This is a genomic window from Bradyrhizobium sp. URHD0069, from assembly GCF_000701345.1.
Classification (GTDB): Bacteria; Pseudomonadota; Alphaproteobacteria; order Rhizobiales; family Xanthobacteraceae; genus Bradyrhizobium.
The window spans coordinates 57672-115342 of record NZ_JNIJ01000020.1 but is presented as its reverse complement, the minus strand read 5'-3'; the positions used below and the strand labels follow the sequence as shown (position 1 = coordinate 115342).

The 57671-nt window shown below is 62.5% G+C and carries 54 protein-coding genes and 1 pseudogene (1 of these 55 only partly in view); 12 read left to right on the top strand and 43 right to left on the bottom strand.

The window, feature by feature from the left end:
- The first annotated feature begins 20 nt into the window (after positions 1-20).
- Positions 21-716 (top strand): aquaporin, encoded by a 696-nt coding sequence (locus tag N554_RS0113885; RefSeq protein ID WP_029584019.1) that lies wholly within the window; start codon positions 21-23, stop codon positions 714-716.
- 215 nt (positions 717-931) lie between these two features.
- Here the strand turns inward: N554_RS0113885 and N554_RS0113880 are convergent, their stop codons facing one another.
- The 25 genes from N554_RS0113880 to murJ form a co-directional block, all read right to left on the bottom strand.
- Positions 932-1672, bottom strand: a complete 741-nt coding sequence (locus N554_RS0113880; RefSeq protein ID WP_029584018.1) for a superoxide dismutase — start codon at positions 1670-1672, stop codon at positions 932-934.
- A 363-nt stretch (positions 1673-2035) separates the two neighbouring features.
- Complete coding sequence (gene pnp / locus N554_RS0113875; RefSeq protein WP_029584017.1) at positions 2036-4189, bottom strand: polyribonucleotide nucleotidyltransferase; 2154 nt, start codon at positions 4187-4189, stop codon at positions 2036-2038.
- Between the two features lie 381 nt (positions 4190-4570).
- Positions 4571-4840, bottom strand: coding sequence for a 30S ribosomal protein S15 (gene rpsO, locus N554_RS0113870; protein WP_029584016.1), 270 nt, complete (start codon positions 4838-4840; stop codon positions 4571-4573).
- Between the two features lie 2 nt (positions 4841-4842).
- A complete protein-coding gene (gene truB / locus N554_RS0113865; protein WP_029584015.1) occupies positions 4843-5940 on the bottom strand; it encodes a tRNA pseudouridine(55) synthase TruB in 1098 nt (365 codons plus the stop codon).
- Between the two features lie 4 nt (positions 5941-5944).
- Positions 5945-6373, bottom strand: coding sequence for a 30S ribosome-binding factor RbfA (rbfA, locus tag N554_RS0113860; protein WP_029584014.1), 429 nt, complete (start codon positions 6371-6373; stop codon positions 5945-5947).
- A 148-nt stretch (positions 6374-6521) separates the two neighbouring features.
- Positions 6522-9122, bottom strand: a complete 2601-nt coding sequence (gene infB / locus N554_RS0113855) for a translation initiation factor IF-2 (RefSeq protein WP_029584013.1) — start codon at positions 9120-9122, stop codon at positions 6522-6524.
- Positions 9123-9131: 9 nt separating this feature from the next.
- Positions 9132-9866, bottom strand: a complete 735-nt coding sequence (locus tag N554_RS0113850; protein ID WP_029584012.1) for an RNA-binding protein — start codon at positions 9864-9866, stop codon at positions 9132-9134.
- Between the two features lie 75 nt (positions 9867-9941).
- Positions 9942-11555: a transcription termination factor NusA gene (gene nusA, locus N554_RS0113845; protein WP_029584011.1), complete on the bottom strand. Its 1614-nt coding sequence runs from the start codon at positions 11553-11555 to the stop codon at positions 9942-9944.
- A 4-nt stretch (positions 11556-11559) separates the two neighbouring features.
- On the bottom strand, positions 11560-12339 hold the full coding sequence (gene rimP / locus N554_RS0113840) for a ribosome maturation factor RimP (RefSeq protein ID WP_029584010.1): 780 nt from the start codon (positions 12337-12339) through the stop codon (positions 11560-11562).
- A gap of 495 nt (positions 12340-12834) precedes the next feature.
- A complete protein-coding gene (locus N554_RS0113835) occupies positions 12835-13575 on the bottom strand; it encodes a tRNA (guanine(46)-N(7))-methyltransferase TrmB (RefSeq protein WP_029584009.1) in 741 nt (246 codons plus the stop codon).
- Positions 13572-13778 carry a hypothetical protein gene (locus tag N554_RS39910; protein ID WP_156041921.1) on the bottom strand — a complete coding sequence of 69 codons (207 nt, stop codon included), beginning with the start codon at positions 13776-13778 and terminating at the stop codon, positions 13572-13574. Before N554_RS39910 ends, N554_RS0113835 begins: the two co-directional genes overlap by 4 nt.
- Before the next feature lie 103 nt (positions 13779-13881).
- Positions 13882-14298: a helix-turn-helix domain-containing protein gene (locus tag N554_RS0113820; protein WP_029584008.1), complete on the bottom strand. Its 417-nt coding sequence runs from the start codon at positions 14296-14298 to the stop codon at positions 13882-13884.
- A 97-nt stretch (positions 14299-14395) separates the two neighbouring features.
- Entirely contained in the window at positions 14396-16027 is a 1632-nt protein-coding gene (gene lnt / locus N554_RS0113815) for an apolipoprotein N-acyltransferase (RefSeq protein ID WP_029584007.1), read from the bottom strand.
- The gene (locus N554_RS0113810; RefSeq protein WP_029584006.1) at positions 16024-17142 is read right to left on the bottom strand and encodes a hemolysin family protein; all 1119 of its coding nucleotides are present in this window, start codon (positions 17140-17142) and stop codon (positions 16024-16026) included. Before N554_RS0113810 ends, lnt begins: the two co-directional genes overlap by 4 nt.
- Before the next feature lies 1 nt (position 17143).
- The gene (gene ybeY, locus N554_RS0113805; protein ID WP_029584005.1) at positions 17144-17653 is read right to left on the bottom strand and encodes an rRNA maturation RNase YbeY; all 510 of its coding nucleotides are present in this window, start codon (positions 17651-17653) and stop codon (positions 17144-17146) included.
- Positions 17654-17718: 65 nt separating this feature from the next.
- Complete coding sequence (locus N554_RS0113800; protein WP_029584004.1) at positions 17719-18774, bottom strand: PhoH family protein; 1056 nt, start codon at positions 18772-18774, stop codon at positions 17719-17721.
- A 4-nt stretch (positions 18775-18778) separates the two neighbouring features.
- A complete protein-coding gene (miaB, locus tag N554_RS0113795) occupies positions 18779-20197 on the bottom strand; it encodes a tRNA (N6-isopentenyl adenosine(37)-C2)-methylthiotransferase MiaB (protein WP_029584003.1) in 1419 nt (472 codons plus the stop codon).
- Between the two features lie 249 nt (positions 20198-20446).
- The gene (locus N554_RS0113790) at positions 20447-21133 is read right to left on the bottom strand and encodes an HAD family hydrolase (RefSeq protein ID WP_029584002.1); all 687 of its coding nucleotides are present in this window, start codon (positions 21131-21133) and stop codon (positions 20447-20449) included.
- 13 nt (positions 21134-21146) lie between these two features.
- Positions 21147-21596 (bottom strand): Fur family transcriptional regulator, encoded by a 450-nt coding sequence (locus tag N554_RS0113785; protein WP_029584001.1) that lies wholly within the window; start codon positions 21594-21596, stop codon positions 21147-21149.
- A gap of 149 nt (positions 21597-21745) precedes the next feature.
- Entirely contained in the window at positions 21746-22231 is a 486-nt protein-coding gene (gene rimI / locus N554_RS0113780; RefSeq protein WP_029584000.1) for a ribosomal protein S18-alanine N-acetyltransferase, read from the bottom strand.
- Complete coding sequence (tsaB, locus tag N554_RS0113775; RefSeq protein WP_029583999.1) at positions 22228-22926, bottom strand: tRNA (adenosine(37)-N6)-threonylcarbamoyltransferase complex dimerization subunit type 1 TsaB; 699 nt, start codon at positions 22924-22926, stop codon at positions 22228-22230. The genes rimI and tsaB overlap by 4 nt, the downstream gene beginning before the upstream one ends.
- Before the next feature lie 82 nt (positions 22927-23008).
- Complete coding sequence (locus tag N554_RS0113770; protein WP_029583998.1) at positions 23009-23578, bottom strand: NifU family protein; 570 nt, start codon at positions 23576-23578, stop codon at positions 23009-23011.
- A gap of 127 nt (positions 23579-23705) precedes the next feature.
- Positions 23706-24200: a universal stress protein gene (locus tag N554_RS0113765; RefSeq protein ID WP_029583997.1), complete on the bottom strand. Its 495-nt coding sequence runs from the start codon at positions 24198-24200 to the stop codon at positions 23706-23708.
- A 316-nt stretch (positions 24201-24516) separates the two neighbouring features.
- Positions 24517-25569, bottom strand: a complete 1053-nt coding sequence (trpS, locus tag N554_RS0113760; protein ID WP_029583996.1) for a tryptophan--tRNA ligase — start codon at positions 25567-25569, stop codon at positions 24517-24519.
- Between the two features lie 44 nt (positions 25570-25613).
- Positions 25614-27176, bottom strand: coding sequence for a murein biosynthesis integral membrane protein MurJ (gene murJ / locus N554_RS0113755; RefSeq protein ID WP_029583995.1), 1563 nt, complete (start codon positions 27174-27176; stop codon positions 25614-25616).
- Between the two features lie 126 nt (positions 27177-27302).
- Between murJ and N554_RS0113750 the strand changes: the two genes are divergently transcribed.
- The 3 genes from N554_RS0113750 (at position 27303) to N554_RS0113740 (ending at position 30665) form a co-directional block, all read left to right on the top strand.
- Positions 27303-28304: an adenosine kinase gene (locus N554_RS0113750; protein WP_029583994.1), complete on the top strand. Its 1002-nt coding sequence runs from the start codon at positions 27303-27305 to the stop codon at positions 28302-28304.
- Positions 28305-28659: 355 nt separating this feature from the next.
- Complete coding sequence (locus tag N554_RS0113745) at positions 28660-28980, top strand: hypothetical protein (protein WP_029583993.1); 321 nt, start codon at positions 28660-28662, stop codon at positions 28978-28980.
- A gap of 191 nt (positions 28981-29171) precedes the next feature.
- Complete coding sequence (locus N554_RS0113740; RefSeq protein WP_029583992.1) at positions 29172-30665, top strand: NAD-dependent succinate-semialdehyde dehydrogenase; 1494 nt, start codon at positions 29172-29174, stop codon at positions 30663-30665.
- A 107-nt stretch (positions 30666-30772) separates the two neighbouring features.
- On the opposite strand, the gene N554_RS0113735 is transcribed toward N554_RS0113740, so the two are convergent.
- From N554_RS0113735 to N554_RS0113715, 6 genes are all read right to left on the bottom strand, one after another.
- A complete protein-coding gene (locus N554_RS0113735) occupies positions 30773-32956 on the bottom strand; it encodes an SLC26A/SulP transporter family protein (protein ID WP_029583991.1) in 2184 nt (727 codons plus the stop codon).
- A gap of 220 nt (positions 32957-33176) precedes the next feature.
- Complete coding sequence (locus tag N554_RS0113730; protein ID WP_029583990.1) at positions 33177-33983, bottom strand: crotonase/enoyl-CoA hydratase family protein; 807 nt, start codon at positions 33981-33983, stop codon at positions 33177-33179.
- A gap of 44 nt (positions 33984-34027) precedes the next feature.
- Positions 34028-34360: a GNAT family N-acetyltransferase gene (locus tag N554_RS42000; protein ID WP_245283597.1), complete on the bottom strand. Its 333-nt coding sequence runs from the start codon at positions 34358-34360 to the stop codon at positions 34028-34030.
- Positions 34305-34541, bottom strand: coding sequence for a hypothetical protein (locus tag N554_RS41995; RefSeq protein WP_245283596.1), 237 nt, complete (start codon positions 34539-34541; stop codon positions 34305-34307). The genes N554_RS42000 and N554_RS41995 overlap by 56 nt, the downstream gene beginning before the upstream one ends.
- A gap of 10 nt (positions 34542-34551) precedes the next feature.
- On the bottom strand, positions 34552-35466 hold the full coding sequence (locus N554_RS0113720; RefSeq protein ID WP_029583989.1) for a phosphoribosylaminoimidazolesuccinocarboxamide synthase: 915 nt from the start codon (positions 35464-35466) through the stop codon (positions 34552-34554).
- A 67-nt stretch (positions 35467-35533) separates the two neighbouring features.
- The gene (locus N554_RS0113715; RefSeq protein ID WP_029583988.1) at positions 35534-36451 is read right to left on the bottom strand and encodes a pirin family protein; all 918 of its coding nucleotides are present in this window, start codon (positions 36449-36451) and stop codon (positions 35534-35536) included.
- 310 nt (positions 36452-36761) lie between these two features.
- On the opposite strand from N554_RS0113715, the gene N554_RS0113710 reads away from it, so the two are divergent.
- Positions 36762-37346, top strand: a complete 585-nt coding sequence (locus tag N554_RS0113710) for a GNAT family N-acetyltransferase (RefSeq protein ID WP_029583987.1) — start codon at positions 36762-36764, stop codon at positions 37344-37346.
- A gap of 117 nt (positions 37347-37463) precedes the next feature.
- Here N554_RS0113710 and N554_RS0113705 read toward each other — a convergent pair whose 3' ends face one another.
- A complete protein-coding gene (locus tag N554_RS0113705; RefSeq protein WP_029583986.1) occupies positions 37464-38834 on the bottom strand; it encodes an MmgE/PrpD family protein in 1371 nt (456 codons plus the stop codon).
- Between the two features lie 129 nt (positions 38835-38963).
- Between N554_RS0113705 and N554_RS0113700 the strand changes: the two genes are divergently transcribed.
- Positions 38964-40088, top strand: a complete 1125-nt coding sequence (locus tag N554_RS0113700) for an FUSC family protein (protein ID WP_051677488.1) — start codon at positions 38964-38966, stop codon at positions 40086-40088.
- 164 nt (positions 40089-40252) lie between these two features.
- On the opposite strand, the gene N554_RS0113695 is transcribed toward N554_RS0113700, so the two are convergent.
- From N554_RS0113695 to gyrB, 3 genes are read right to left on the bottom strand one after another with little or no spacing between them, the layout of a single operon-like run.
- The gene (locus N554_RS0113695; protein WP_029583984.1) at positions 40253-41671 is read right to left on the bottom strand and encodes an MATE family efflux transporter; all 1419 of its coding nucleotides are present in this window, start codon (positions 41669-41671) and stop codon (positions 40253-40255) included.
- 9 nt (positions 41672-41680) lie between these two features.
- Positions 41681-42514, bottom strand: coding sequence for a hypothetical protein (locus N554_RS0113690; RefSeq protein WP_051677487.1), 834 nt, complete (start codon positions 42512-42514; stop codon positions 41681-41683).
- A 5-nt stretch (positions 42515-42519) separates the two neighbouring features.
- Entirely contained in the window at positions 42520-44961 is a 2442-nt protein-coding gene (gene gyrB, locus N554_RS0113685) for a DNA topoisomerase (ATP-hydrolyzing) subunit B (protein ID WP_029583982.1), read from the bottom strand.
- A 320-nt stretch (positions 44962-45281) separates the two neighbouring features.
- Between gyrB and N554_RS37345 the strand changes: the two genes are divergently transcribed.
- Together N554_RS37345 and N554_RS37340 are read left to right on the top strand one after the other, a co-directional pair.
- Complete coding sequence (locus tag N554_RS37345) at positions 45282-46358, top strand: acyltransferase family protein (protein WP_197033570.1); 1077 nt, start codon at positions 45282-45284, stop codon at positions 46356-46358.
- Positions 46349-47182, top strand: a complete 834-nt coding sequence (locus N554_RS37340) for an SGNH hydrolase domain-containing protein (protein ID WP_051677485.1) — start codon at positions 46349-46351, stop codon at positions 47180-47182. Before N554_RS37345 ends, N554_RS37340 begins: the two co-directional genes overlap by 10 nt.
- Before the next feature lie 45 nt (positions 47183-47227).
- On the opposite strand, the gene recF is transcribed toward N554_RS37340, so the two are convergent.
- From recF to rpsT, 5 genes and pseudogenes are all read right to left on the bottom strand, one after another.
- Entirely contained in the window at positions 47228-48367 is a 1140-nt protein-coding gene (gene recF, locus N554_RS0113675; protein WP_029583981.1) for a DNA replication/repair protein RecF, read from the bottom strand.
- A gap of 49 nt (positions 48368-48416) precedes the next feature.
- Positions 48417-48693 (bottom strand): annotated as a pseudogene (locus tag N554_RS35815) (GIY-YIG nuclease family protein).
- A 52-nt stretch (positions 48694-48745) separates the two neighbouring features.
- The gene (gene dnaN, locus N554_RS0113665; RefSeq protein WP_029583980.1) at positions 48746-49864 is read right to left on the bottom strand and encodes a DNA polymerase III subunit beta; all 1119 of its coding nucleotides are present in this window, start codon (positions 49862-49864) and stop codon (positions 48746-48748) included.
- A 316-nt stretch (positions 49865-50180) separates the two neighbouring features.
- A complete protein-coding gene (gene dnaA, locus N554_RS0113660; protein ID WP_029583979.1) occupies positions 50181-51611 on the bottom strand; it encodes a chromosomal replication initiator protein DnaA in 1431 nt (476 codons plus the stop codon).
- Between the two features lie 1208 nt (positions 51612-52819).
- On the bottom strand, positions 52820-53101 hold the full coding sequence (gene rpsT, locus N554_RS0113655) for a 30S ribosomal protein S20 (RefSeq protein ID WP_029583978.1): 282 nt from the start codon (positions 53099-53101) through the stop codon (positions 52820-52822).
- A 329-nt stretch (positions 53102-53430) separates the two neighbouring features.
- Between rpsT and N554_RS0113650 the strand changes: the two genes are divergently transcribed.
- The 3 genes from N554_RS0113650 (at position 53431) to N554_RS0113640 (ending at position 55370) form a co-directional block, all read left to right on the top strand.
- A complete protein-coding gene (locus N554_RS0113650) occupies positions 53431-53745 on the top strand; it encodes a hypothetical protein (RefSeq protein WP_029583977.1) in 315 nt (104 codons plus the stop codon).
- 112 nt (positions 53746-53857) lie between these two features.
- The gene (gene msrA, locus N554_RS0113645; RefSeq protein WP_029583976.1) at positions 53858-54514 is read left to right on the top strand and encodes a peptide-methionine (S)-S-oxide reductase MsrA; all 657 of its coding nucleotides are present in this window, start codon (positions 53858-53860) and stop codon (positions 54512-54514) included.
- Between the two features lie 109 nt (positions 54515-54623).
- The gene (locus N554_RS0113640; RefSeq protein ID WP_197033568.1) at positions 54624-55370 is read left to right on the top strand and encodes a polysaccharide biosynthesis/export family protein; all 747 of its coding nucleotides are present in this window, start codon (positions 54624-54626) and stop codon (positions 55368-55370) included.
- 48 nt (positions 55371-55418) lie between these two features.
- Here the strand turns inward: N554_RS0113640 and N554_RS0113635 are convergent, their stop codons facing one another.
- The 3 genes from N554_RS0113635 to N554_RS0113625 form a co-directional block, all read right to left on the bottom strand.
- The gene (locus tag N554_RS0113635; RefSeq protein WP_029583974.1) at positions 55419-56093 is read right to left on the bottom strand and encodes a dienelactone hydrolase family protein; all 675 of its coding nucleotides are present in this window, start codon (positions 56091-56093) and stop codon (positions 55419-55421) included.
- 72 nt (positions 56094-56165) lie between these two features.
- On the bottom strand, positions 56166-56534 hold the full coding sequence (locus N554_RS0113630) for a hypothetical protein (protein WP_029583973.1): 369 nt from the start codon (positions 56532-56534) through the stop codon (positions 56166-56168).
- Positions 56531-57325: an alpha/beta fold hydrolase gene (locus N554_RS0113625; protein ID WP_029583972.1), complete on the bottom strand. Its 795-nt coding sequence runs from the start codon at positions 57323-57325 to the stop codon at positions 56531-56533. The genes N554_RS0113630 and N554_RS0113625 overlap by 4 nt, the downstream gene beginning before the upstream one ends.
- A gap of 306 nt (positions 57326-57631) precedes the next feature.
- Here N554_RS0113625 and N554_RS0113620 point away from each other — a divergent pair, with 306 nt between their 5' ends.
- Positions 57632-57671 carry the 5' end (the start) of an HD-GYP domain-containing protein gene (locus N554_RS0113620; RefSeq protein ID WP_029583971.1) on the top strand. It continues 1058 nt past the right edge of the window, so 40 of the gene's 1098 nt are visible here — the first part of the coding sequence; its start codon is at positions 57632-57634; its stop codon lies off the right edge, out of view.

The following is a 57671-nucleotide window of genomic DNA, read 5'->3' as shown; positions in this document are numbered from 1 at the left end:
GAGTCTCATGGGGGATAAATATGACACGAGAGTTGAGCGCAGAATTCATAGGCACGTTCACCCTGGTGAGCGCGGTTTGCGGGGCCGCGTTGTTCTCCGCACCGAGCGCGGGATTGATCGCCGTCGCATTTGCCGTCGGCCTGTCGGTGTTGGCGATGGCTTATGCGGTCGGTCCCATTTCCGGTGCTCATTTCAATCCGGCGGTGACGTGTGGGCTGGTGGCGGCGGGCCGGTTTGATGCCGGCAAGGCGATCCCCTACATCATTGCGCAGCTGGTCGGCGGCGCGGCCGCTGCGGCGGTGTTCTACATCATCCTGCAAGGCGCCCCAGCAGCGGGAAAATGGAATACGTTTCTTGCAGTTTCCAACACCTATGGCGGCTCCGGCTTTTCGATGCTCAGCGCGGGGTTGATCGAGGTCGTGATCACCGCGCTGTTCGTGCTGGTGATCGTCAGCGTGACATCGCCGCGCGCGCCGGCCGGGTTCGCGCCGATCGCCGTCGGCCTGGCGCTCGTGCTCTTTCACCTGGTCGCGATTCCCGTGTCCAACGCATCGCTCAATCCGGCGCGCTCGACCGCCACCGCGGTGTTTGGTGGCGCCACCGCGTTGCAGTCGCTGTGGCTGTTCTGGGTCGCGCCCATCGTCGGCGGCATCATCGGCGGTACGATCGGCAAATGGCTGCACGCCGAATACATCAGCGGCCCCGTCAATCCATAAGCCGCCTCGCTTGCTCTGATACATAGCTCCGACGGTGACCGTCATTCTCCGCGAAAGCGGGGTATCCAGTACGCCGCGGTTTTGCGGTTCCATCGCTGATGATCTGGAATACTGGATCATCCGCTTTCGTGGATGATGGCAGCCGTTGCTGGAAAGTTATCTCACTTCCCAAAAGGGCGGCCGAAGGGCCGCCCTTTTCGAATGGGCCTTCGACCTTAGACGCCCAGCGTGCCGGCCTTCGCGGCGGCATAGCGCTCGGCGATCTTGCTCCAGTTGACGGTGTTCCACCACGCCTTGAGGTAATCGGCGCGGCGGTTTTGGTAGTGGAGATAATATGCATGCTCCCAGACGTCGTTGCCCATCAGTGCGCGCTTGCCATCCATGATCGGAGTGTCCTGATTCGGACGGGTCTCGATCGCGAGCTTGCCGTCCTTTGTGACGGTCACGAACACCCAGCCCGAGCCGAACTGGCGTCCGCCCGCGGCGTCGAAGTCTTTCTGGAATTTTTCCAGGCCGCCGAGATCCCGATCGATCGCAGCCAGCACCTCGCCTTCGGGCTTGCCGCCATTCGGCCCCATGATCTCCCAGAACATGGTGTGATTGGCGTGGCCGCCGAGATTGTTTCGCACCGCGAATTTGATGTCGTCATTCAGCGCGTTCAGATTGCCAAGCACGTCCGGCACGGCCGTCGTTGCGATCTGCGGATTGGTTTTGGCGAGCGTGTTGAGGGTGGCGACATAGGCTCCATGATGCCGGTCATGGTGGATTTCCATGGTCCTGGCGTCGATGTGAGGCTCGAGCGCATTGACCGGATAGCCAAGTGGCGGAACCACGAAGGGACCGGTCGCCGCTGGCGGCGCCGCTGCGGGAGCCTGCGCGAAGACGACGCGCGGCATAGCGACGGCGGCGATGCCTGCGGCCGCACTGAAAAAATGACGGCGCGATAGTGATGGCATGAAATTCCTCCTTCGTGTGATGAGCCTGCGTCTGCTCGATTCGGGATGATCGTAGCGGTGCAGGCCCGGGGATTGAACTCAAATTCAAGTGCAAATCCGCCTCACATGGATATCACCGGCTTGCGCCATCCCGTCGTCCGGCCAGGTCAACGGGTCGCGCGAAGGCGCGGCCGATAACAGGCTCAGCGCGAGCCGTGACCCATAATCACAATTGTGTCTGTAAACGGTGCTGGGACAGCGATCTGATCTGACAACAAACGGTGGTGACTATCGATCTCGGCCTGCGCAGGGACGACCGCAAACAGACAAACAAAAAAGGACGGCTGAAAAGCCGCCCTTCGTTGTTCTGTATCGTCGCAGGAATTACTCGCCGGCTGCTTCGCGCGGCTCAGGCTCGGCCTTCTGCTTGGCTTCCAGGTCCTCGCCGGTCACCTGATCGACCGCCTTCATCGACAGCCGCGTCTTGCCGCGATCGTCGAAGCCGAGCAGCTTGACCTTGACCTTGTCGCCTTCCTTGACGACGTCGGAGGTCTTCTGCACGCGGTTGGCCGCGAGCTGGCTGATGTGGACGAGGCCGTCCTTGGCGCCGAAGAAGTTCACGAATGCGCCGAACTCCATCACCTTGACCACGGTGCCGTCATAGATCTGGCCGATCTCCGGATCGGAAGCGATCGACTTGATCCACTTGATTGCCGCCTTGATCGATTCGCCGTCGGCGGAAGCGACCTTCACGGTGCCGTCGTCGTCGATATTGACCTTGGCGCCGGTCTTCTCGACGATTTCGCGGATCACTTTGCCGCCGGTGCCGATCACTTCGCGGATCTTGTCGGTCGGGATCTTGAAGGTCTCGATGCGCGGCGCGTATTCGCCGAGCTCGGCGCGCGCAGCGGTCAGGGCCTTCGACATTTCGCCGAGGATGTGGATACGCCCGTCCTTGGCCTGGCCGAGCGCGACCCGCATGATCTCTTCGGTGATCCCGGCGATCTTGATGTCCATCTGCAGCGAGGTGATGCCGTGATCGGTGCCGGCGACCTTGAAGTCCATGTCGCCGAGATGATCCTCGTCGCCGAGAATGTCCGACAGCACCGCAAAGCGGCTGCCTTCCAGAATGAGGCCCATGGCGATGCCCGCCGTCGGCCGCTTCAAGGGAACGCCCGCGTCCATCAGCGCCAATGAGGCGCCGCAGACGGAAGCCATCGAGGAGGATCCGTTGGACTCGGTGATCTCAGAAACGACGCGCACCGTGTAGGGGAATTCGTGATGCGGCGGCAGCACGGGATGGATCGCGCGCCAGGCTAGTTTGCCGTGGCCGATCTCACGCCGCTTGGTGCCGCCCATGCGTCCGGTTTCGCCGACCGAGTAGGGAGGGAAGTTGTAGTGCAGCAGGAACGTCTCTTTGTAGGTTCCCGACAGCGCGTCGATGTATTGTTCGTCCTCGCCGGTGCCGAGCGTGGTCACCACCATGGCCTGGGTTTCGCCGCGGGTGAACAGCGCCGAGCCATGGGCGCGGGGCAACACGCCGACTTCGGCGATGATGTTGCGGACCGTCTTGACGTCGCGGCCGTCGATGCGTTTGCCGGTATCGAGGATGTTCCAGCGAACGATCTTGGCTTCGAGTTCCTTGAACACGCCGGCGATGCGCAGCTTGTCGTATTGCGGCTCCTGGCCTTCCGGGAAGTAGTGCGCCATCACCTTTTCCTTGGCCTTGCCGACCGCGGCGTAGCGGTCCTGCTTGACCGGAATGGCGTAGGCCGAGCGCAGGTCGGTTTCGATCAGCCCGAGGATTTCCTTCTCGAGCACGCTCTCGTCGACGATCTTGACGTCGCGCGGCTCCTTGGCGGCCTTCTCGGCGAGTTCGATGATCGCCTTGATCACCGGCTGGAAATGCCGATGTCCGAACATCACGGCGCCGAGCATGATGTCTTCGTTGAGCTCCTTGGCTTCGGATTCCACCATCAGCACCGCGTCAGCGGTGCCGGCGACGACCAGGTCGAGCTGGGTTTCAACCATTTCGTCGAGCGTCGGGTTCAGCACATATTCGTCGTTGACGAAGCCGACGCGCGCCGCGCCGATCGGGCCCTTGAAGGGTGCCCCTGACAGCGTCAGCGCCGCAGAGGCGGCCACCAGCGCCAGAATGTCGGGATCGTTCTCCATGTCGTGCGACAAAGTCGTCACGATCACCTGGGTCTCATTGCGCCAGCCGTCGACGAACAGCGGACGGATCGGACGGTCGATCAAGCGGGAGACCAAGGTCTCCTTTTCGGTGGGCCGGCCTTCGCGCTTGAAATAGCCGCCGGGAATCCGGCCCGCGGCGTAGGTCTTCTCCTGATAGTCGACGGTCAGCGGCAGGAAGTCGACGCCTTCGCGGGCGGTTTTGGCGGCGACGACGGTGGCGAGCACGACGGTCTCGCCGTAGGTGGCCAGGACGGCGCCGTCGGCCTGACGGGCGATCTTTCCTGTTTCAAGCCTGAGCGGACGTCCACCCCAGTCGATCTCCACGGAATGAATATTGAACATTGCGGTCTTCTTTCATGGGTTCACGAAAGCAGGGACGCCTGAAACGCAAAAACCATGCGCAAGATTGCGAGACACTGATTGCGAAAGTTTTCGCGGTCTCAGCGTCCGGCGATCCTGCCATGGTCTTTATGTTTCGAATGGCGTCCATCCTTCCGATGGTACGGGCATCTTGCCCGTTACGCCCAGCAGCCGGATTGCGACTGGACGTTCTTGCGCATGACTTTTTCCGAAAACCGTAAGGCGATTTTTCGGAATCATGCATCGCACGGACATTTCAAAGTCCGCGCGCTACTGGACGCATGATCTTGGTCGGAAAACCGGAAAACCACTTTTCCGGATCATGCGAAAACGCGCGCGAGATGCGCGCGTGAACTTACGAACTCAACGACGAATGTTGTGCTTTTCGAGCAGCGCCTTGTAACGCGCCTCGTCCTTCTTTTTGATGTAATCGAGAAGCGAACGGCGCGTCGACACGAGCTTCAAGAGGCCGCGGCGCGAATGATTGTCTTTCACGTGGGTCTTGAAGTGCCCGGTGAGGTTACTGATGCGTTCCGAAAGGATCGCGACCTGAACCTCGGGCGAGCCGGTGTCGCCGGCCTTGTTGGCATTCGTCTTGATGACTTCCGCTTTGCGTTCTGCGGTAATCGACATCGTCAAACACTTTCATTGCTGCGAGCCGAACTGGCGGTCAGTCCGGTCAGGTTGAACACGCGCTTGGGGATGAGTTCGCCATTGCCAATTTCGGCGAGGGCCAAAAGCCGGCCTGCTACCGTGACATAGACTGTGCCGCTACTATTGGGCGCATCCCGTCCGCGCAACAAAACGGCTTGGCCCCGGTGGAGCCTTGCCGCATCAGCCCGTGTGACGGCCAGTGCCGGGATGTCGTCCAGCGCGGTCTCAACGGGCAAAAGCGCGTCGGCGAGGCTGCCCTCGCCAGACGCGGCTCTATCGCACAAAGCCTCCAATTGTTCCAGCGGAATCATGTCGGTCTCGCCAAACGGCCCGACCAGCGTCCGCCGCAGCGCGCAGATATGGCCATAGCAGCCGAGAATCCGGCCGATATCCCGGGCCAGCGCCCGCACGTAGGTTCCCTTGCCGCATTCGGCCTCGAACACCGAATGGCTGCTATCCGGTTGATCTACAACGCTTAAATGGTGAATCTCGACCGGCCGCGGCTTCAATTCGACGGTCTCGCCGTCGCGTGCCAAATCATAGGCGCGCTCGCCCTGGATCTTGATGGCGGAATACTGCGGCGGGATCTGCTCGATCAGGCCCGTGAACTGCGGCAGCAGGTTCCGGATGGCTTCCGCGGAGGGCCTGAGATCGCTGGTTTGGGTGACCCGGCCCTCGGTGTCGTCGGTATCGCGTTCCTCGCCCCAGCACACCGTAAAGCGATAGCGCTTGCGGCCGTCCATCACGAACGGCACCGTCTTGGTGGCCTCGCCGAGGGCGATCGGCAAGCCGCCGGAGGCGAGCGGATCGAGCGTGCCGGCGTGGCCGGCGCGTTTGGCCTGGAACAGCCGCTTCACGACTGCGACGGCTTGCGTCGAGGTCATGCCGATCGGCTTGTCGAGCACCACCCAGCCGTGGACGTCACGCTTGTCGCGCCGAGGTTGATTATTTTGGCGGGACTGCTTGCCGCCACGTGCACGATTCGCGCCGGGATTCGGGTCCGAAGAAATATTTTTTTCAACGCCTTCCGAATCGCCGATCGGTTGCTCGATCGCGCTGTTTGCGGCTGTCACGGTCATCAGCTTACTCTTTCGAATCTTGCGAATCTTGCGAATCCGCTGCGAGGTCTCTTTGCACCGCAGGTGTTCGTAATAATTTCTCTATTCGTTCCGCTTCATCGAATCGTTCGTCAACACGGAAGCGAATATCAGGCGCAAATTTTAGGTTAACGCGCCGCGCGACTTCGCCGCGCACGAACTTCTTATTACGCTCCAGCGCCGCGATCACGATCTCCATATCGCGTCCGCCGAGCGGCATCACATAGATCGTCGCGAGCTTCAGGTCCGGCGACATCCGCACTTCGGGCACGGTGATGATGTGCCCCTCGAGGTCCGGGTCGTGCACGCTACCTTGCGAAAGAATATCGGCGACCGCATGACGCACGATTTCGCCGACGCGCAGTTGGCGCTGCGAGCCGCCGGCGGCGGAACTCTTTTTGTGCTGGCGGGGCATTACTCGAAATCCCATTTGTCGTCATCATCCGCGAAAGCGGATGATTCCAGTATTCCGTGGCCTAAATGTTGTTCCGGGACTGCTGGATGCCCCGCCTTCGCGGGGCATGACGGTCTACTTAGAAACCCAGCGCTTGTAAGACTTGGACTTACAGCGAGCGCTGGATCGTCTCCACGCGATAACACTCGATGACGTCGCCGACACGCATGTCGCCGTAATTCTCGAACGCCATGCCGCATTCCTGGCCGGACTGCACTTCCTTTACTTCGTCCTTGAAGCGCTTCAGCGTCGACAGCTTGCCTTCGTGCACCACGACGTTGTCCCTGATCAGGCGGACATTGGCGCCGCGTTCCACGGTGCCGTCGGTAACGCGGCAACCCGCGACCTTGCCGACCTTGGAAATGTTGAACACTTCCAGGATCTGGGCGTTGCCCAGCATGGTCTCGCGCAGCGTCGGCGCCAGCAGTCCGGACATCGCCTTCTTCACGTCATCCACGAGATCGTAGATGATGTTGTAGTAGCGGATTTCGATGCCATTGCGTTTGGCGGCGGCAGCGGCTTCCTTGTGGGCGCGAACGTTGAAGCCGATGATCGCGGCGTTGAAGCCTTCCGCCAGCGTCACGTCGGATTCCGAGATTCCGCCGACGCCCGCATGCAGGATACGCGCCGCGACTTCTTCGGTGCCGAGTTTTTCCAGCGATCCCAAAATCGCTTCCAGCGAGCCCTGCACGTCGGCCTTGACGATCAGCGGGAAGTCCTTGCGACCCGAGGTCTTGAGTTGCGACATCATCTGCTCGAGCGAGCCGCGCATGCCGGAAATGCTGGCGGCGGCGTTCTCGCGCTTCTGATGGGCGCGGTAGCTGGTCACCTGGCGGGCGCGGGCTTCGTTTTCCACGACAGCGAGACGGTCGCCCGCTTCCGGCGGCCCGTTGAAGCCGAGCACCTCGACCGGCACCGAGGGTCCGGCCTCGTCGATGGTCTCACCCTGGTCCGAAATCAGCGCGCGGACGCGGCCCATCTCGGCGCCGGCCACCACGATATCGCCAACGCGCAGCGTTCCGCGCTGCACCAGTACGGTCGCAACCGGACCGCGGCCGCGATCGAGCTTGGCTTCGATCACGGTACCCTCGGCCGGACGCTCCGCATTGGTCTTGAGGTCGAGCAGTTCGGCCTGCAGCGCGATCATCTCCAGGAGCTTGTCGAGATTGGTCTTGTTCTTGGCGGAGACCTCGACATCGACGACGTCGCCGCCGAGCGATTCGACCTGCACCTCGTGTTGCAGCAGTTCGGTGCGCACGCGCTCCGGCCGGGCGTCGGGCTTATCGATCTTGTTGATCGCCACGATCATCGGAACCTTCGCCGCCTTGGCGTGATTGATGGCCTCGACGGTCTGCGGCATAACGCCATCGTCCGCCGCGACCACGAGAACCACGATATCGGTCACCTTGGCGCCGCGGGCCCGCATCGCGGTGAACGCGGCGTGGCCGGGGGTATCGATGAAGGTGATCTTCTTGCCGCTTTCCGGCGAAGTCACCTGATAGGCGCCGATATGCTGGGTGATGCCGCCGGCTTCGCCCGAGACCACGTTGGCATGGCGAAGTGCGTCGAGCAGCGAGGTCTTGCCGTGATCGACGTGGCCCATCACGGTCACCACGGGCGAGCGCGGCTCGGTATCGGTCGAATCGTCGACGATATCAAACAGGCCTTCCTCGACGTCGGCCGCGGCCACACGCTTGACGGTATGACCCAATTCCTCGGCGATCAGCTGCGCGGTGTCGGCATCGATCACGTCGGTGATCTTGTGCATCGCGCCCTGCTTCATCAAAAGCCGGATCACGTCGACCGCGCGTTCGGACATGCGGTTGGCGAGTTCCTGGATATTAATGGCTTCCGGGATGATCACCTCGCGAACGAGCTTTTCCTTCGGCTCGTTCGACGTATGCCCCTTCAGCCGCTGGGTGCGGCGGCGGAACGAGGCGATCGAACGCTCGCGGACGTCATCGGCATTGAGCGCGGTGACCAGCGTCAGCCGTCCGCGCTGCTTCTGCGGCGCCGGCTTGGCGGTGGTCTTTGGCGCAGCCGCAGGGCGGGCGACGCCGCCGGGGCCACGACGGATCTGGCGCGGACCTTCATCTTCATCCGAAGCGTCGGCGGCGACACCGGGCGGCCGTGCGGCGGGCACCGCGGGGCGGGCCGGGGTGGCGGCGCGGGCTTCGGCTTCGCCAAAACGCTTCTTGGCTTCGAGTTCGGCCTTGCGCTTGGCTTCCTCGTCCTGCCGGTGGCGTTCTTCTTCGGCCTTGCGGCGGGCTTCGGCAGCCTCGCGCTCGGCCTGCTCGATGCCTTCCTTGCTGTTGCGGCGCTTGGCTTCCTCTTCCGCCAGCCGCCGTTCTTCCATGTCGCGGACCTTGGCGTCGGCGAGCGCGCTGGCGCGCGCAGAACGCTCATCCTCGGTCAGCGTGCGCAGCACCACGCCCGAACCGCTGCGCGGCGCAGCCGGCGGCGTCGCGGGACGGGTGAGCGGCGCCTTGGCCGGCGCAGCTTTCGCGGCGACCGGCTCGGGCGCCGCCGTTTCGGTTGCCGGTGCCTCGCCGCCGACGCGGCGCTTGCCGCGCTTTTCGACCACCACCTGCTTGGTTCGGCCGTGGCTGAAGCTCTGGCGCACGGTGCCCGTCTCGACGCGCGGCTTGAGCGTCAAGGTCTTGGTCGGGACACTGAGTGTCTTGTCGCCAGGAGTTTTCGTATCAACCATTCAGCAGTCCTAATCTTGTTGCGTCGTGCGTGTCCGCACAGTCTGTATCGGCGAATTCTTGGCCGCGTTCCCGCCAGTCCTGTCGTCATCCGCCATCCGGTATCGGACCAGGACTTGGCTGCGCGACAGGAACGTCCTGCTCGCCGGGCCCGCGAGCAGCGCAGCATGTATCACATTTGACCGGCCCAGTGCCAAATCCAATTGTTCGGAGGTCAGCGCCGTGACAACCGGAATTTCCCGCGATTCATCGTTAATCCCGGCGTTAATCCCGGCATTTTGTCTGGCGATGGCGTCCAACTTCCGGATTCCGTCCGCGGCGCCGTCCGAGGCGTGGATCAGGGCCTGAACCTGCCGCTGCTCAAGGGCGTCCTCGACCTTGCTGAAACCGGAGATCACCTGGCCGGCTTTAGCGGCCATGGCGAGCGCTTCGGTCACGCTGCGTACCAGCAAGCCTTCGGTATCGGTCGCGAGCGTCGCCGCAACGCGGACATCGCGCTTGAATCCCTTGCTAAATTGGTTACGCCTCACCGCTTCCGCAACCGTCTGACGCGACGCCGAAACCCACAGCCCGCGACCGGGAAGCTTGCGCTTGAGATCCGGGATCACCTCGCCCTGGGGCGAGACCACAAACCGGATCAGTTCGTCGATCGGCCGCACCTGCCGCGTGACCGCGCACATCCGCATCGTCGCGGACCTGTCGGTCCGCGGTCCGTTGTCCAGATCGGGGTCAGCAAAGGCGAGCATGCGTGTGACATAGTCCTTATCATCTGCGCGAGTTCTGGTCGCAGAACCGGTGTCCAATTCTGCGGAACACGCGCATTAAACCGGCTGTTCTTCGGCGGCCTCGGCCCCTTCGGCCTTTTTGGCGAGGTCGGCCTCGGTGATCCAGCCGGCGATCACGCGCGCCTGCATGATCATGTTTTCCGCATCATCGCGCGAGATTTCGTTGGCATCGAGAATGCCGGGGTGCTTGGTCGGCTCGCCGCCTTCTTTGCGTTCGGTCCAGCCGACCAGGTCGTCGGTGGCGCAGCCGGCCAGATCCTCGACCGTCTTGATGTCGTTCTCGCCGAACTTCACGAGCGTCTTCGAGGTCACGCCGGGCACCGTCTTCAAAGCGTCATCCACACCGAGTTCCCTTCGTTTGTTTTCAAGCTCGCTTTCGAGCTGTTCCAGATATTCGCGGGCCCGGCTCTGCAGCTCGTTCGCGGTTTCGTCGTCAAAGCCTTCGATGCCGGCCAGTTCCTTGACATCGACCAGCGCCAGTTCCTCCACCGAGGTGAAGCCTTCCGACGCCAGCAATTGGCCGACCACTTCGTCGACGTTCAGCGATTCCATGAACACCCGCGTGGAGTTCTCGAAATCGGCCTGACGGCGCTCGGATTCTTCCTGTTCGGTGAGAATGTCGATGTCCCAGCCGGTCAGTTGCGAGGCAAGGCGCACGTTCTGTCCGCGTCGGCCGATCGCCAGCGACAGCTGGTTATTGGTATCGGGCACCACGACTTCGATCCGCTCGCGGTCCTCGTCGATCACGACCTTGGCGACTTCAGCCGGCGCCAGCGCGTTGACGACGAAGGTCGCGATGTCGGGCGACCACGGAATGATGTCGATCTTTTCGCCCTGCAGTTCGTTCACCACGGCCTGGACGCGCGAACCGCGCATACCGACGCAAGCGCCGACCGGATCAACCGACGAATCCCGCGAAATCACGCCGATTTTCGCGCGCGAGCCGGGATCGCGGGCTACCGCCTTGATCTCGACGATGCCGTCATAGATCTCAGGCACTTCCTGCGCGAACAGTTTTGCCATGAACTGCGGATGAGTGCGGGAGAGGAAGATCTGCGGCCCCCTGGTTTCGCGCCGCACGTCGAAAATATAGGCGCGGACGCGGTCGCCGTTGCGAAACACCTCGCGCGGCAGCATCTCGTCGCGGCGGATGATGGCTTCGCCGCGGCCCAGATCGACAATGACGCTGCCGTATTCGACGCGCTTGACGATGCCGTTGACGATATCGCCGATGCGGTCCTTGAATTCCTGATACTGCCGGTCGCGCTCGGCCTCGCGCACCTTCTGCACGATCACCTGTTTAGCGGATTGCGCGGCGATGCGGCCATATTCCAGCGGCGGCAGGGTGTCGGCGATGGTGTCGCCGATCTGCGCGCCGGGATTGGCGCGGCGGGCGTCCTCCAGCGAAATCTGGTTCGACGAATTCTCGACCTGGTCGACCACCAGCATGTGACGCGACAGCCGCAGTTCGCCTTTCTTGGCATCGATCTCGGCGTGAACGTCGGTCTCGCTGCCGTAGCGGGCGCGGGCGGCCTTGGCGATGGCGTCTTCCATCGCTGCGATCACGATGCCGCGGTCGATCGATTTTTCGCGGGCGACCGCGTCTGCGATCTGCAGCAATTCGAGTTTGTTGGCGCTGACAGCTGCCATGGCTCTAGTCTCCTCTCGTGGGATCGATTTCGCCTCTCCGCAGTCTTTCGGCGGCGAGGCGGTGTTCCTTGGTGTTTTTCGGGGCGTTCTTCTTGTCTGATTTCTCTGATTTCAACTTCGGCTTCGGTTTGTGGCTTTTTGCTGGATCGCTTTTCCTGGCATGGGGCGGTGGCGGCGGCTCAAGCCCGAGTTTCTGCTTGAGCTCGCGCTCCGCAGCCTTGCCGCGCCGCATCGATTCCGCGATCAATTCGTCGGTCAGAACCAGCCTGGCGTCGGCGATATCTTCCATCACCAGCTTGATATCGGCATCTTCGCCCTCGCGTGTGTCATCGCGATGTAAATGCACTGCATCGCCCTCGACGCCGCCAAGCGTGCCGCGAAAGCGCTTGCGGCCTTGATGCGCGACTGCCATCTCGATCTTCACGAGGTGGCCGGCATAGCGTTCGAAATCGGAACGGCGCACCAGCGGCCGGTCGATACCCGGCGAGGAAACCTCCAGCCGATAGGCGCGATCGATCGGATCGGCGACGTCAAGCACCGGTGACAGCGCCTTTGAGATCGCCTCGCAATCCTCGATCTGCATCGATCCGTCGGGCCGCTCGGCCATGATCTGGACCGTGCAGCCGGATTCGCCGGAGATCTTGATCCGCACCAGCCGGTAGCCCATGCCCTGCAGCACGGGACCCGCGACCGCCGACACCCGCGCCGCCATGCCCGGCTCGACAACCAGGCGCGGCTCGGCAAGCAGATCGGTATCTACGCAACCAGAAGTTGGCTCGGTCATATCCAGGGTCAAAGTCGGTCTAACTTGCGTTGGGTTGAGGCCGGGCCGGAAAGCCGGTCCGGCTGCGTTCCCCGAGCCGGTCCGGCGCCGTGCGCCGGGCTCGTTCAGGTAATAAAAAAGAGCGGGTCCCGAGGGGCCCACTCTCAATACGCGATCGTATGAGATCCATAAGTTGCGGCTGATATAGCGGTTTTCCTGCCATCCGGCAAGGCCCCCGCGGGGTCGGAGGCTGCGATTTTGGGGCGTTTCGGCTGCGGTTTAGAACCTAACCCTTCCTTCACGAAGACGCCCTAAATTGCCCCCAAAACCCGGCAACCGCCCGGGTTTTGGGTGCGGTTCACGACAGTCGCGAAATCGCTGATCCCTGGGCTCCAACAGGTCGCGCGAATGCGCGCCCGATGGCTGCGCGAAGCAATCCAGTGCCTTTGCGCGAAGTGGCGCATCCCTGATGCGCAGTTGCGTATCAGGGAATGACGAACGTGAGTTTTCTCCGCTTCATCCGACCTTCCGAAACTGCAAATATGCCGCAACGCGGCCTTCGCGCTCGGCTTTGCGTCCGTAGCGCGTCATCGTGTAATCCGCCCATGGCAGGCGCCAGTCGGAGACGCGCTCGGCAGTCCAGATGAAATCGGCCGAGCGCGCGAGATACGCCAGCGTCCAGGCGCAGTAATCTGCGATATCGCTGACGAAGCGAAATTCGCCACCCGCCTTCAGAACGCGCGCCATGGCGGCAACGGTCGCGTCCTGCACGAAGCGCCGCTTCCAGTGCCGCCGCTTCGGCCATGGATCGGGATGGATCAGATCGATCCGCGCCAGCGAACGCGCGGGCAGCCACGCCAGCAATTCGGCGGCATCGCCGGCGAACAGGCGGATGTTGCCGATGTTGTGGGCTTCGATCTGCGCCAGGATCTTCGCCATGCCGTTGACATAGGGCTCGCAGCCGATGAAGCCCAGATTGGGAAAGGCGCGCGCTTCCGCGATCAGATGTTCGCCGCCGCCAAACCCGATTTCGAGCCTGACATCCTCACCTGGCGGGTCGAAGAGCTCGGCGAGATCAGAGGGAGTGGGGCCGCCGATATCGAGCGCAAGTCGCGGCAGCAGGTGCTCGATCAACTCGGCCTGGTGCGCGCGAAGTCTGTGTCCCTTGCGCCGCCCGAAGAATGAGCCGTGCGGGCGCGCGGCAACGTCGTCGGACGATGCATCAGGATCAGCCGGATCGCGGCCTGCTATACTCATCGCAGCGTCTCACACAGCCGATGGAGCAGCTGCGCCCGCGGCTCGATCAACGAGATGTACGTCTGCTCGCAATGGGGGTGCACACCCCGGCTGCCGATCGCTTCATTTGAAAGATGGAGCTGGGTCACGCCAAGCGGCGAGTTAAAGGGATTGGCTGTTGTCAGCATGGTGTTTGCTTTCAGAGGAGCTCGGATCATGTTCATTGTCATTCCGGGATGCCTCTTGGCGCAGGGTCGGGAATCCATGCTCCCGATCGTGGTCATGGAGTCCGGGCTCGCTGTCTTCGGTCGCGCCTGGGAATGACGACTAGCGCTTATCAGGTCCTTCGCGCGCGGCGATCTGTTCGACCATTTCGACAATGCTGCGCCGGAGCTTGGCGTCGGTAATGCGCGTGAAGGCGCGCGTCAATGCCAAGCCTTCGGAGGTCGCCAGGAAATCGGAAACGTAAGCCGGCGAAGCGCCTTCGCTGTAGCCGTCAGCGTTGGCGGTGCCGCTGGGTCCTCCCTCGAACAGAAACGACACCGGTACCTGAAGGATTTCGGAGATCTGCTGGATGCGGCTCGCGCCGACCCGGTTGGTGCCTTTCTCGTATTTCTGCACCTGCTGGAAGGTGAGGCCCAATGCTTCGCCGAGCTTCTCCTGGCTCATGCCCAGCATGATGCGGCGCATGCGCACGCGACTGCCGACATATTTGTCAACAGGGTTCGGCGCTTTGCTCGACATTCTTCAACACTCCCTGGGATTGCTCTTTGCAGATAAATGAACTGATCGGATCTATTCCTGACCGGCGGGTCAGAATGCGAATTGCAGCCTCGGTCTGTCAACCGTTGGATTTGGGCGAGGAAGTCCGCTTCGCACCGCTGCGCCGAACGACGAAAAGCAACGCGGCTGCGACGATGATCGCGGCGGGAATGTCGCCGCTGCGTGCGTAGATGGTCGGTGCAATCGCCGAAGGCAGGCTGGAATCCAACACGCCTTCGACGCCGAGACCGAGCCGCGCGACGATCCGACCCAATGGATCGATCACGGCGGAAATGCCGGTGTTCGCCGCACGAACCACAGGCAGTCCCTGCTCAATCGCTCGCAGTCGCGCCTGCTGCAGATGCTGATAGGGACCGGTCGAGATTCCAAACCAGCCGTCATTGGTCAGGTTGACCATCCAGCCCGGACGGTCGTCGCGCGAAGCAACGTCTTCGGGAAAGATCGCTTCATAGCAGATCAAAGGTAGCACACGCGGCGCGTTCGGTATCTCCAGCGGGCGGCGTCGCGTGCCTGCAATGAATCCGCCCTGGACCTTGGTGAGCTGCACGAAGCCGAGCTTTTCCATCCAATTTTGGAACGGCAGATATTCGCCGAACGGCACCAGATGCAGCTTGTCGTAGATCGATAGCACGCTGCCGTCGTGGTCGATGATGTAGATCGAATTGTAGGCGCGGGTGACTTTTGTGCCGGGCGGCAAATCGGGCGCGCGCACCGACCCGGTGATCAGGACCGTGCCCTCGGGCAAGAGATCGGCGATCTGCGCTATCGCGTCCGCCTCGCGCGTCAGGAAAAACGGGAACGCCGATTCCGGCCAGATCAAGATGCTGGCGTCGCGCACGCCAGTGGATTGCGGGCCGGACGCGCGATCCGACAGCGTCAGATATTTTTTCATCACCTCCGGCTTGGCGGCGTAATTGAACCGGACGTCCTGCTGCAGATTGGGCTGCATGATCCGCAGCTTGGCGTTCGCGACCATCGTGGTCGGTTGCAGGCTTAAGCGAACGCCGCCGAAAATGACCATGGCGACGAGCAGCAACAGCGCCATCGCCGGCGCGATCCAGGCTTTTCGTTGGCGTGAACTTCCATCGATCAGCACGGCCGGGCTTGCGAAGATCGCGACGCTAAGGAACGTCAGGCCCCACAGGCCGATCAACGACGCCGTCTGCGCCAGCGCCAACGGCTCGGTCAGCGCGTAGCCGAGCGCATTCCAGGGAAACCCGGTGAGCACGTGCCCGCGCAGCCACTCGCTTGTCGTCAGACTCACGGCAAGCGCGAGCACCCGCGAAGCGTCCTTGGTCCAGATCAGGCGCGCCAGCGCAAAGCCGAAGGCGGGAAACAGCGCGAGATAAGCGGGCAGACCGAGCACGGCGAACGGCATCAACCAGGCGAAGGTGGGCGCATCGACCAGGAATGCGTAGCCGATCCAGTACAGTCCCGGCACGAAATAGCCGAGCCCAAACCACCAGCCCACCATCGCCGCTGCCGGTACGCCGCGCAGGCGGCCTCCGCCCGCGCCGTCGATCAGCCAGACCATGACCGGAAAAGTCACAAACAGCACCGGCCATGCACTGAACGGCGCCATCGCGAAGGACGACAGCGCCCCCGCGACGAGCGCGATGGCGGCGCGCTTCCATCCCCATGACAGGATGATCGCAAGTCCGGCGGCGCGGAGTTTGTCCGTGGGTTTCACTGCGGACCGGCTCCGTCGCCGGGCGGCGGGCTCGCATTGTCATTGGCCTGTGCGGGACCCGCCTCCGGCGTCGCTTCGCGGCGGCGGCTTTCGCGCTGGATGCGCGGCGCCGGGCGTTCCTTGCGGGTGGCGATGCGCAGGCGCTTGACGCGCCGCGGATCAGCGTCAAGCACTTCGATTTCGAAATTGCCGGGGCCGGAAATGACTTCGCCGCGCACCGGCAGGCGTCCGACATGGGTCACCAGATAGCCGCCCAGCGTCTCGACTTCTTCGCCGGCTTCGCCGGTAACAAAATCCTCTCCGATTACCGAGCGGACGTCCTCGAGGCGGGCGCGTGCGTCGGCGACAAAGGAATTATCCGCCTGCCGCACGATCGCCGGCGGCTCGTCGCTGTCGTGCTCGTCGTCGATCTCGCCGACGATCTGTTCGACGATGTCCTCGATCGACACCAGGCCGTCGGTGCCGCCATATTCGTCCACCACCAGCGCGAGGTGGATCCGTGAGGCCTGCATCTGTGCCAACAGATCGATCGCGCGCATCGACGGCGGCACGAACAGCAGTTTTCGGATGATGTTGGCGTCCGCGAGCGGCTGCGCGAGATCGACCGCGCGCAGATCGAGACCGGCGGGCAACGCCTTCTTGCGCTTGGTCTTGGCCGTATCCGTGACGCGTGCCTTCGCGGTCATGAACGCGAGGAGATCGCGGATGTGAACGATGCCCTCGGGATCGTCGAGGGTTTCGTTGTAGACCACGAGCCGCGAATGCGCTGCGCTCTCGAACAGGCCCATCAATTCGCCGAGCGGAATGTCGCGCTTGACCGCGATGATATCGGCGCGATGCACCATCACATCGGCGATGCGCCGTTCGTGCAGGCTGAGGATGTTGCGCAGCATGGTGCGCTCGGTGGCGGAAAAGCCCACCTCGTCCGGGGTGCTGGCATCGAGCACGACCTGCAGATCGTCGCGGACCGATCCCGGCTTCCATCCGAACAGCGTGCGGATCGCCCGCGTCAGCCAGTTCTCGGCGGCAGGACGGAGGACTTCGCCGGGCGATACCACGGCCGGCAGATTGCGCGTGTTGCGCGGATTGTCGTGGGTCGGTTCGGAGTCCGCCATTTCAGTCTATCCGCTCCCGGTCCGCATAGGGATCGGGAATGCCGAGTTGCGCCAGAATCTCCTGCTCGAGAGTCTCCATGGCTTCGGCGTCGTCATCTTTTTCGTGATCGTAACCGATCAAATGCAGGAAGCCATGGACCGCCAGATGGCTGAGATGATGGTCGAACGGCTTTTGCTCGTCATCGGCTTCCCTTCGCGTCGTTTCATAGGCGATGGCGATGTCGCCGAGCATGCGCGGCACATCGTCGGGGCTGCCCGGGCCGGTCGGCTGGAGGGCTGGAAACGACAGCACGTTGGTCGGCTTGTCGATGCCGCGCCAATTGCTGTTCAGCGTGCGAATGCCGGCGTCATCGGTCAGCATGACCGCGAGTTCGGCTTCGCCGACATCAGCATCGGCGATCTCGGCCGCGGTCGCGATGGCGCGGTGGATGACGGCTTCGGCGTCGGGCTCGGTCTGCCAGCAGTCGGCGACCACGAGAACCTCGGTTATGGGAAGGGCAGGTTGCGCCATCGGTTTGGAATTTCTGTTGCGGCCGGAAATCGTCTCCGGCGCGCGCTCGGCGAAAGATTTTGGCATCAGGGTTTGTTGGCCGCCGGCCGCTGCGGCAATCCTTCATAAGCGGCGACGATCCGTGCCACCAGTTCATGGCGGATCACATCCTCGGCCGTGAATTTCACCTGGGAGATACCCTCGACGCCATCGAGCAGTCTGGCGGCTTCGGCAAGCCCCGAAGTCTGGCCGTTCGGCAGATCGACCTGGGAGGGATCGCCGGTGATGATCATGCGGCTGTTCTCGCCAAGCCGGGTCAGGAACATCTTCATCTGCATCGAGGTGGTGTTCTGTGCTTCGTCCAGAATGATGACGGCGTTGGTCAGCGTCCGGCCGCGCATGAAGGCCAGCGGCGCGATCTCGATTTCGCCGGCTTGCAGCGCGCGTTCGACGATCCGCGAGTCCATCAGGTCGTACAGCGCATCATAGATCGGCCGCAGATAGGGATCGACCTTCTCACGCAAATCCCCGGGCAAGAAGCCCAGCCGCTCGCCGGCCTCGACCGCGGGCCGTGACAGGATAATGCGGTCGACCTCCTTGCGCTCGAATAATTGCGCGGCATGCGCCACCGCGAGCCAGGTCTTGCCGGTGCCCGCCGGTCCGATGCCGAACACCATCTCATGGCGCTTGAGGGCGCGGATGTAGGAATCCTGCGCGGCGGTGCGCGCCCGCACCGGGCGCTTGCGCAAATTGATGGTTTCGAACGACGATTTGACGGTTTTGGCGTCGAATTCGAACAGCGAGCCTTGCGCGATCACGGCGCGGATGGCGCCTTCGACGTCGCCCTGCGCCAGATCGTGGCCCTGGGTCGCATGCGAATACAACGTCTCCAGCACGCGCCGCGCCGCGTCGCAGCCGTCGCGCGATCCGGCGACGGTGATGTGATTGCCGCGCGAATCAACCACGACGCCGAGACGGCGCTCGATCAGCGCCAGGTTCTGTCCATAGGGTCCGACCAGCGCCGAGGCCGCGCGGTTGTCATCGAAGTCGATGACGACTTGCGTCTCTGGCGGGATCTGCAGGTCGCGGTCAAGTTTGCGGCTGGGAGCGAGCGAAGGCGAATCCGATGCACTTTTTGGCAAGGGTTCAGGCTCCCGTGGTCATTTGAGAAGTTGTCATTGGAGAAAAAGTTGCTGGCGCGCCCTGCGCTTGGGCCGACGTCGCGAGTTCGCCGAGCAGGCTATAGCGCTCGAGGCTTGCGATCGTCACCGGCAGTACCTGCCCGATGATGTCCGGCGATGCCATCACATGCGCCGGCTGCAGATAAGCGGTGCGGCCGACGATCTGGCCGGGATTGCGGGCTGCGCGTTCGAACAGCACATCGACGGTGTTGCCAATCGCAGCCGCGTTGAAGGCCGATTGCTGGCTGTCGATCAATTCCTGGAGCCGCACCAATCGCTCGTCCATCTCAGCTGCTGACACCATCTCCTGCATGTCCGCCGCCGGCGTCCCCGGCCGGGGCGAATATTTGAACGAATACGCGCCAGCGTACCCGATTTGGCTGATCAGTGCGAGGGTGGCCAGGAAATCTTCCTCGGCCTCGCCGGGGAAACCCACGATAAAATCCGATGAAAAGGCAATATCTTGCCGTGCAGCGCGAAACCGGTCGATAACGCGGCGGTAATTGCTGACGGTATGCTTGCGGTTCATGGCCGCAAGAATCCGGTCGGAGCCGGATTGTACCGGAAGGTGCACGAACGGCATCAGCGCCGGCAAATCGCGATGGGCGTCGATCAGCGTCTCGTCGACGTCGCGGGGATGGCTGGTCGAATACCGCAGGCGAACGATGCCGGGAATTTCGGCAACGCGACGCAGGAGCGTGCCGAGCGACCAGGTTCGGCCGTCCGGTCCTTCGCCGTGATAGGCATTGACGTTCTGCCCGATGAGCGTGATTTCGCGCACGCCATTGTCGGCGAGCCTTCGCACGTCGTCGACGATCTTCGCGACGGGGCGCGACACTTCGGCGCCGCGGGTATAGGGCACGACGCAGAAAGTGCAGAATTTGTCGCAACCTTCCTGCACCGTTACAAACGACGAAATGCCGCGCGCCCGGATCGCGTCCGGCCTCGGCGCAGGCAGGAAACCGAACTTGTCCTCGACCGGAAATTCGGTCTCCAGCGCACGGCCATGGCTCTTCGCCCGCGCCAGCAGCTGCGGCAGATGATGATAACTCTGCGGGCCGACCACGACATCGACCACAGGCGCGCGGCGGATGATCTCGCTGCCTTCGGCCTGGGCGACACAGCCCGCCACCGCGATATTCATGTGACGGCCTTTGCGCGCGGCTTCGTCCTTGACGGCGCGCAGCCGCCCCAATTCCGAGTAGACTTTCTCCGAGGCCTTTTCGCGGATATGACAGGTGTTGAGGATTACCAGATCGGCGTCATCCACGCTTGCGGTCTCGACAAAGCCTTCGGGTGCCAGCGTGTCCACCATGCGCTGCGCATCGTAGGCATTCATCTGACAACCATATGACTTGATATGCAGCTTGCGCGGCGGCGTCATGGAACCTGGATGCTGTGGTTAAGCGGCGCCAATTGCGGCACGTGGCTCAAATATAGGCTAAGGGGCCGAAAATCCACTGTTTAGGTCGAAAAAACCAGAACCGTCCGTCGTTTCGAGGGCAGCGAAGCGACCGCAGCAATCCACTACCTTCTCCGGAAAAAAGCACTGGATTGCTTCGCGGACCCTGTCATCGGGGCGCGCATTCGCGCGAACCGCCAGCCCGCAATGACGAGGGGGTCACCGAGTCGGTCAGCCCGGCACGGCCATTGCTTCAATCCGCTCAATCAGACCGGGCAACTCCCGCATATCGTCAAAGGTCATCATGGCGCCGGCGGCACGCAGGGTATCGGCATAACCGGGCCGGCAATGGCTGCCGCCGTGGAAGCCAAGCACGGTCATGCCGGCGGCAAGCGCCCCGGCGATGCCGGGGATGCTGTCTTCGATCACGAGGCTTCGGTGAGGCGATTTGTCCATCTGCGCTGCGGCGTACAGGAACAGATCGGGCGCAGGCTTGCCGTTGCGAACCTGCGTCGCGGAGAAAATATTGGGCGCAAATTTGTCGTAAAGCCCGACGCGGCCGAGACTGACGCGCATCCGCTCCTGCGACCCGCTCGATGCCACGCAGACCGGCTGGGCGATCGCATCGAGCGCTGCATCGATGTGAGGCACCGCAGCCAGCGTTGCCGCGAAGGCCTGGAATAGTTCGTCCCGCAATTGCGAGTGGAAGTCATCAGGCAGGCTGCGGCCCAATTCGGCCTCGACTTCGAGGTGCGCCTGACGCGTCGACCGGCCGAGGAAACGATCGAATACCTGCTCGACGCTGATCGGGTAGCCGTGACGCGTCAGAGTTTCCGCATGCGCCCGGCAGGAAATCACCTCGCTGTCGACCAGCACGCCGTCGCAATCGAAAATGATGAGATCGACGTTTGTGTTCAAGATTTGCACACGGTCAGGATTTATCGTCGTCCAGCGGGACGCAATAGAGTTCCAGCCGGTGATCGACCAGCTTGTAGCCAAGCTTGCGGGCGATTTCGGCCTGCAGCTTTTCGATTTCCTCGGAGGTGAATTCGATCACCTTGCCGTCGCGCAGATTGATCAGATGGTCGTGATGGCTGTCGCGCATCTGTTCGTAGCGGGCGCGGCCCTCGCGAAAGTCGTGCCGTTCGATGATGCCGGCGTCCTCGAACAGCTTGACGGTGCGATATACCGTCGAGATCGAGATCTTGTCGTCGACCGCAACGCAGCGCCGATACAGTTCCTCGACGTCGGGATGATCCGCGGCCTCCGCCAGCACCCGCGCGATGACGCGGCGCTGCTCGGTCATGCGCATGCCGGTGGCGGCGCAACGGGCTTCTATGCCGGTGGCCTTGAGCGCGGGCGTGGATTTCAGTGCGGTCATCATCTTTGCCTTGGGTAACATCGCATGATCCGCCAAAGTGTAGGCGGTTTGGCGCCAAGATCATGCACCATTCGGAGCGCGATCGAACGCAAAATCGGCTTGCACGTTTGCTGATCGCGCGCCCTGCCTGTTGTGCCACCGCGCGGGCGTTACGACAAGTCGCGGCGCATCAGAAGCGCGTTCAATTGTTCCCCGCCAGCTTGCCGATAATAGCGTTCGCGGCGCCCGGCAACACCAAATCCGGCCCGTTCGTAAAGTCGTCGCGCCGGCTGATTATTTTCCTCGACCTCGAGGAATACGGTGCGCACGCCACGGCCCGCGAGATGGCCGAGATGCGTCAGCAACAGGTTACGGGACAGGCCACGACCACGATGGCCGGCATCAACCGCGATCGAGAGTATTTCGGCCTCGTCGGCCGCCATGCGGGATACCGCAAAGCCGATGATCTTCCGCCCCTGCCTCAAGCGGTGCACCAGCGTGTTGCGCTCGGTCAGCATGGCCTCGAATTCGCCTTCGCCCCAACCACGGTGAAACGAGGCGCCGTGAAGCTGGGCGAGTCTTGACGCATCGCGCAGCGATGCAGGCTCGACCACCGCCGTGCCGCCGTTCCACAGCTCAGAAAGCCAGGCCATCATGGCGCTGATGGCTGCGGGGCTTTCGGCAGCGAATCCTTTGGAGGCTTGGCATCGGGCGCGCGCAGATAAAACGGGCGGGGCGGGGCGCTATCCGGACTGACCGCGGCTCCGAGCCAAGCCACCCAGGCGATATCCGGTGCCGGTTGCGCATCGACCTTGAACGGCGGCGGCGCATCTGCCGGCCAGCGGTCGGCGAGAATTTTGGCGGCATTGCCGACCAGATGCGAGGCGCCGAACCGCGACGCGCCGAGCGCCTCCTCGATCGGTGCGACGCGCGGCCGGATCAACGAACCTCCATCGCCGCTGACTGCCTGAAAGTACACCTGGTCATGTCGCGCATCGATAGCGGAGATCACCGGTTGCTCGCCGTTCTGGCTGACAATGGGTGCAGCATAGGCGGTCAGCGTGGTTAGCCCGACCACCGGCTTGTTTGCGGCCAGCGCAATGCCGCGCGCTGCGGAGAGACCGACCCGCAGCCCGGTAAAGCTGCCGGGGCCGGTGGTCACCGCGATGCGGTCCAGCGATGCGAACGCGACGCCGGCCTCTTTCATGACGCGCGCGATCAGCGGCATCAAGGCCTCGGCATGGCCGCGCTTCATGGCTTGCGACTCCTGCGCGATCAGCTTGCCGGCATCGCTGTCCAGCACGCCGGCGGCGCACGCATCCAGCGCGGTATCAATGGCGAGGATCAGCATGGAGGCGCGAATAGGGAGTAGCGAATAGCGAACAGAAAGTCAGAGCCAATCGCCATTCGCCATTCGCCACTTGCTTCTCCAATCACACCGGCCGGACTTCGACCACGTCGGGCAAGAAATGCTTGAACAAGTTTTGGATGCCGTGCTGCAGCGTCGCGGTGGAGGACGGGCAGCCCGAGCAGGAGCCCTTCATGTTAAGGTAAACGATACCGTCCTTGAAGCCGCGGAACGTGATGTCGCCGCCGTCGCCGGCGACCGCCGGCCGCACCCTGGTTTCGATCAGCTCCTTGATGGTTGCGACCGTCTCGGCGTCATCGTCGTTGAAGAATTCGCCCTCTTCGTCGGCGGCTTCGTCACTTCCGGCGCTGCCCTCCGCCAATAGCGGCTCGCCGGACATGTAGTGCTCCATGATGGCGCCTAAGATCGCCGGCTTGAGATGCTGCCAGTCGCTATCGTCCTTGGTCACGGTGACAAAGTCGGAACCGTAAAACACGCTGGTGACGCCAGGCACGCCGAACAGTTTTTCGGCGAGCGGCGAGCGCGCGGCGGCCTCGCGGTTGACGAATTCCATGGTGCCGCTGCCGAGTACGGTGCGGCCGGGAATGAATTTCAGGGTGGCGGGATTGGGTGTGGCTTCGGTTTGAATGAACATGGTTTTCTCCGGCGTCGCCGGTTCAAGGCCGGCGCGTGAGTCTCCCTTTAGCAGATGGCGACGGCAAACGCACGATCAAGGGGTGCAGAGCGGCGGTTCCGCAATTGCATCAAGGGCCCACGGGAGCTTACGAGAGGCCGTCGATGTCCTCGTCGCTCAAATCGCCGGGCACGACGGTGACGGGAATCGGAAATGAGCCGACCGTCTTGGCCATCATGGTGATGATCGGGCCGGGACCCTCCGGCCCCGGATTGGCGGCCAGCACCAGCATCGCGATATCGACGTCCTTGTCGATGACGTCCAGGATCTGGTCGGTCGGGTCGCCCTCGCGAATCACGCGCTCAGGCGTAATCGCGGCGATGCCATTGGCGCGGCCGGCCGCACGATCCAGCGCGGCGTTGGCGTCCTCATGCGCCTCGGCGCGCATGATATCGGCGACCCCCAACCATTGTTGGTTCTGGTCTTCGGTCTCGATGATGCGCAGCATTACCACGCCGCCGCCGACCCGAATCGCCCAGCGGCTCGCATAGTAGACCGCGCGGTCCCATTCCGCGGTGTCGTCAACGATAACCAGACATTTTGGCTTGTGACCCGTCTCGTAGCTTCGTCGCTGGGTGGTCATGCATGTCCCGGTGCTGCGCCAAGCAGGCCGCATGCTGCCACGGCGCAGCCATCCCCGACAAGCGTTGGCTCCAAAGCTGTGCGCCGCGTCAAATTATGGCGAAGGCGTGGAGTATATTCAGCTTCAAGTGAACCGCGTTCAGCCGCAAGTCTGGCCGCGACGGTGATGTGCCCTCTCTCCCATAGGGAGAGGGTTGTGGTGATGGGGTACGGTCTATCGATAGGTCCAAACCCCTCACCCGGATTGCTTCGCAATCCGACCTCTCCCTATGGGACGTGTAGGCGCGGCCCGCGGTTCGCCGAATCAGCGATCGATATCAGCGCTTGCGGACGAAGCCGACGATGTCCTTTGTCGCTTGCATGGTTTCGGTTGCGATGGCGCGCGCGCGATCGGCGCCGTCGACCAGGATCGAATCGACGTGGCCGGGGTCCGCGACCAGCCGCTTCATCTCGGAAGCAATCGGCGACAGCTTTGCGACGCAGAGTTCGACCAGCGAATTCTTGAAGCTCGAGAATTGTCCGCCGCCAAATTCGCTGAGCACGTCGAATTTGGTGCGGCCCGATAGCGCGGCGAAAATCCCGACGAGATTGTCGGCTTCGGGGCGCGTCTCGAGGCCCTTTTCCTCCGACGGCAACGGCTCCGGATCGGTCTTGGCTTTACGGATCTTCTGCGCGATGGTGTCGGCATCGTCGGTGAGATTGATCCGCGAATTGTCGGACGAATCCGATTTCGACATCTTCTTGGTGCCGTCGCGCAGCGACATCACCCGCGTCGCCGGACCGGTGATCAGGGGCTCCGGCTGCGGAAAAAACAGTCCGTCGGTAAAACCATGGCCGCGGATCGAGTCGCCGAAGTCATTGTTGAATTTCTGCGCGATATCGCGGGACAGTTCGAGGTGCTGTTTCTGGTCCTCGCCGACCGGCACATGGGTGGCGCGATAGAGCAGAATATCGGCCGCCATCAGCACCGGATAATCATAGAGGCCGACCGAAGCATTCTCGCGATCCTTGCCGGCCTTTTCCTTGAACTGGGTCATGCGGTTGAGCCAGCCGATCCGCGCCACGCAATTGAATATCCAGGCGAGCTCCGCGTGTCCGGAAACCTGACTCTGGTTGAAGACGATGTGCTTTTTCGGATCGATGCCGCTGGCGATGAAGGCCGCGGTCACTTCCCTGGTGTTGCGCGCGAGCTCGGCCGGACCGCCCCACACCGATACCGGCTGCGTCAGCGCGTGCATGTCGACGACGCAATAAAGGCAGTTGTGGGTCTCCTGCAGCTTCACGAAATTGACGATCGCGCCGAGGTAATTGCCGAGATGCAGATTGCCCGTCGGCTGGACGCCTGAAAAAACCCGTTCAACGATCGCCATAGTCAGTTCCCGTGCATGCTGCGCGCTCAAATGCCATGCGGGCATCAGTCGCGCAAGTCGGAGGCCTTGGTTTGTCTAAGGGCGCGCACCGCTTCGCCCCATTTGATTACGCCCAACAGCGCCAGGAACAGGCAGTAAATCGCCATTCCGCCTGATATCAGCATCATCAAAATAACGGCCTGCGCGAGGCCATGCGTGTTCGCGGTCAGCGGCAGCACGAAGCCGGCCATCAGCCACAGCAGCCCGCCCATCACCAGCGCCGCCACCACGATGCGCGGCAACCGCCGGCGCGCGGCGGCATCGATCGAAAATCCAAAGGTCGCCGCGCCGCGCCGGAGCAGCGCAAGCGCGCTGCTCCACGCTCCCACGGCGATGCTGGCCGCAATTCCCGCCGCGCCGAATATTTGAGCGAATACGACGGCCAAAACGATCGCGACCGCAAATCCGCCAAGCGTCGCCAGCAGCGGCGTGCGCGTATCCTCGCGAGCGAAGAATGCCGGCGACAACGCCTTGACCAGCACATGAGCGGGCAGGCCGAGCGCCAGCAACATCAGCGCCAGCGCGGTGGCCGCGGTATCGAGAGCGGTGAACGCGCCGTGTTCGAACAGCATCCGCACGATCGGCTCGCCGAGTGCGATCAATCCGAGCGTCGCAGGTAACGCCAGTCCAACCGCGAGTTCGAGCCCGCGCGATTCGGCGTGGGCGACGGCGATCCGATCGTCACTGCGCACTCCGCGCGTCAGTTCCGGCACCAGCACGGTGCCTATGGCAACGCCGACAATGCCGAGCGGCAGCTCGATCAGGCGGTTGGCGAAATACAGCCACGACACTGCCGAGGGCGACGACGACGCGATGATCGCGCCGGCGACGACAAGCAGTTGCGGCCCGGCGCTCGCGATCATGCCGGGCATCGCCTTGCCGAGAAAGCCGCGCATATCAGCATCCAACGTAATGCGCAGCGGCGTTGCGAAGCTGCCGCTACCACGGCGCAGCAGCAGGATCATCAGTTGCAACAGCCCGGCGACGCCGACGGTGGCGGCGATAACAGTCGCGGCATGGGCGGCATCCTGCCGCCAGCCGAGCAGCACGGTCATCACAGCGATCAACGCGATGTTGAACAGCAGCGGCGAGAACGCCGTCAGCGCGAAGCGGGCTTGCGCGCTCATCAGCGCCATCATCACCGTGGCCGGTCCGGCAAACGCCAGATAAGGCAGCATCAGGCGGGCATCGTTGACGGCAAGCTGTAGCGTTTCGTGTCCGGCAAAGCCCGGCGCGAGCGCGGTGACGACAAACGGCATCAACAGGCCGATCAAGGCCGCCGCCACGATCAACGCCGCGCTGACTGTACCGAGGACGCGGCCGGCGAATGCGGCGGCCGCGGCGGCGCCACCCGCTTCGCGCACGCGTAGCCAGGCCGGCACCAGTGCTGCGTTTAGCGCGCCCTCCGTCAGCAAGCGCCTGACGACATTGACCAGTTGAAACGCCACCAGAAACGCGTCCGCGACCGGCCCTGTGCCGAGCAGCGCCGCAATCATCGAATCGCGCGCGAATCCGAGCAGCCGCGAGGTAAGCGTGCCAACGGATACGGTGAGGAAGGAGCGGATCATGAAAGGCTGTATAACACCATCGCTTGCTGGCGCAGGGTTGATCGTGATAGGCCGCTGCACCTCTTACGAAAACCAGTTGGACCGGATTTTCCGCGCCATCGCAATTGCCGGGAACAGGACTGATCGATGACGGAAGCGAAATACGATGTTCTCGGGATCGGCAATGCGATTTTCGATGTGTTGGTACAGACCGATGAGGGCTTTCTCGCCGCGCACGGCATGACAAAAGGCGGTATGGCGCTGATCGACGAGGCCCGCGCATTGTCGATCTATCGGGATATGGGTCCGGCAACCGAGATGTCCGGCGGCTCGGCGGCAAACACCATTGTCGGGGTCGCCAATCTCGGCGCCCGCGCGGCCTATGTCGGCAAGATCAAGGACGACCAGATCGGGCGTCTCTACATGCATGACATCCGCGCAGCAGGGGTCGCGTTCGAGACCACGCCTGCGAGCGACGGCCCCGCCACCGGCTGCTCCTACATTCTGGTGACGCCGGACGGCGAGCGCACCATGAACACCTATCTCGGCGCGGCACAGGATCTGACGCCCAGCGATATCGACGCCGCGCAGATCGCGGCTTCGGCGATCATCTATCTCGAAGGTTATCTCTGGGATCCGAAGAGCGCCAAGGAAGCTTTCGTGAAGGCGTCGACGATCGCCCATGACGCCGGCCGCGAGGTGGCATTGACGCTGTCGGATTCGTTTTGCGTGGATCGTTATCGCGACGAATTTCTCGATCTGATGCGCAGGGGCACGGCCGATCTGGTGTTTGCCAACGAGGCCGAATTGCATTCGCTATATCAGACATCTGATTTCGATACCGCGCTAAAGCAATTGCGCACCGATGCGAAAGTCGGCGTCGTCACCCGCAGCGAGAAAGGTTGCGTGGTGGTATCGAAAGACGGCGTCATCGCGGTGCCGGCGTTTCCGATCGAAAAAATGGTGGACACTACAGGCGCCGGCGATCTGTTCGCCGCCGGATTTCTGTTCGGTCTGGTGCGCGGTGCCGGTTTCGAGGCTGCCGGACGGTTAGGGGCGCTCGCCGCGGCCGAAGTGATCCAGCACATCGGCGCACGGCCGCAGACCTCCCTGAAGCAATTGGCGCAGCAGAACGGCTTGCCGGTGTAGGGCTTTCCTTACCTCGCCCCGCTTGCGGGGAGAGGTCGAAGTTCGCGCGGAGCGGGAATTCCGGATGGCTGCGGGCGCGTAAGGTGGGGCGAGCAGCGGGTGCGGCTGAACTGCAACACTCACCATAATTTATAATTTGCGCTGGATTGACTGCATTTTCGGTGACCGGTCGGTCCGTCCGCGGTATGTTGGCTGCGGTATCCAAATGCGGAAACTATTTTGGTAGTATGACGTTTAGATAAGTAATATGACGTTTTAGATAATAAGACATTCAGATAGCGGCACAAATGGACGCCGCTGGACCCATTGATTTGATGAAAATGATTGCGGCTTTCCACGTCGCGGGGGCACGACGATGATCTCGACCTGGAGCGAATGGAAACGATATCCCCGGGCCGGGCGCGGCGAGAATATCGAAGCACCGATCACCCCGGGTATTTACGAAGTCCGCTTTGCCGGCACCGGTGCGCTGCACTCGTTCGGTGCGGTCGATAATGTCGCCCAGGCGTTGTCGCAGCTTGCGGTCGGTTCCAAATCCTGGTTCGGGCGGCGCGAACCGGCTGTCGCGGCCGACCTCGAATATCGCACCTGCGCTACCTCGACCAAGGCCGACGCCAAGGCCGCGGCGGAGCGCATGATCGGCCGCCGCGAAACCTATATGAGCGGCGCGGCCTGAACGAGCTTCGGTCAGCCTCCAGAATTGCTTGAAGCAGCAGGCTATCTGCGGCCGATGCACTGCGGCCGGTTTGAGCCTATACTCCGGGCCAATACCGCCAAATATCCCAAGAGAACATCCAAGAAACATCTCAAGAAACATCTCAAGAAACATCTCAAGAAACATCTGAGGAAACATCCGAGGAGAACGCCATGTCCCATACCGCTGCCGCACGTACGCAAGCCTCCGCACCATCCCTGCGCGACCGTCTGAAGGATCCGTCGCTTCTGCGCGACCGCTGCTACATCGATGGCGCCTGGACCGGCACCCCCGTCAATCCCGTGACCAATCCGGTCAACGGCGTCGAGCTTGCCAAGGTGCCGAAGATGAGCACGGCGGAAGCAACGCAAGCCGTGGAAGCCGCCGAGCGCGCGTTCCCGGCCTGGGCGAAACTTACCGCCAAGCAGCGCTCCAACATCTTGCGCAAATGGTTCGACCTGATCATCGCCAACCGCGAAGACCTTGCGCTGATCCTCACCTCAGAGCAGGGCAAGCCGCTGGCGGAGGCACTCGGCGAGGTCGACATCGGCGGCGCCTATGTCGAGTTCTTCGCCGAGGAGGCGCGGCGCGTCTATGGCGAGACCATTCCGACCCAGCGGCCGGATGCCCGACTGCTCGCGATCAAGCAGCCGATCGGCGTTTGCGGCGCGATCACGCCGTGGAATTTCCCGTGCTCGATGATCACCCGCAAAGTCTCGCCGGCGCTGGCCGCCGGCTGCACGGTCGTCTTGAAGCCCGCCAACGAGACCCCGCTCACCGCGCTGGCGCTGGTGGCGCTGGCCGAGAAAGCAGGCGTGCCCAAGGGCGTGCTCAATATCCTCACCGGCAATTCGTCGGCGATCGGCAAGGTCTTGTGCGAACATCCCGCGGTGCGGTTCGTCGGCTTCACCGGCTCGACCGAGGTCGGCAAGATTCTGTATCAGCAGGCCGCGGTCGGGGTGAAGAAGCTCGGGTTAGAACTCGGCGGCAATGCGCCGTTCGTCGTGTTCGACGATGCCGATATTGATGCCGCCGTCGAAGGCGCGATCGTTTCGAAATATCGCAACATGGGCCAGACCTGCGTGTGCGCCAACCGCATCTATGCACAGGACAAGATCTACGATCAGTTCGTCGAAAAACTTTCGAACAAGGTGGCGGCGATGAAAATCGGCGATGGCACCGAGCAAGGCGTGACGCAGGGGCCGCTGATCAACATGGCCGCGGTCGACAAGGTCGAAAAGCACATCGCGGATGCGGTCGAGCATGGCGCCAAGATCGTCACCGGGGGAAAACGCCATTCGCTGGGCGGCACCTTCTTCGAGCCGACGGTATTGTCCAACGTCGCGCCCGATGCGCTGGTCTCGCAGGAAGAAACCTTCGGGCCGCTGGCACCGGTATTCCGGTTCAAGGACGAAGCCGAGGTGATCGCGATGTGCAACAATTCGCCGTTCGGGCTTGCCTCCTATTTCTATTCGCGCGACCTCGGCCGGGTCTGGCGGGTGGCCGAAGCACTTGAATCAGGCATGGTAGGGGTCAATACCGGATTGATCACGACCGAGGTCGCGCCGTTCGGCGGCGTCAAGGAAAGCGGCTTGGGGCGCGAAGGCTCGCATCACGGCATGGAAGAATATGTCGAGATCAAATACGTGATGATGGCGGGGGTTTGAAAATGGACCTCATCCTGAGGAGCGGCCGCTTGGCCGCGTCTCGGAGGATGAGAGCGTGTGGCACCTCAGTGTTCGAGACGCGCGAAACGCGCTCCTCACCATGAGTTCTACCTCCGCAACACCGCGATGGTGCGATTGGCAAAGGTCAGGCGCTCGGCCATCACCGAGACGAAATAGGTCAGCAGCTTTTGGCTGAGCGAGGGATCGTCAGCCTTGATGGCCTGGAACTGGTCGGCGCTCAGCACATACAGGATGCTCGCGACTTCGGCCTGGATCGTGGCGCTGCGCGGCGCATGCGAAACCAGGCCCATCTCGCCGATGGTGGTGTAGCGGCCGAGACTTCGTACCCGCGTGGTGCGGTCTTCATTCGCCGGGATCATGATTCCGACTCGTCCGTCCAGGATGAAATGCATGGAATCGGCGGCGTCGCCGGCGCGGACGATGGTTTCGCCGGCGTCGACCTCGATCCGCTCACAGCGATGCATCAACGCTGCGGCGTCCCGCTCGGTGCCGAGAATCTGGGTAAACCAGCCGCGCAGGCTGGCTTCTTCGTGCTCGAGGCCTTGATGCTGCGCGATGAGCTCGTTCTCGCAGCTCTCCAGCGCATGATCCAGTTCGGGTACGATGCTGACGTCGTCCGAGATGAAGCCGCTGGATCGCAGCGCTTTTGCCGCTGCGGGCGGCAGATGCACCAGCACCAGCTTGATGTTGCGATCGTGGGCGGTGCGCTTGATCTGCGCGAAACTGTAAGCGGCCGATGAATCGATGCCGGTGACCAGCTTGAAGTCGAATACCAGAAAGCGGCATTCCGGATGCCGCACCAGCAGCGCCTTGACGTGCTGGTACAGCCGGTTGGCTGAACCGAAGAACAGATAGCTTTGCAGGTTCAGGCCCTGGATCTTGCCGCCATGGGTGGCAAGTACGGCCTGATCGTCGCGCGAGCGGTCCAGCGAACTGCGATACTCCGAGCCGTCAAAACTGAATTTGATGGAATTGATACGCGAGGCGCTCAGCGCGAACGTCGCGCAGCCGATCACGACGCCGATCAGGATGCCGGCGATGAAGCCCCATTGCATGATGATGACGATGATCGCCAGCAGCGACAGATACTCGGTCAATGAAAGCCGCCGCCGCGACAGAACGATCCATTTGTGAAGCAGGTCAGCGCCGAGATAAATCAAGAGGCCGCCGAGCACGAATTTCGGCATGTAACCAAGGACGGCCGGAGCCGCGGACAGCATCAGCAACGAAATCGCGGCGGCAGTGAATCCGGACAGCCGGCCGGTGCCGCCGCTGTTGAAGTTGAGGATTGTACGGCTCATCGAAATGCTGCCGGTGTAGCCTCCGAATGCGCCCGACAATATGTTGGCGAGGCCAGTGACATTCAGCTCGCGCTCGAGATCAGCTTCGCGGTGTAGGGCGACCTCGATGCCGGTGGTGTTGAACAAGGTACTTATCGCCGTCACAAAGATGACGGCGACGAAAGCGCCGCTGAGGTCGAGCAGTGTGTACCAGGGATAGCGGCTGATTTCTGTCGCGCTCCACGGCAGCATGAAGTTGACGGTCTGCGGCGATTGAAAAGTCCAGCCGGCCGGTGAGACACCGAACAGCCAGAAAGCGGCCTGTGCGACGATAGCGCCGCCGAAAATGATAACCGGCAGTCCAAACGGCCTGCGGGAGCGGTGCCAGGTCAGATAAAGCACCGTCGCCATGGCGCAGGCCGCCGCCAATTCGAATAGCGTCAAAAGGTTTGCGAATTGATCGAGCGTTGTAAATTGCAGGCGATGGCCGGTGATGACGCGGATGGCGCCCAAGAGGATCAGGCAGCCGGTCGCGCCGAGAAATCCGCCGACCACGGGGTAAGGCACGTAGCGGATCGCCCGACCCATCCGCGTTAACCCGAAGCCGCAGAGCACGACGCCCGTGACGAAGCTGACAAGCGCCAGGGTAATGATCACCGGCGCGAGTAGGGGAGCGGTTGGATCTGCCGCCGCCATGCGTTCGACCAGGGATGAGGCCAATATTCCAGACATAGCGGCGGTTGAGGTTTCCGGAGCCCCGACCGCGAACGGCAATGAACTCCCGAGCGCAAGAACTGCGGCGAGAACCGCCGATGAAATGAAAGTAGCGGCGAGGCCGTAGGACAAATAAGGTGTCAGGGGACCTGTGAAGATCAATAGCGAATAAGATAATCCAAAAGTTATGGTGAGAAAGCTGGCAGCGCTGCCGCCGAGAACGTCGTTGAGCGCTGCGCGGAATTTCGGGCCGAAACTTAGAGAACGACTGACCACGCGCTGATTTGCCCCCTTAAACCCCAGTCAGTGGTAGACGACCGCCGCGCGCCAGCACAACATAATTTTTGTGACAGTCGCAGCGATGGAACGCGCATGGCCCTCATCCCTGCGCAACGGCTTCGCCGTTATCGCTGGAGGAACGGCGCCTTCGCGGCGTCTCGAAGGATGGTTCGAGACGCGCGAAGACGCCGCTCCACACCATGAGGCGACAGGTTGGCTAGCCTCCAGAACTCTCCCCGCCGAACGCGCCATGACGCCCCACGCCCGACGCAAAGCGCGTCGCGCCGGACAGCGTTTCGCCTGACGCGATGACCTCAAGCCCGCCCCGCATTTCGTTGGCGATCGCTTCGTCTTCCTCGAGGTCCCATTGCCGCAATGCTGAAAGCCGGTGCGCGCGCAGGCAGGTTTGCGGGAAACGCGCGATATCCCTGGCCAGCGCAATGGCATGCCCGCGCGTCTCGCCTTTGGGCACCAAACGGTTGGCAAGGCCCATACGCAGCGCCTCGGGGCCGCCGACCGGACGCCCCGTGAGAATAAGATCGATCGCCTGGGAATGACCGATCAGTCGTGGCAGCCGAATGGTGCCGAGGTCGATCAGCGGCACGCCGAAGCGGCGGCAGAAGATGCCGAACGTCGCATCCTCGGCGAGCACGCGCATGTCCGCCCACAGCGCCAGTTCCATTCCGCCGGCCACGGCAAAACCTTCCACCGCCGCGATCACCGGCTTTGAAAGGCGCAGCCGGCTCGGTCCCATCGGTGCGATCGAATCGTGACCGCCGATCTCGCGTTTCTTGTTGGGATCGCGCGATGCCACCGCCTTGAGGTCGGCGCCGGCGCAAAAATAGCCGCCGGTGCCGGTGAACACCGCAACGGAGGCCTCGGAGTCGGCATCGAAGGCCAGGAACGCATCGAACAGCCTTCGCGCGGTGGCGCCATCGACGGCGTTACGACAATGCGGACGATTGATGGAGACGATGGTCACCGGTCCATCGCGTTCGACAAGCACTGTATCGGGCTCGATCATGGCTTCTCTCCCGTGTTTTTTCTAGTTTGGAAGTACCCGGCGGTTCATCGTTCGATCATCCAGCGATTTACGGCCTGATGAAAGTTGAGCGGACCAGGCACCGTCATGTGCGTCTTGAGGTATTTGAAGCCGACCTTCTGCAGCGTGCGATTCGGTGCGACGTTGAAAGCATTCGGTTCGCAGAACAGTCGTTTCAGCTTCAATCGTTGGAGATAAATATCGGCGCTGCGGCGCACGCATTCCGCTCCGGTCCCTCGATTCCGGCGTTCCGGATCGATGATGTGCAGGTGCATGTTAGCTTGTTCGCCATACTGAATTTTGTCAGACGTCGAAAAGCCGATCGGCCGGTCGTTCGACAGCCAGATGACCAGCACCATGGTTCGTTGATCGATTGGCAGTGCGCATTCGCGGCGAAGGCGCTCCCGCCAGCTTTCCGGGATTGGGCAGGCGCGTCGGGTCGACCCCAAGGATTTCCAGATGCTCCGGCGTAGATTTCTGAAAATAGTCGATGATGATATCCACTTCCGAGCCCGTCATCTCCCTGACCGTCAGCGTCATCACCGACTCCTCAGATCTCCAGATCGGCGCCGGTGACACGGCGATAGGCCTCGAGATAGCGCTTGCTGGTGGCCTCCAGGACGCTTGCCGGCAATGGCGGCGCCGGCGCTTCGCCATTCCAGAGGCCGGCACGGCGCTCGGCATCGAGATAGTCCCGCAGCGGTTGCTTGTCGAAACTCGGTTGCGGCTGACCGGGTCTATAGACATCCGCCCCCCAGAATCGTGAACTGTCGGGCGTCATCACCTCATCGATCAGGATGATACGGCCGTCTTTGTCGCGTCCGAATTCGAATTTGGTGTCCGCAATGATGATGCCCTGGTCGCGGCTGATTTTTTCGCCGAGTGTATAGACGGCCCGGGTCATGCTCTCGAGTTGAGACGCGACCTCGCCGCCGAGAATTTCGCGCATCCGCGCGATCGTGATGTTTTCGTCGTGGCCGGTTTCCGCCTTGGTCGCCGGGCTGAAGATCGCGGGCTCGAGTTTTGCGCTTTCGAGGAGCCCGGGTGGGAGCTTTTCCCCCGCCAGCGTCCCATGTTGCGCGTATTCTTTCCACGCCGAGCCCGAGAGATAGCCGCGGATCACGCATTCGATCGGAAACACTTCTGTGCGCCGGCACAGCATGGCGCGTCCTAAGATGTCGGCGCGATGGCCTTGCAGCGCAGGCACTTCCTCGATGATCGCATCGGCGTCGGCGCTGATCATGTGATGCAACACCACGCCCTCGAGCTGTTCGAACCACCACGCGCTGATCTGGGTCAGCACCGCGCCCTTCATCGGGATCGTCTCGGCCATCACCACGTCGAACGCGCTGATGCGGTCGGTGGTCAGCAGCAGCACGCGGTCGTCGCCGACGGCGTAGATATCGCGAACCTTGCCGCGCCCGATCCGTGGCAGGGGCAGGTCGCTGGCGAGCATGGTGTCCATGAGGCAAACTTTCGAAAAGGGCGTCGTGGCGCGAAAGCGCGAGCGACAGAAAAGAAATAAGACCGGTTTACTCCGGCAGCGGAATGAACTCGTGTTCATTGGGGACGTGCGCGAATCGGCCGCTCTTCCAGTCCTCTTTCGCCTGCTCGATCCGCTCCTTGCTGGAGGAGACGAAATTCCACCAGATATGGCGCGGGCCTTCGAGTGCATCGCCGCCGAGAAACATCATCCGCGCAGGCTTTATCGCCTTTACGGTGATGCGATCGCCGGGCCGAAAGATCAGCAGCCGCGGCCCCTCATAGCGATCGCCGGATATTTCAATTTCGCCATCGACCAGGTAGATGGCGCGCTCTTCATGGTCGGGATCGAGCGGCACGCCGATACCTTGTTCGGCTGTCACCTCGGTATAAAACCACGGCGACACCATCGCTACCGGCGACGACACGCCGAACGAACTCCCGGCGATAACCCGCGCAGTGAAGCCGCGATCCCTGACCGTCGGCAGATCGGTGGCGGCGTAATGCTGAAACGACGGTGTTATTTCTTCGGAGCCGGAGGGCAGCGCGATCCAGCTCTGCAAACCGAGCATCTTCTGGCCGCTCTTTCGCTGCACATCCGGCGTACGTTCGGAGTGGGCGATGCCGCGCCCGGCCGTCATCAGGTTCATCGCGCCGGGCTGGATCTCCTGGGTATTGCCCTCGCTGTCGCGATGCATGATTGAGCCGTCAAACAGATAGCTGACGGTGGCGAGCCCGATATGCGGATGCGGGCGCACGTCCATGCCCTTGCCGGACATGAACTGCATTGGTCCGAAATGATCGAAAAAGATGAAGGGGCCAACCATCTGGCGCTTGCCATGCGGCAGCGCGCGTCGCACCTCGAAACCATCGCCGAGATCGCGGGTACGCGGCACGATGACCAGTTCGAGCGCATCGCAGGAGAGGGGATCGCCGAGCACGGGATCGTTGCAGGGAAGCCAGCTCATGAGGTCTCCATGATTTTTGCTGACATTATATAACAGCAATCGCTTGGCGCCGTCCAAGCGGGAATTCCACCGACGTCATCTCGTTCCGATGAACGACCCATGCCGGGTCCTATCGTTCGGGCACTCGTGGAGATACCTTCTGAACCAACCTGCACCGGTGGGCATGGGTCCGGCCAGCAGCGCCGGCGCAGGAAGTTGAGATGGTATGATCCATCCGTAGGTAGCACCGGCCGCTGGATTGCTTCGTCGCTTGCGCTCCTCGCAATGACACGGGTAAGCACTTTCTAGGAAATGGAGAGGACAGAAACCGATGTTCGCGCCCCTCAGACCCGGCGTCACGCTTGCTCAACCAAGCGGCCCCGTCATCGAGACGGAGCGTCTAAGACTGCGGCAATGGTGCGGCGCCGATATTGCGCCAAACGCCGCGATGCTGGCCGATCCCGGCACCGCGCGATTCATCACCGTCGATGGCAAGCCTGTCGCCGACGAGCTGACCGGGTGGCGCAACGCGGCGGTTATGGCCGGACATTGGGCCCTGCACGGCGCCGGCATGTTTGTGGTGGAGGAAAGATCCACGGGAAAATTCGTCGGGCGGGTCGGCCCATGGTTTCCGTCGGGCTGGCCGGGCTTCGAAGTGGGCTGGGGAATTGCCAGCGGGTTTCGCGGCAAGGGTTATGCGATCGAAGCAGCGCGGGCGTCGATCGACTGGGTATTCGCAACTTTCGAGATAGATCAAATCATCCACTGCATCGATCGCGAAAATGTCGCATCGCAGGCCGTGGCACGCCGGCTCGGGGCCGAAAAGCAACGCGAGACTGAGTTGTTCGGTCACGTCGCAGATGTGTGGGTGACGTGGCGAAACAGATGGCAGCGCTCGCGGGTCGCAGCAAATTGAAACGTGCGATGGCTTGCATTGGATTCGACCGGCGTAAGCCCGGAAGCCGCGAAGCGCAATTCGGACCGGGCGATCCAGTCGCAAGGTAGCCTGGATTCGCGGGCCCTTCGCTGCGCCCTACTGCCGTCCCAGATGCGTCGCGGTCGCGACGCGATCAAACCGCTCCAGCGACAGGATCGCGTTGGCAAACTGTTCGGCGCGACCGTTCAGCACCGGGCGGGCGAGCGTCAGGAATTTCTGTGCCATCGCCTGCGCATCCGGGAACGAATTCGGCTCACCGGAGGGATCGGCCTGGAGCCGCTCGTGCACGCCGTCGTCGGTCACAATGCTGACGCGCGCGCCGAACGGATGGCCGCGGCCGATCTCGAGACGATCGTCCTGGACCACATCGATTTTGTCGGCCAGCGCGCCGACTGCGCCGTCCCCTAGCCGCTCGTAATCGTCCCAGCCGAAGCGGCCCTGATCGAGCGCCACCGCGCCGGTGAAGAACATCGAGAACTGGCCCCCGACGATTGAGGTCGGATGCCGCTTGGTGGCGGCGTCGCCGGCCAGCGTGATGCCATTGCGATGCAGACCGATCTCGACCCGCTTGATCTGGTCCGGCGTCAGGTTGTGCTCCCGGCGCATCGCGATCAGCGCATCGAGCGCGGCGTGGGTGTAGCGGCAGCTCGGATAAGGTTTTACGCCGATCTTCATCGTCTCGTAGGTTTTGCCGAGTCCGGCGATCGCCTTGTCCGGATGCGCATTGTCGCTGTAGCCGACCAGCAGCCCGTGCTTGCCCTCCACCGATTCGATCGCGCCGACGAAATCATTGCGCGCCAGCGTCGCCGCGATCACGCCGTTCATCGCGGCGGCGCCGACCTGGTAGCGCTTGTTCCAGGCGCCGTTGACCAGGAACTGCAGCGAACCGGCGGCCTGGCTGCCGCAGACGCCGAATGCCGCAACGATCTGTCCTTTCGACAGCCCGAAAAGTTTCGCCGCCGCCGCCGCGGCGCCATAGGTTCCCGCCGTCGCGGTGGGATGAAAGCCGCGCGCATAGTGCGAAGTGGGGTCGAGCGCGTTGCCGAGCCGGCAGCAGACCTCGTAGCCCGCCACGATCGCAGTCAGCACGTCGCGACCCGAAGCGCCGACCAGTTCGCCGACCGCGATCGCGGCCGGTACCACCGGCGCGCTCGGATGCAGCGAGGAATCCGCGTGCGTGTCATCGAAATCCAGGGAATGGCCGAGCGCGCCATTGAGCAGGGCTGCTACCGCCGGCGTCCAGCTCTTGCTGTCGCCGAACACGGTGGATTCGCCCTGGCGATCGAGCGCCAGCGCTTCGAGCATTTTCAGCAGCGAAGGCGTGGATTCCGCGTCGCGCCGCGCCCGGATGGCGCCGCCGAGGAAATCCAGCGTCAGCACCTTCGCGCGCTCCAGCACTTCGTGCGGAATGTCCTCGAATTTCAGATTGGCGACGTAGGCGGCGAGTGTTGCGGTTTCATCGGCCATCGTGTTTCCTCGTTTTATTATGCAGGGTAGGCGGGCTGATTTCGGCTTTCAAGTCGGCTGCGGGCGACGGGGAGCAGCCATGCCCAACGAGGTTTGCGAGCAGCTTCGCCTGTAACAGGAAACGGGGACATGATCGCCTTCCTGAACCGTTTGTCGGCCCCGTTTCGGTCCCGGAAGGCGCAGCTGGCTCTGGCTGTCAGGGTTACCGTGGCCGCCTTCGGCGCGCTGGCAATCGCGCAGGCGCTAAATCTGATTTTGCCGCTCTGGGCCGTGCTGACCTCCCTCATTGTAACCCAGATGAGCGTCGGCCGATCGCTCAAGGCGACCCGCGACTATATGTTCGGCACGATAGGCGGCGCGATCTATGGCGGCGCTATCGCGGTGCTGGTCCCGCATTCAGGCGAGGGCGGACTGCTGGCGTTGCTGGTGCTGGCCGTGGCGCCGCTGGCCTTCATTGCCGCCATCAATCCCAGCCTGAACGCAGCCACGGTCACAGCGGTCATCGTGCTGCTGGTTCCGACGCTGAGCCATGTCAATCCGCTGGATTCCGCGATCGACCGCCTTCTCGAGGTCACCGTTGGCGCGTTCGTCGGGCTTTTGGTGTCTTTCTTCGTGCTGCCGTCGCGGGCACACAGTCAGATCCGCATCAGCGCCGCACGGGTGCTGGAATCGATGGCGGCGGCGCTCTCCGAATTGCTGGCCGGCCTGACGCGCGGGCTCGACAACGACGCTTTGCAACGGATTCAGAATGGCATCGGCACCGCGCTGGTCGGCTTGGATGCAACCGGCGCGGAAGCGGAGCGCGAGCGCGCCGCGCGCCTGTCTTCGGGCCCCGACACCGGTCCACTGCTGCGGACCATGTTGCGGCTGCGCCACGACCTCGTGATGATCGGGCGAGCGAGCGTGGTGCCGTTGCCATGCGATCTGCAGGCGCGGCTTGCCGGGCCATTGGCCAAGCTCAGCGATGCGGTCGCCGCCTATCTGCGCTCCGCTGCCGCCGTATTGCGAACTGGTGGTCCGTCTGCGGCGATCGGGCCGATTCATTTGGCTCTGCAGGACTATGCCGCGGCAGTCGCAGCGCTGCGCAGGGAAGGTCTGACGCGCGGCCTGCCCGGCGACGTGGCGGAGCGATTCTTCGCGCTGGGATTTTCGCTCGAGCAAATGCGGCAGAATCTGCAGGATCTGGAGCGCTGCCTCATCGAGTGGTTTGAAATACCGCCGGAGGCGGCTGGCCGGACCGACGCAGGGACATAGCAATGCGTCAACGCACGTGCATGCCTCACTCCGCAACTTGCCGCAGCATTCTCTCAGCCGCTTGCCGCGCGTTGAGCTCGGCGCCATCGATGGCATGCTGTAGGCGTCGCGGACGCCGATCAAGAGCGCATCGGTATCAACATTCGGTCCGATCTCGTGGACCTTCATCGCCGGCCTTTTGCGGATGTCGCGAATTGCAGTCGATTGGCAAGCAGCCGGAAGCGCAAGATCAGAAGTGCGGCATAGACGGCGGTCCCGCAGGATAGCCCGACCCAGACGCCGACGGCGCCGAATCCAGCCCAGAAGGCGAGCCCGTAGCCGGAGGTGAAGCCGATCAGCCAGTAGCTGATCGCGGCGAACAGCAGCGGCACCCGGGTATCGTTCATGCCGCGAAGCGCGCCCGCCGCAACCGTCTGGATGCCGTCGGCGACAAAGAATGTCGCGCCGACCATCAAAAGGGCTGCGGTGAGTTCGATCACCGCGCCCCCACTTTCGACCGCTTCGCCGAAGAAGAATCGCGCGATCGCAAACCGGCCGAGGATCACCGTGAGGGTCAGGGCGGACACCAGAGCAATTCCGAGCAGCGTTGCGACAAAGCCCGCACGTTTGACCGCCGCCGGGTCATTGCGGCCAACGGCGTGGCCGACCCGCACGGTGGCCGCCATCCCAATGCCGAAGGGCACCATGAACAGGATGGCCGTCACCTGCAAGGCGATCTGATGCGCTGCCAGCGCGGTGGTGCTGATCAGGCCCATCAGAAGTGCCGCGGCCGCGAACAGCCCGTATTCCAGCAGGAAGGCAATGGAGATGGGAGCGCCGATAACGATCAGTCGGCGCATCAGCGGCCAGTCGATACGCCAGATGCGGCCGAGCACATGATACTTCCTGAAGGGCCGGCGACCATGCGCAAACCCGAGGGCCGCCAGGAACATCCCGGAATTGACGATCGTGGTCGCGAGGCCGGCGCCGAACAGTTCCAGCCGCGGCAATCCCAATTCGCCATGGATCAACAGATAGACCAGCACGGCATTGGCCGGGATGGCGGCAAGGGTGATCCACAGTCCCGGCTCCGGCCGGTTGACCGCGCCCATGAAGCCGCGGATCGCCAGGAACCACAGCGCCGGTGTGATGCCCCAGGCGAGCCCCAGTAGATATCGTTGCGCCAGACGCGCGGTGGTGGGAGCCTGGCCGAGCATCACAAGAATCTGTTCGCCGTACAGCGGGAGCACCACCATCGGCAGCGAAATCAAGAGCGCGGTCCAAAGGCCGACGCGGAGCGCGCGCCGCACCAGGCGCGGGTCGCGCGCGCCAAAGGCCTGCGCGGCAAGCGGCGCCACGGCGGACACCAGCCCCATCCCGAAGGTGAAGCTGATGAAGAAGACCGTGTGCGCCAGCGCCGCCGCGGCGACCGCCTCGTCCCCGAGGCGTCCGATCAAGGCAAGATCGGTCGTCATCATCGCGATCTGCCCAAGCTGCGTCAGCGCGATCGGCACCGCCAGTGTGAGCGTCTCGGTCAGTTCAACGGCGAGATGATTGCGGTGCGCGGCGACCGGGCCGCGCTCGATTTTATCAAGCGATGTCATGGGGTGATACTAAGCATTGCGGCTGGGCCGAATGGTGGCGGCGCGCTTCTGCAGCGTTGCCTTGCGCTGTATCATCGCAAGTCTTGCCCACGGCTTCCACAGTTTCTGGGGAGGCAGACAAATCCAACCGCCGAGCGCGTCACCAACGTATTCAGCCTGGCCCGCAAATGCGCACGCCGCCGTCAGTAGACAGATCAATGCCGCTCGCCTTTCATGCGACGCGCGGCTCGACTTGAGGGCCTGCGTTTCAATCGCTTCGGTTAGTTCTGGAGCTTTCCAATCGAGCTCGTCCAGCAGTGCGTGCACTCGGCCCGTGAGGACGGCGCGCTCATAAAGGCGGTCGAATTTCGCTCCGCGCGAGACACGGCCTATTGCGTCATAATCTGCGTCATCCAGCAGAACGCCCAAGAAAGCATTCGGAAAAGCTTCGGCAAGCGGGATTGAATGCCTCACTTGCCTGCCGCCAAAGGCTTCAGATGCGGGATTTGCCAACAAGCAAGCCTCATCAGCAATCGGCGCCGTTGCGCCACGCAGATCAAGTCCGAAGCCGTGATGGCTCAGGCCCGGTTTGCAACGTGTGTGGAACTCGCCCCCGGTCAGCAGAGACTCGCAAAGCCGCTTGAGCTTATCATCCGCAGATGCAGGAAGAATCGGACCATCGATTGCCACCGCATCGAAGCTGGAATCGCCCTGCAGGGCAGTGGCGCGATCCTTCGAAGAAGATCCTACGCAACACAGCGAACGCAAAGAACCGCGTTCGTAAATCGCGATTCCTGTCGTTGCACGAGTCTTTGAGAATCCGACGTCGATACCGAGCAGACTGACATTCTGCCAGTCAATCACGTGCCTCACACATCCACGTTCGCACTGAGCGAATTGTCCTGGATGAATTCGCGGCGCGGCTCGACCACGTCGCCCATCAACTTGGTGAAGATGTCGTCGGCCTCGTCGACCTCCTTGATCTTCACCTGCAGCAGCGAGCGCTCGTTGGTATCGAGCGTGGTTTCCCAGAGCTGGCCCGGGTTCATCTCGCCGAGGCCTTTGTAGCGCTGCAGCTTTACGCCCTCGCGGCCGGCACCGGTCACCGCTTCGAACAGGTCGACCGGGCCGTGGATCGGGGTCTCGGTGTCTTTCCGTCGCAACAGGCCGGGGCGCGGATAGGCTTCCTGCAGTTTCGCGGCATATTCGTCGAGCTTGCGCGCGTCGGCGGAACCGAGCAGCGCTTCGTCGATGATGGCGACGTCCTTTACGCCGCGTACGTTGCGCTCGAAGAAAAAACCTTCGCCTTCGGTGAAGCGCCCGATCCAGCCGCGCTCGACTTCATCGGCCAGCGCGTCGAGCCGCCGCGCAATGTAATCCGCGGCCTCGTTCGCGGTCTCGACATTGCCAACAATGTTCGGGCTCAGTACACCGGCGATCGCGGCCTGCTCGACCACCTTGCGGTTGTAGCGGCTGTGCAAGTTATGCAGCGTGCCGCGAATGACGCGGGCGTCCTCCACCAGCGCCTGCAGGTCGCGACCCTTGCGGTCCTCTCCGGACGCCGCCTTGAAGACGCAGTCGTCCAGTCCGGTTTCGATCAGGTAATTTTCCAGCGCGCGCTCGTCCTTCAGATACTGCTCGGACTTGCCGCGGTTCACTTTGTAGAGCGGCGGCTGCGCGATATAGAGGTACCCGGCCTCGATGAGGGCCGGCATCTGACGAAAGAAGAATGTCAGCAGCAGGGTGCGGATATGCGCGCCGTCGACGTCGGCGTCGGTCATCAGAATGATCTTGTGATAGCGCAGCTTGGAGAGGTCGAAATCGTCGCGGCCGATGCCGGTGCCTAATACCGTGATCAGCGTGCCGATCTGCTCGGAGCCCAACATTTTGTCGAAGCGCGCGCGCTCGACATTGAGGATCTTGCCGCGCAGCGGCAGTACCGCCTGGAATTCGCGGTTGCGGCCCTGCTTGGCGCTGCCGCCGGCTGAGTCACCCTCGACGATGAACAGTTCGGATTTGGAGGGATCGCGCTCCTGGCATTCGGCGAGCTTGCCCGACAGGAAGGCGACGTCGAGCGCGCCTTTGCGCCGCGTCAGCTCGCGCGCCTTTCGCGCGGCCTCGCGCGCGGCTGCGGCCTCGACCACCTTGCCGATAATGACCTTGGCTTCCGCGGGATGTTCCTCGAACCACGCGGCAAGCGCCTCGTTGAGGACGTTCTCGACCACCGGGCGGACTTCCGAGGACACCAGCTTGTCCTTGGTCTGCGAGGAGAATTTTGGATCGGGCACCTTCACCGAGAGCACCGCGGTCAGGCCCTCGCGGCAGTCGTCGCCGGTCAGCGCGATCTTTTCGCGCTTGGCGATGGCGTCGGCGTAGCCGTTGACCTGGCGCGTCAGCGCGCCGCGAAAGCCGGCGAGATGGGTGCCGCCGTCGCGCTGCGGAATGTTGTTGGTGAAGCACAGCACATTCTCATGATAGCTGTCGTTCCACCACAGCGCTGCCTCGACGCCGATGCCGTTCATTTCGGCGTTGATCATGATCGGCGCGGGCACGATCGGCTTCTTGTTGCGGTCGAGATACTTGACGAACTCGATCACACCGCCGTCGTAGCGCATCTCCTCGCGCTTCTCGACCGCATGGCGCATGTCGGACAGCACGATATTGACGCCGGAATTCAGGAACGCCAGCTCGCGCAGGCGATGCTCCAGCGTCGCAAAATCGTATTCGACGTTGGTGAAGGTTTCTTTGGAGGCGAGGAACGTCACCTCGGTGCCGCGTCTGCCGTTGGCCTCGCCGACCACCTTGAGCGGCGCCACAGCGTCGCCGTGGGCGAACTCGATGAAATGCTCCTTGCCGTCGCGCCAGACCCGCAATTGCAGCTTGCTCGACAGCGCGTTGACCACGGAAACGCCGACGCCGTGCAGTCCGCCGGACACCTTGTAGGAATTCTGGTCGAATTTTCCGCCCGCATGCAGCTGGGTCATGATGACCTCGGCGGCGGAAATGCCCTCGCCCTTGTGAATGTCGACGGGAATGCCGCGGCCGTCGTCGCGCACGGTGACGGAGCCGTCGGCGTTGAGCACGACCTCTACCGAGGTGGCGTGGCCGGCCAGCGCTTCGTCGATGGCGTTGTCGACGACCTCGTAGACCATATGATGCAGGCCGGAGCCGTCATCGGTGTCGCCGATATACATGCCCGGCCGCTTGCGCACGGCGTCCAGACCCTTCAGAACCCGGATCGATTCTGCGCCGTATTCAACAGGAATGGAATGCTCAGTGTCGGCGATCGATCGCCGGGCAGGTTCTGTCATATGAGGCCTTCGAGGATGTCCCGAATCAGCGGCGCAAAACAGGCGCTGATCGGTTTGTTTGTGCCATGAAAGGGGCCATGCGCCTAGCGCAAAGTCTCCATCGGCAAGTTACTGAATAAATGGGATTTTTCGGCTGTTTTTCAAGGTGTCCGAGGGCCGATTCGGAGGCCTTGGAAAAGCGTGATTCGAAAGCCGATTCGCTGGCCCGAAACTCCGGATTTTTGCTCCGCGGCGAGCCGGAAATGGCAGACCGCTGGAGACCTGCTAAAGATGTGGGGCAGCAGTTCTCGGCTGACACATATTGCGGATTTTGCGCGCTCATGGATCGGCCGATATTGCCTCCCCCGACCAAATACCGGCCGGACATCGACGGTCTCCGGGCCATCGCCGTGATGCTGGTCATGAACTTTCACGCCTTCCCGGAGGCGATGCCGGGCGGCTTCATCGGCGTCGATATTTTCTTCGTGATATCGGGCTTTCTGATCACCGGCATCATCGTGCGGGAGCTCGATCAGCAGCGCTTCAGTCTGGTGGCTTTCTACAACAGGCGGATCAGGCGGATTTTCCCGGCGCTCATTGTCGTGCTCGGTGCGACACTGGTGCTGGGGTGGATGTGGATGCTGCCGGGCGCCTATGCGCAGCTGAGCGGCGACGTTTTCGCCGGCGCGGCGTTCTTCGCAAATATCGCGCTACTGCTGCAGTCCGGCTATTTCGACGTCGAATCAGCCAAGAAGCCGCTGTTGCATCTATGGTCGCTGGGCATCGAGGAACAATTCTATTTGTTCTGGCCGTTGATGCTGATGCTGATCGCCCGCCTGCGCCTCGGCATTCTGGCCGCGGTCTCGGTCGTCGGCGTGGCGTCTTTCGTGCTCAATGTGATGCTGATCGATTCAAACCCGGTGGCGACGTTTTATTTGCCATTCACCCGGGCGTGGGAATTGCTGGCCGGCGCCGCACTGGCCTGCGGCTGGAACCTGGTCAATCACAGCAGCACCGCGAGCAACCTGCGGGCGACCGTTGGGCTTGTGCTGATTGCGACGGCCGCCGGCGTGCTCGACACCAAAAGTGCATTTCCGGGCTGGTGGGCGGTGTTGCCCGTGGCCGGCGCCGCACTTCTGTTGTCCGCGCCCGCGGCATGGTTTTGTCGGACGCTGCTGGCGAGCCCGCCGCTGGTCTGGATCGGGTTGATCAGCTATCCGCTGTATCTGTGGCACTGGCCGCTCCTGGTATTTTTCGCCATCATCAAGTTCGGGCCGCTGACGCTGGTGGAGCGCGAACTGATCCTCGGCTTAAGCGTGCTGCTGGCCTGGGCTACCTACTGGCTTGTCGAATCCCCAATTCGATTTGGCCGTCCGAGCCCGCTCAAGGTCGGGGGCTTGCCGCGGCCATGGTGCTGATCGCCGTGGCAGGCGGCGTTGTCGTCCAGGGACGCGGCTTCGACTTTCGCCTGCCGACGGAAATTCGCGCGATGGCGGATGTGCCGACGCAATCTTCGCAATGGCGGGTTCATGAATGCCTGCTCGATCTCAGCCACGAAATGTCGTTCGCCGAAAGCTGCGTCGATCGGGATCGCCGACCCCTGATTTTTGTCTGGGGCGATTCGACCGCGGGTGCCCTGCTGCCGGGCTTGCGCAAGGCCCAGGAAGTCAGGGATTTCGGCATCGCGCAGTTCACGTCGAGCTCATGCATCCCGGCGTTGAACGTCGATGTGGCGGGGGTACCCAACTGCCGCGCGATCAACGATCAGATTTTGGCCCGTGCGCGCGAGATCAATCCCGATATCCTCCTGCTGCATGGCGCTGCGGAGAAATATCTCGATAACGTCGCCGGGACCGTCGCTGCGCTGAAAAAGCAGACCCGCGCGCGCGTCGTCGTTCTCGGCCCGGTACCGATATGGCGGCGCGGGCTGCCGAATGAAGTGCTGCGCTATTTCATGCTGCATCACCGGCTGATTCCGGAGCGGTCCAATGCGGTGTCGACGAATTGGGTCGACGCACCATTGCGCGCGAAGGTCATGGCTTCCGGTGCGGAGTATATTTCCGTGTGGGACGCCATGTGCAACGCAGACGGCTGCCTGACCCGCATTGGCGATGCCGCCAGCGATATTTCAGCCAGCGACCAGGCGCATCTTACCGAGAAAGGATCGGTGTTCCTGGTCCAGTCCATCATCGACGATGTACTTCGCGGGCAAACTCCGCGATCGTCAAACGCGACACAGTGATATTGCCAGGCGCGTGTTTCGGGTGCGCGTACGGTACCCGCTCCCTCAGGCGCGGCGGGTGATCTGGCCGGAATCGACGTCGAAGATCTCGCCTGTTGCGCCGATATCGGCGAACGCCGCGGGGTCGGCGCCGGTCATCCAGACCTGCGCGCCGAGTTTTGCCAGCTCATTGAACAACGCCCGGCGTCTGGAGGGATCGAGATGCGCCACTACCTCATCGAGCAGGAGTAGCGGCGTGATCCCGGTCATCTCCGCTACCAGGCTGGCATGCGCCAGCACGAGCCCGATCAGAAGCGCCTTCTGCTCGCCGGTGGAGGCGTCGCGGGCCGGCATGGCCTTCGGCGCGTAGATCACCTGCAGATCCGTGAGATGTGGCCCATCGAGCGTGCGGCCTGCCGCGGCGTCGCGCGCGCGGCTGTCGCGCAATATCTCGCGGTAACGATCCTCCACGGCGGTCGCGGGCTCGGTGAGCAGCGCGTTTTCCATCCAGCCGTCGAGCATGATCTGCGCGGATGGAAACGCGGAGGCTTCCCCGCGCGCGCGCAGCATTGCGGCGAGCCTCGTCACGGTCTGGCCGCGCGTCGCCGCTACCGCGACGGCGAGTTCGGCAGTCTCACGCTCGATTGCGTCACACCAATGGTCGTCATAGTTGCGCACTTCCAGGAGGCGGTTGCGCGAGCGCAGGCTGCGATCCAGCGCCGACACCCGGCTGGAATGCTCGCTATCGATCGCCAGCACCAGCCGGTCGAAGAACCGCCGCCGCTCCGATGCCGCGCCTAAAAACAGTCCGTCCATCGAAGGTGTCAGCCATACCATGCGCAGATGATCGCCGAAGGCTGTGGCCGAGTTCACCGGCTCGCGGTCGATCCGGCAGCGCCGGCTGGTCGCGGTTCCCTCAGGACCCGGCGCGTCGATGCCGGTGCCGAGCGTTGCCAGCCCAAGCGCGCCCTCGACCTCGGCGGATACCGCCCACGAGCCATTGCCCTGATTGTCGGCGACATCTTCCAGCGTCGCGCGACGCAAGCCGCGCCCCGGCGACAGAAATGAAATCGCCTCGATGGCGTTGGTCTTGCCGGCACCGTTCGGCCCGACCAGCACTACCACATCACCGCGCGTCGCAACGCTCGCCGCGCGGTAATTGCGGAAATGCGTGAGCGTCAGGCGATGAATGCGGGAGGCGGTCATAGGTCTCGGTTGTCGTTGCCGGGCTTGACCCGGCAATCCATCGTCCGCGTCAGCGGACAATTTCTTCATACAGATCTTGCCAACCCGGATTGCCCGCGACGATCAGATCAATTTTCCACTCGCGGGATCAATGCTTGATGTTGAAGCGCTGTGGCTATCGTTTCGTGTGGTTCAAAATATACCAGCGTTTTGACGTGGTACCGTTTGGTGAAGCCCTCGGCTAGGCCCTCTCGATGCTCGTAAACGCGCCGCACCAGATCGTTTGTAACGCCGACATACAGCGTTCCACCGGGCTCACTGGCGAAAATGTACACCCAACAGGTCATTTCGAAGCTTGATGGATTGCCGGGTCAAGCCCGGCAATGACGATTCTGTTCTCTACACCCGCATCGGCATCAGCACGTACAGCGCGCCTTTGGCATCCTTGTCCTGCACCAGCGTCGGCGAACCGGGGTCGGCGAGTTTCAGCACCGCAACCTCGCCCTCGATCTGCGCTGCGATATCCAGCAGGTAGCGCGAATTGAATCCGATATCGAGCGCGTCGGATGCGTATTCGACCTCAAGCTCTTCAGTCGCGCTGCCGGAATCCGGGTTGGTCACCGACAGCACCAGTTTACCCGCGGAGAGTGCCAATTTTACCGCGCGGCCGCGCTCGCTGGAAATCGTCGAGACGCGGTCGACCGCGGCCTCGAAATCCTTCTTGTCGACGATGAGTTCCTTGTCGTTGTTTTGCGGGATCACGCGGCCGTAGTCCGGAAAGGTGCCATCGATCAGCTTTGAGGTCAGCACCACGTGACCGATGGTGAAACGGATTTTGCCCTGCGACAGTTCGATCGCGACTTCCGCTTCGTTGTCCTCGATCAGCCGCTGCACTTCGCCGACGGTTTTGCGCGGCACGATCACGCCGGGCATGCCGGATGCGCCATTGGGCAAAGCAAGATCGATCTGGGCGAGACGATGCCCGTCGGTCGCGACCGCGCGCAAGGTTGGGGCCTTGGCATTGCCGGCTGAGTGCAGATAGATGCCGTTGAGATAGTAGCGGGTCTCCTCGGTCGAGATCGCAAATTGGGTGCGGTCGATCAACCGCTTCATGGCGGAGGCGGCCAGCGTGAACGAATGCGTCATGTCGCCGGCGGCAAGATCGGGAAAATCGTTTTCGGGGAGGGTCTGCAGCGTAAAGCGCGAGCGGCCAGCGCGGATCGCCAATACCGAGCGATCGCCGTCGCCTTCCAGCACGATCTGCGCGCCGTCGGGCAGTTTGCGCACGATGTCGTAAAACATATGCGCCGGCACGGTGGTCGAACCGCCGGTTGCGGTTTCCGCCGGCAGCGTTTCCGTTACCTCAAGATCAAGGTCCGTGGCCTTCAGCGACAGCCGGGCGTTTTCGGCGCGGACCAGCACGTTGCCGAGGATCGGAATGGTGTTGCGGCGCTCCACCACGCGATGGACGTGGCCCAGCGATTTCAGCAGTTGCGCGCGTTCGACGGTAACCTTCATTGCAATACCCGCCTGATACTAAGATGGAAAAGCCGGGCGGCCCGAAAGGCGCGCCGCGGCATTGAAACCCGAAAAGCCCAATCAAAAGCTGGATTTGACCAAACCCGCGGGGGGACCGCAAGGTGGCGCGGATGGCCCGCAAGCGCAAGAGAAAGGCGGGGTCGTTCCCCACGTTTTGCGGGAAAATCAATGCTCCCAGATCGTCCCGGCTCAGCGTTCGCGGAGCCTGTCATCGGGCCGGTTAAGGCCGGACCCGTTGGCTCGCTTGGCCGGGACGACCGATGCAAAACGACCGCGCCCGGGAATAAGAGACCGCTTACTCCTGCAATTGGCGCTTCAGCGATTCGACCTCTTCAGACAGCGCCACGTCCTTGGTCACCAGCGCCTCGATCTTGCGCACGGCATGAAGAACCGTGGTGTGGTCGCGCCCGCCGAACCGGCGGCCGATCTCCGGCAGCGAGCGCAGCGTCAGGGTCTTCGCCAGATACATCGCCACCTGGCGCGGGCGAACGACGTTGGCGGTGCGGCGCGACGACAAGAGGTCGGAGCGGCTGACGTTATACTGCCGGGCCACCACCCGTTGAATGTCTTCGATCTTGATGCGCTTGGGTTCCTGCGGGCGGATCAAGTCGCGCACTTCGCGCTCGGCCATTTCCAGCGTCACCGGCTGCGCGTTGAGCTTGCTGTGCGCCAGCAGGCGATTGATGGCGCCCTCGAGGTCGCGGCCGTTATGGGTGATGGTTCGGGCGAGATAATCCAACACCGGCTCAGGCACTTCGAAGCTCGCATGATGCGCGCGCGCCGCTGCGACACGCGATTTGAGGATGCCGAGCCGCAATTCTTCGCCGAGCGATCCCATCTCGACCACCAGGCCGCCGGCGAGGCGCGAGCGCACGCGGTCGTCGAGGCTCTCAAGGTCGGAAGGCGGACGGTCGGCTGCAATCACAACCTGCCGGCCGGCGTCGATCAGCGCATTCAGCGTGTGACAGAATTCAGCCTGGGTCGATTTGCCCTGCAGGAATTGCAGGTCGTCGATCACAAGCACGTCGATGCCGCGCAACGCCTCCTTGAAGGCCAGCGCGGTCTGGGTTTTCAGCGCCGCGACGAAGCCGTACATGAATTTCTCCGCGGTGAGATAGAGCACCTTGCGTTCGCTGCCCGAATTGCCGGCCCATGTCACCGCTTGCAACAAATGGGTTTTGCCAAGTCCGACGCCGGCGTGGATGTAGAGCGGATTGAACATCACGCTGTCGCCGCGCCGTCCCTCCGCAACCTGGCGCGCCGCGGCGTGGGCCAGCGTGTTGGAGCGGCCGAGCACGAAACTTCCGAAGGTCAGGCGCGGATCGAGCGGCGAGCCGCCGAGCGCGTCATGGCTCGCCGATACCGGCGCGATCGCGGTGGCGCGCAGTTCAGGCGCGGGACGGCCATCGGACCGCTCGGCGCGGCGCGGGTCGAGCGGTGCGGCCGCCTCTTTGGCGGGCGTCGCGCAGCGCATCGCGGTGCGCACGGTGAGGTCGATCCGGTGCACTTCCGGCATCTCGGCCTGCCAGCAGGTGAGAACACGCTCGGCGTAATGCGCCTGGATCCAGCTCTTGAGAAACCGCGTCGGGACCGAAAGGTGGACGCTTTCCTGCTGGACGCTTTCCAGGTCCATTCGCGCAAACCAGCTTGTATAGACGTCTTCGCCCACGCTTGAACGCAGCCGACCCTTCACGCGTGACCAGCGATCCTGTTCCGTATTTGCCATTGCCCAGAGACTTTTCCGAAAGAGTAATGTTGCTTGTGAATCGCCGTGCGACTTGCTGCGCGGCGTGACCTCGGCGAGACTTCGTCGCCAGCCATAGACCGGCCGCTCGGCGAAATGCCGAAGCCAAGTCAATCGGGCTGGGAGGAAAGCGCTCGCGAGGTCAGCGAATACTCGACGGTCTAGCCGGAGCTCGCTTGGGGGGCCGCGCACAGGCGGCGTCTAAGGCGTCCAATGCGGCATCGTTAGAAAATGACTTTTGACCTGATATCACGATGATGGCGTAAGACATACAACCTCCCCGCTCGCCGCGCCTTGACGCGGCAAGTTGTCATTCCACGTATGTTTCAATTTCAGGCGGCCGCTTCCGAACAATCAAAATTGTTCAGCCGCTACGCCGCGCACCTCAGCCCGTTCGTTGTAACCCGCCCACTTGCTTCGCCCTCCGCGCGTTTCTCGGTTGCTCAGTGCGCATCTCTCTTGTTCGAAGCCAACGAGACACGAATGCCCCGTCTGAGAAATTTCGACACAGAACCACAGTCCTCACATTGCTATGAGGTTTGTCCCGACAATCGCTTGGAAAGCATCGCCAACGCGCACACCGCCGCCGATTTGCACGTCCGCCCCGTTTCTTAAACCGCGCTGGTCTCAAGAGCCGTGGGCGCTGCGAACGTTCTTACAGATACATCATGGCTTGTTTCCCGCAATCGAAATGATTCCGCGCGCGTGCCCAGAAAATCGACTTCGCATTTGCAAAAACAGGCAGTGGCTTTCGCAGTCATGGGCAAGGTTTTGAATCTGTGCGCAGATTCGATGCGCCGAACTGTTGTCATGTTTGCCAACATTACAAAAAATAAATTCACAATTCGGTAACCTTTGTGCGCCGCGCTCCAGACTTTTCGAACTGCTGCTCGCCGCTATGCCGATAAGTGACTAAACAAGCGCACATTTTTTTGCGCGCCGAAACAGGGTAACCCTTCCTCGCAACAAAGGAGGTTGAATCCCCGCGCTGCACCGGCTCGGCAGCGGGCGTTGACAATTATCCCCGTCGCGCAAGGCTTTCACCGTGTTTCCGGTGCGGCAAAATTGCCGCAAGCAGAACCCGGGGGACGCAAGCCGCTCGCACGATGCAACCTGGGGAGGAGGGCCGCTTTTGAAAAAGAAAAAGCCCGGCAGAGCCGGGCTTTTTGACGAATTTCTTTTGGATGAGTTTATTTTGCGAGCTTGGCGATCTCGAGCTTGGCGATCTGATGTGCGAGCCGCGAGACCTTTCGGCTCGCATTGTTCCTGTGAATGATGTTGCACTGCGCTGCCTGCATCAGCTCCGGCTCGGCGCGTGCCATCGCCTTCAGCGCGGCATCGCGGTCGCCGCTCTTGATCGCCTCTTCGACAGTGCGGACCGCACCACGCATCTGGGTGCGGCGCGACTTGTTGATGATGGTGCGGCGGGCAATCTTGCGCGTCGCCTTCTTGGCGGAAGTAGTATTGGCCATGTTCTCAAATATCCTTCGGCGGTGAGCGCGCCGGCCGCTCAACCTTCGTGATCGACGCTGGTGTTTTTCGGATGTCCCTGAGAATGCTATGGTCGCGGCGAAGTTGTTCACCGACGGCGCCGCTCAAAGAACAGCGGCGGCGGGATTGCGCCCGCCGCCATTGCGGTCCTTATAGAGGGCACCTCTCCCAGCGTCAACGCCTTCCGGCGCCCCCAGGAGCCCGGAACCCCGCCCGAAAACGCTGATAAGGTGCTGATGAGGTTGAATTTTACGCGCTGCCCCGTTAATGGCTGACGGCGCTTTCGGGCGCAACAGATATAAGGTGACGCATGATCCGCGGTTTTTTCCGACTTGTCGGGCTCTTGCTGCTGGCCGGCGGATTTATTTTCATGGTCTATGACGGGGCGCGCTGGGTCGCCGATCAGACCTTGCGCTTCACCCGGTTTGGCCAGTTCTGGAACGATGTCCATCAATCCAGCCAGCAGGCGTTCCGGGCCTGGGTGGAAAGCACCGCGCCCTGGCTCTGGACCGGCGTCAAAATCATTTTGGACCAGCCGGTTTTTGTCGTGTTGGGCGTGTTGGGTATTTTGCTGATGCTGGTGTTCCGGCCCCGCAAGCCGTTGATCGGCTATTCGCGGCACTGACTCTTACGACGCGGTGCTGCGTTTGTGCGCAACGGGGCTATGGCCGCCGAGGTAAAGACCTATATTAGGCCATATATGTTGAATTCGACTGCATCCCTTCGGGAGGTTACCCATGTTGTTCATGCGCAAAACCACTGCATTGCCCAGCGCAGCCGAGGCGCTGCCGGGCCGTGCTACGCCGATGCCCACCGCTGCCAGGCATTTCGTCAACGGCCGTCAGCTGCAGCCGCCTTATCCGCAAGGCTTGGAGCAGGCGGTGTTCGGGCTGGGTTGTTTCTGGGGCGCGGAGCGCAAATTCTGGGAGTTCGGCGATGGCATTTATACCACTGCGGTAGGCTATGCCGGCGGCCATACCGCGAACCCGACTTACGAGGAAGTGTGTTCGGGCCGCACCGGTCATGCCGAAGTGGTGCTGGTGGTGTTCGATCCCAAAAAAATCTCGTACGACCAACTGCTGAAGACATTTTGGGAGAGTCACAATCCGACGCAGGGCATGCGTCAGGGCAATGACGTCGGAACCCAGTATCGCTCCGCGATCTACACGTTTAATGACGCCCAACGCCAAGCCGCGGATGCATCCAAATCGGCCTACCAAAAGGCATTGGCCGCAAAGGGCCTCGGCACCATCACCACCGAGATCGCACCTGGCGGCGCGTTCTATTTCGCCGAGGACTATCATCAGCAATATCTGGCGAAGAATCCGGCCGGCTATTGCGGACTTGGCGGCACCGGCGTGTCGTGTCCGATCGGCGCCGGCGTCAGCGCCTGATCGCTCACTATGATGTGGAAGGCCGGCGCTTCGGCTTTCCACATCGATAGCGCAACAACCATTTGTTAACCTTAACCGGTGCAAGACTGGGGCTGTCTCGCCATAAGGGATGGCTCCGGTGCGGGTTGCGCGCGCGTTTCGATTACCGATCATTGCCATCGTGACCGCGCTCGCTCTGTCGGGCTGCATGCGCGCGACCGCCCCCGTCGCGGTGGCGCAGCCAGGCGATCTCGATTCGATCGCTTACGGCAAGCCGTATCACCCAACTGCATCCGAGGTCGCGGATTCCGGCGGCGCGATCAGCGCGCTTCGCGCCAGCTTTGCCGCAGCACCGCAGCGTTCATACGCACCGGCGCCCGCTGCCTATGCCGCCGCGCCGATGCCGGTGGCCTATGATGGCTCCTATCGGCTGGATGCCGGCGACAGGCTGCGGGTCGTGGTCTACGGCCAGGAAGGTCTCACCAACACTTACGCGATCGACGCCGGCGGCTCGATCACCATGCCGCTGATCGGCTCGGTGCCGGCCCGCGGACGAACGCCCGCGGGACTGGCCGCGGAGATCACCGCCAAGCTGCGCATAGGCTACATTCGCGAACCCTCGGTCGCGGTGGAGATCGAAGCCTATCGACCGTTCTTTATTCTCGGTGAAGTCGCAGCCCCCGGCCAATATCCTTACGTGCCCAACATGACCGTCGAAAGCGCGGTGGCGATCGCTGGCGGCTTCTCGCCGCGCGCCAAACGCGATGGCGTCACGCTCACCCATACCGGCGCTTCGGGCGCGATGCGCGCTGTGGTGCCGCTCGGCACTGCCATAAGCCCCGGCGACACTGTTTTGGTCGGCGAACGCTGGTTCTGACTGCACCTCGGGGAATGACGACGGAGCGAGCAAGCGCGCCCGGGCCCCTTACTTCTTCAAATGCTTGGCAAAGAAGCCGAGGCTGCGCGGCCACGCGATGTCGGCGCTGGCCTTGTCGTAACTTGCCCGTTCGTCGCAGTGAAAGCCGTGCTGCGCGCCGGGATAGACGTGGATCTCGACCTCGGGCCGCTTGGCTCTGATAGTCTCGACATCGCTGAGCGGAATGCCCGCGTCCTTTTCGCCGAAATGAAGCTGGGTCGGCACTTTCGGCTTGTCATCCGCGAAGCGAACGATGACGCCGCCGTAGTAGCCGATCGCCGCCGACAGCCCCGACAGTTTCGTTGCGGCCGCATAAGCGATGCTGCCGCCGAGGCAGAAGCCGACGATGCCGACCGGACCGACATTCGCAACGGCATCGATGGCGGCCTGGGTGTCGCGCAGAATTGCCGCCCAATCCGGATTGGCGACGAACTTACGCGCTTGCGCAACTTCTTCCGGCGAATAGCCAGACGTGAAATTCGGTTCGACGCGGTCGAAGATTGCAGGCGCGATGGCAACATAGCCCTCGCCCGCGAGACGATCGCAGACTGAGCGGATGTGGTGATTGACGCCAAAGATTTCCTGGATCACCACCACGGCTGCCTTCGGTGCGGTCGCGGGGTCGGCACGATAAGCGCCCAGTTGAAAATTATCCGAAGCCGTCAGTTTCATATCTTTTCCCATGGGTCACCCATTTGCTTTGAGGGTTGATCTTCTTGGATGAACGTTCGAGGAGACTAGGGCCGCCGCCGGTGACTATTGCCACATCCAGTTATCGCCCCAATCGCCCTTCCACCCGGCCAGTCTGCCCTTGCGGAATTGCAGATAAAGCCGATCGTGACGAGGAAACAATCCGCTGCCGCCTATATTGCGGAGTGCCAGGTAGATTTCGTCGCCCGGCCGGCCGCTGATGTAGCTGAGCGGCTCTCCCAGCGCTCGCGAGACATCCTGCACAGCCATCCCGAAGGCCAAAGGCGTATTGTTCGACAATGTCGCGGTGAAGGGCGGAGAATGCGGGCTACCTCGCGGCACAAATTGCTGGGCGATTGCAAGCCCGGGCCAGGTGCCAAGCCATGCGACGCACGTGGCGACCAGAAGCGACGCTGTATACGCCGGCCGATTCATGACGAAACCAGCCTCTCCTGAGCAGCGTTGCGCGGGAGATCATCGAGGAACGGCAGCACGGCATCGATGAACGCCTGCGGCTGATCTATGTTCACGGCGTGGCCGGCGGCCGGGATCATCACTTTTTTCGCGCCGGGAATTTTCGCGGCCATGTAGTCGGAAGCCGCCAGGAACGGCGCGTCATCGGCGCCGACCACCACCAGCGACGGCACCTTGATGTCGGGCAGCAGTTCGATCACGCGGGCATCGCGCTGGGTCAGCATGCCGCGCGCGGCATGCGCCAGACCCTGCGCATTGCGATGGGTCACCGTCGACCGTTCACGACTGCCGGATTTCAAAACCGCAAGGCCTTCGCGCTCGAAACGGTCGCCGGTCTCAAGCGCGCGCTTGTTCCAGGCATCGCGGGCGTCGTCTTTCTTGAAGCCGGGCCCGGTGTCGATGATAAGAAGCGCGCGCACCCGTTCCGGATGTGCGCGATAAAATGCAAGCGACATGTAACCGCCAAGCGAAAGACCGCCGACGGTGGCGCGCTTCGCGCCGACCTCGTCGAGCAGCGCGGCCATGTCCGCGATGGTCAGCGCTTCGCTGTAAGCCGTCGGGTCGTCGGGGTAATCGGACTCGCCGTGGCCGCGCATGTCCCACAACACAAGTCTGTGATGTTTCGACAGCGCCTCGATCTGACCTTGCCACATCGCTGATGTCGATGAATAGCCGTGAGTCAGCAACAGCGGAGGGCCGCTGCCGTGGACCTCGTAGTACAGGTTGACCCCGTTACGATTGATTTTGGGCATCGCGGCTTCCCGAAGCGCTCTGTTGCGGGCCTATCATTGTAGCGCGATCCATTCGGCCGTGGGAACCACCCAACTTCGATGGCAGCTATTATCGCTTCCGCTTTGGCGTGGACGCACAATGCGAGGATTGCATGACAGCATTGTGCGGCAACGCACGAGGAATCGAGGCGGATTTCCGTATGCCCCAATCGTTCAATTTTTACGGTCAACAATACACAAGCGTTCATAATACCCCTTAATCCCAAGGAATTCCTTTTCAGGTAGTTCTGGCTGTCGCTCGCCAATGCCCAGTTTCTCCGAGGAATTATGACAACTCTTGCCAGCCGATCTTCGCCCAAACGCCGCC

Coding starts and splice junctions, on each gene's coding strand:
- N554_RS0113885 (WP_029584019.1), top strand. CDS start 21: ATGACACGAGAGTTGAGCGCAGAATTCATAGGCACGTTCACCCTGGTG.
- N554_RS0113880 (WP_029584018.1), bottom strand. CDS start 1,672: ATGCCATCACTATCGCGCCGTCATTTTTTCAGTGCGGCCGCAGGCATC.
- pnp (WP_029584017.1), bottom strand. CDS start 4,189: ATGTTCAATATTCATTCCGTGGAGATCGACTGGGGTGGACGTCCGCTC.
- rpsO (WP_029584016.1), bottom strand. CDS start 4,840: ATGTCGATTACCGCAGAACGCAAAGCGGAAGTCATCAAGACGAATGCC.
- truB (WP_029584015.1), bottom strand. CDS start 5,940: ATGACCGTGACAGCCGCAAACAGCGCGATCGAGCAACCGATCGGCGAT.
- rbfA (WP_029584014.1), bottom strand. CDS start 6,373: ATGCCCCGCCAGCACAAAAAGAGTTCCGCCGCCGGCGGCTCGCAGCGC.
- infB (WP_029584013.1), bottom strand. CDS start 9,122: ATGGTTGATACGAAAACTCCTGGCGACAAGACACTCAGTGTCCCGACC.
- N554_RS0113850 (WP_029584012.1), bottom strand. CDS start 9,866: ATGCTCGCCTTTGCTGACCCCGATCTGGACAACGGACCGCGGACCGAC.
- nusA (WP_029584011.1), bottom strand. CDS start 11,555: ATGGCAGCTGTCAGCGCCAACAAACTCGAATTGCTGCAGATCGCAGAC.
- rimP (WP_029584010.1), bottom strand. CDS start 12,339: ATGACCGAGCCAACTTCTGGTTGCGTAGATACCGATCTGCTTGCCGAG.
- N554_RS0113835 (WP_029584009.1), bottom strand. CDS start 13,575: ATGAGTATAGCAGGCCGCGATCCGGCTGATCCTGATGCATCGTCCGAC.
- N554_RS39910 (WP_156041921.1), bottom strand. CDS start 13,778: ATGAACATGATCCGAGCTCCTCTGAAAGCAAACACCATGCTGACAACA.
- N554_RS0113820 (WP_029584008.1), bottom strand. CDS start 14,298: ATGTCGAGCAAAGCGCCGAACCCTGTTGACAAATATGTCGGCAGTCGC.
- N554_RS0113810 (WP_029584006.1), bottom strand. CDS start 17,142: ATGGCGGACTCCGAACCGACCCACGACAATCCGCGCAACACGCGCAAT.
- ybeY (WP_029584005.1), bottom strand. CDS start 17,653: ATGGCGCAACCTGCCCTTCCCATAACCGAGGTTCTCGTGGTCGCCGAC.
- miaB (WP_029584003.1), bottom strand. CDS start 20,197: ATGACGCCGCCGCGCAAGCTGCATATCAAGTCATATGGTTGTCAGATG.
- N554_RS0113785 (WP_029584001.1), bottom strand. CDS start 21,596: ATGACCGCACTGAAATCCACGCCCGCGCTCAAGGCCACCGGCATAGAA.
- rimI (WP_029584000.1), bottom strand. CDS start 22,231: ATGATGGCCTGGCTTTCTGAGCTGTGGAACGGCGGCACGGCGGTGGTC.
- tsaB (WP_029583999.1), bottom strand. CDS start 22,926: ATGCTGATCCTCGCCATTGATACCGCGCTGGATGCGTGCGCCGCCGGC.
- N554_RS0113770 (WP_029583998.1), bottom strand. CDS start 23,578: ATGTTCATTCAAACCGAAGCCACACCCAATCCCGCCACCCTGAAATTC.
- N554_RS0113765 (WP_029583997.1), bottom strand. CDS start 24,200: ATGACCACCCAGCGACGAAGCTACGAGACGGGTCACAAGCCAAAATGT.
- trpS (WP_029583996.1), bottom strand. CDS start 25,569: ATGGCGATCGTTGAACGGGTTTTTTCAGGCGTCCAGCCGACGGGCAAT.
- murJ (WP_029583995.1), bottom strand. CDS start 27,176: ATGATCCGCTCCTTCCTCACCGTATCCGTTGGCACGCTTACCTCGCGG.
- N554_RS0113750 (WP_029583994.1), top strand. CDS start 27,303: ATGACGGAAGCGAAATACGATGTTCTCGGGATCGGCAATGCGATTTTC.
- N554_RS0113745 (WP_029583993.1), top strand. CDS start 28,660: ATGATCTCGACCTGGAGCGAATGGAAACGATATCCCCGGGCCGGGCGC.
- N554_RS0113740 (WP_029583992.1), top strand. CDS start 29,172: ATGTCCCATACCGCTGCCGCACGTACGCAAGCCTCCGCACCATCCCTG.
- N554_RS0113730 (WP_029583990.1), bottom strand. CDS start 33,983: ATGATCGAGCCCGATACAGTGCTTGTCGAACGCGATGGACCGGTGACC.
- N554_RS42000 (WP_245283597.1), bottom strand. CDS start 34,360: ATGGTGCTGGTCATCTGGCTGTCGAACGACCGGCCGATCGGCTTTTCG.
- N554_RS41995 (WP_245283596.1), bottom strand. CDS start 34,541: ATGACGCTGACGGTCAGGGAGATGACGGGCTCGGAAGTGGATATCATC.
- N554_RS0113720 (WP_029583989.1), bottom strand. CDS start 35,466: ATGGACACCATGCTCGCCAGCGACCTGCCCCTGCCACGGATCGGGCGC.
- N554_RS0113715 (WP_029583988.1), bottom strand. CDS start 36,451: ATGAGCTGGCTTCCCTGCAACGATCCCGTGCTCGGCGATCCCCTCTCC.
- N554_RS0113710 (WP_029583987.1), top strand. CDS start 36,762: ATGTTCGCGCCCCTCAGACCCGGCGTCACGCTTGCTCAACCAAGCGGC.
- N554_RS0113705 (WP_029583986.1), bottom strand. CDS start 38,834: ATGGCCGATGAAACCGCAACACTCGCCGCCTACGTCGCCAATCTGAAA.
- N554_RS0113700 (WP_051677488.1), top strand. CDS start 38,964: ATGATCGCCTTCCTGAACCGTTTGTCGGCCCCGTTTCGGTCCCGGAAG.
- N554_RS0113695 (WP_029583984.1), bottom strand. CDS start 41,671: ATGACATCGCTTGATAAAATCGAGCGCGGCCCGGTCGCCGCGCACCGC.
- gyrB (WP_029583982.1), bottom strand. CDS start 44,961: ATGACAGAACCTGCCCGGCGATCGATCGCCGACACTGAGCATTCCATT.
- N554_RS37345 (WP_197033570.1), top strand. CDS start 45,282: ATGGATCGGCCGATATTGCCTCCCCCGACCAAATACCGGCCGGACATC.
- N554_RS37340 (WP_051677485.1), top strand. CDS start 46,349: ATGGTGCTGATCGCCGTGGCAGGCGGCGTTGTCGTCCAGGGACGCGGC.
- recF (WP_029583981.1), bottom strand. CDS start 48,367: ATGACCGCCTCCCGCATTCATCGCCTGACGCTCACGCATTTCCGCAAT.
- dnaN (WP_029583980.1), bottom strand. CDS start 49,864: ATGAAGGTTACCGTCGAACGCGCGCAACTGCTGAAATCGCTGGGCCAC.
- dnaA (WP_029583979.1), bottom strand. CDS start 51,611: ATGGCAAATACGGAACAGGATCGCTGGTCACGCGTGAAGGGTCGGCTG.
- rpsT (WP_029583978.1), bottom strand. CDS start 53,101: ATGGCCAATACTACTTCCGCCAAGAAGGCGACGCGCAAGATTGCCCGC.
- N554_RS0113650 (WP_029583977.1), top strand. CDS start 53,431: ATGATCCGCGGTTTTTTCCGACTTGTCGGGCTCTTGCTGCTGGCCGGC.
- msrA (WP_029583976.1), top strand. CDS start 53,858: ATGTTGTTCATGCGCAAAACCACTGCATTGCCCAGCGCAGCCGAGGCG.
- N554_RS0113640 (WP_197033568.1), top strand. CDS start 54,624: ATGGCTCCGGTGCGGGTTGCGCGCGCGTTTCGATTACCGATCATTGCC.
- N554_RS0113635 (WP_029583974.1), bottom strand. CDS start 56,093: ATGGGAAAAGATATGAAACTGACGGCTTCGGATAATTTTCAACTGGGC.
- N554_RS0113630 (WP_029583973.1), bottom strand. CDS start 56,534: ATGAATCGGCCGGCGTATACAGCGTCGCTTCTGGTCGCCACGTGCGTC.
- N554_RS0113625 (WP_029583972.1), bottom strand. CDS start 57,325: ATGCCCAAAATCAATCGTAACGGGGTCAACCTGTACTACGAGGTCCAC.